The sequence below is a fragment of the Neisseria sp. P0014.S002 genome (assembly GCF_051958295.1).
Classification (GTDB): Bacteria; Pseudomonadota; Gammaproteobacteria; order Burkholderiales; family Neisseriaceae; genus Neisseria; species Neisseria flavescens_B.
In genome coordinates this window covers 1-56,804 of record NZ_JBQCVO010000001.1, presented here as the reverse complement: position 1 = coordinate 56,804, position 56,804 = coordinate 1, and the positions used below count along the sequence as shown (strand labels likewise).

Below are 56,804 nucleotides of genomic sequence, written 5' to 3'. Positions count from 1 at the left end.
CAATGTTCGCCAAATATGGCTTGGAAGACGAATACATCGTTTTGCGCGTAACCGGTTGTCCCAACGGTTGCGGTCGCGCCATGCTGGCGGAAATCGGTTTGGTCGGCAAAGCGGTCGGCCGCTACAACCTTTACGCAGGCGGCAACCGCGAAGGCACACGCATCCCGCGTCTGTTTAAAGAAAACATTACCGAACCTGAAATCCTTGAAATAGTCGAAGGCTGGGTAGCAGATTGGTCTCGAAACCGTTTAGATGATGAAGGTTTTGGCGATTTCGCCATCCGTACCGGCATCGTCAAACCTGTATTGGACGCTCCGCGAGACTTTTGGGCATAACGCATACAAACAGACCTGACAAGTCTGCAATAAGAAAATAGAGAAAAACTAAAGGCCGTCTGAAAATCAGATTTTCAGACGGCCTTTTATATTGGGAGCGTTTATATCAAAGATGGAATATAAACCGAATCAGCGACGGCGGCCAAAGCCCCGACCCATGCTTGGGCGGCGGTAGTTGGAAGGCTGACGCGCGGTTTCGCGGTAACGCTGTTGCTGTTGCGCATTTTGCTGTTGGGCACGCAGGGTGCGCGTATTCAGCTGTTGGCTGGTGCGTCCGTTTGGACGTGCGGTTTGATAATAGTTAGCACGGGCTTGACGGGCAATCGGGCTGTTTTGGTTGCTTGCTTGTGTGAATTTGTTGGCCAATGCGTTGCCGATAAATGCACCGGCTGCAGTACCCACCAAACTTTGCAGCAGCCAGCTGCCGGTGGATTGGTCGTAGATATATTGTTGGCCGTCTGTACCGGTTACCGGTTGGCCGTTGTTGCCGTTGGCTTGTGCTTCGGCAGGAATGGTGTCTTTCACGGCTTCAGGCGTGAGCTGGTAAACCGTATTGTCTTCTTGTTGGCCGTTTTGTTGTGCCAACTGTTGTTGCAATGCTTCGATTTGTTTTTGTTGCTGCTCAAGCTGCGCTTGGGTATTGTCTTTGCAGGCAGCGAGGGCAAAAGTGGAAAGGGCGGCTAAGGCAATCAGTTTTTTCATTGTTTTTCCTGAGAGAGGTTTGTCTTTGCCGAGATTTCGGCGGAGTGTGTTTGCCTAATATTAAACCATTTCCCTGTTTTTCAAGTGGTTTTACAAAATAATATTGGAAAGTTGCGCTGCAAATGCACGGCTGTTGGCAGCCAAATTGCCCAATGCAGGCATTTCGTGTTCGGTTTCGATAATCAGCAGGTTGGCAGGGCGGCGGGTGTGCAGGGACATTTGCATTTCAGCGGGAGAGAAGGGCATGTGATGGCGTTTGGCGAAAGCTTCGGCGCGTTTATTGGCGGTTTTGAGCATAGGCAGCAGGGTAATATCCAAATGGAAACGGCGTACGCCCAAAACCAAAATACGCGCTGCGAAGAAATCCGCTTCATCAGTAAAAACGTTGGGGCTGCTTTGAGTGAAGTCGTGGCGTTCTGCGGCAATTAAAGTCGCGATGGTGCGCACTTGCGGAATCAGGGCTTCGCTGATGAGGCTGTCAGGCGAATCGGGCAAAGTGTGCATGTTGAGCATGCTGTGGTGGCTGTTGCTGTCAACGACCATGCGGCAGGTGTGTAACATTTGGGTTTGGCTGTGGATTTTAGTTGAAGCGGTCATGGCTGTATTCCTTATTTCTTAAAAATGGGTGGATTTAAGCGGCCATGGTGGGTATAAAAAAAGCCGCTCAAATGAGGCGGCTCTAATTTGCGTATTTTCAATTTGGTCTGTTTCAGACAAGCGCAAAAAAGTACCGCACGTTTGTGTGGTACCAATAGAAGAAAGTAGCAGAGCGTTGCGCGGTTTGCATGATGAAAATACGTCTTTAATGTATAAAAGAATGGAACGTAGTTTAAAACAAGAATGCCAGTAATTTCAATATCCAATCGACAAAACCCACCAATAAATCTACAAGTTGTTGTAATCCTTCCAATTTATTTTCTTTCGAGTGAGTCAAATTTGCACAATTATAATGCAAAACCAGGTGAATTGATAACAATCCGAGTAAGGTCTTTAAAAAGGCCGTCTGAAATTCAGCTTTCAGACGGCCTTTATTTTTGTTTATCCAATCAATAAACGTCGCGTTGGTAGCGTTTGTCTTCGCGCAGGTCGTTGAGGTAGTCCTCGGCTTCGTCGCGGCTGAGTTTGCCTTGGGTTTCGATGACTTCGATCAGGGCGTTTTCGACATCACGCGCCATGCGTGCGGCGTCGCCACAGACGTAGATGTGTGCGCCTTGTTGCAGCCAGTTCCAAACTTCGGCGGCGCATTCGGCGATTTTGTGTTGGACATAGACTTTATGTTCGCCTTGACGGCTCCATGCGAGGTCGGCGCGGGTGAGGAGGCCGTCTTTACGCCATTCACTCCATTCGAGTTGGTAGAGGAAGTCGTCGGCCAGGCGTTGGTTGCCGAAGAAGAGCCAGTTTTTGCCGCTGTCGCCATTGGCGGCACGTTGTTGCATAAAGGAGCGGAAGGGGGCGACACCTGTGCCTGCACCGATCATGATGATGGGGGTGTCGCCGTTTTGAGGCAGGCGGAAGTTGGGGTTGGGTTCGACAAAGACGCGGATTTCGCTGCCTTCTTCGAGGCGTTCGCCCAAGTAGCCGGATGCTGCACCGGTGTAGGTGTGGTCGTGGTGGTCGAAACGGACCACGCCTACGGTAAGATGGACTTCTTCGCCGACTTCGCCTTGTGCAGAGGCAATGGAGTAAAGGCGCGGGGTTTGTGGGCGGAAGAGGCTGTATAGGGTTTGTGCATCCAGTGGGTGTGGATGGGCGGCAAATACGCCGACGGGCGGTGTGGCGGCGAGGTAGGTGTCCAGTTGGGCTTTATCTGCGGCTATGGTTTTGAGTTTTTCGTTGTTTGTTAATTCGGCGTATTGTTGGACGAAGGCGGGTGTATTTTGGGTAATGTCTGCGGATTCGGTCAGGGCTGTGCGGATGTCGGTTTCGCGGCCGTCTGAAAGTTGGACGGTTTCGTTGCCGTTCAGTTGGTTGAGGTCGAGGATTTCTTGAACGAGGTCGCTTGCATTAAGCGGCCATACGCCGAGCGCGTCGCCTGCCTGATAATGCAGACCTGAGCCGCTGAGGTCGATTTCGATGTGTTCGACGTCTTTTTCTGCATCACGCGAGGTGATTTTTTGGCGCACGGATAGGGTGGCTGTGTAGGGGTTTTCTTTGGTGTACACGGTGCCGCTGCTTGGTGTTGCTGAACCGTTTGGTGCGGCGGTTGGACTTGGGCTTGCTGCTTGGGCGGTTAACTCGGCCACTTTGGGTACGACGGCGGCAATCCATGCGTCGGCATCGGCTTGGAATTCTAAGTCGCAAATGCCCAAGTCGTTCAGACGGCCTGCGCCCAGTTCGGCAAATTTGGCATCAAAGTCTTTGCCTGCTTGGCAGAAGTTGGGATAGGAGGAATCGCCAAGGCCCAAGACGGCAAAGGTCAATTTGCTGAGATCGGGTTTCTTTTTGCCGTAGATGAATTTGTACAGGGGCAGGGCTTCTTCGGGCGGTTCGCCTTCGCCTTGGGTGGAGGTCACCAAAAGGACGATGTCTTCGTCAGGCAGGGTTTTGCTTTTGAAATCGCCTGCGCTGCTGAGGAGGGCTCCTACGCCGGCGGTTTGAAGTTTGGCGTGTAAGGATTCGGCAACGCTGCGGGCATTGCCGGTTTGTGAGGCGGAGAGAACTAATACGTGGCGGCTGACTGTCGAGGCGGTTGTTTGCAGGGCAGATGGTTCGGCTGCTGCTCCGGATACGCCTTGGCTTTGCGCCCAGCAATAGCCGGAGAGCCAGGCAAGTTGGGTGGGGGACAGGGTGGAGAGTTGGGCGGAGAGTTCGGGTGGTAGCGGATTGGCTTGGCTCATTTGGATTCCTTTGTTGGACGGCTATAACCGATTGTTTGAATAATGGACAGTCGCCACTTTAAACAGGCCGTCTGAAAAAAGGAAAGAATGCTTGGTTTTAATTTAAGATGATTTCGTTATATTCGGGAAAGTATTAGGCCGTCTGAGCATACTTGTTCAGACGGCCTTGAATTGGATAGAAACGAGATTTTCAGTTTCCGCTGGAGAGTTTCATCACTACGACGCCGGAGATGATGAGAAATGCGCCGAGCCAGCGGCCGAAGTTGGCGGCATCGTTAAAAAATACAACGCCCACTAAAAACGCCCCTGCCGCGCCTATGCCAGTCCAGACGGCGTAGGCCGTACCCATCGGAATACTTTTTTGTGCAAGGTAAAGGAAGTATCCGCTACCGGCGATGCAGGCAAGCGCGGCGGCAAAGCCATGCCAGCGGTAACCGTCCTGTTGTGCCAGCTTCAAGCCCAATGGCCAGCCGATTTCCAGCATACCGGCTAAGATTAAATAAAACCAACTCATAATATGTCCTGATGGTGTGTTAAGGTTTCAGACGGCCTTGGAAAGATTGTTTTCTTCCGAGAGTTCAACGCGTTGTCCGATATCTTTTAGATTGGAGTATTGTTCGACCAAGCGCGGTACATCGTCCAAGCTCATTGCAAACATCCATAAATAAGTGCTGACGGAATAGATATGGTCGGCACTGCCATAGCCTTTAAGCGTCATGTGTATAAAGGCGAAGCCGAACAATACGCTCATCGCTATGCCGATACTGAGATAGCCTAAGGCTTCGCGGTTGGAAATCAGCACGCGTAGTTTGGCAACCCAGCCATAGTGGCGGTAGAGCTGACGCTCGTTGCCGTCGCGGATAAGGTGGTTGTCGCGTTCAAGACGGTTGTTTAAACGGAAATATAGGTTTTCGCTGATGGCGGCAAAACGCGGCAGCAACCATAAAAACAGGGCAAGTATCGCGACAGCCAATACGCCCACCCAAAATTCCAATATCAGCAACATCATACATGCACCGAAGATGGAGACTAAGGAAGTAGCAGCGATGGGCAGGTGTTCTTCAAAAAAACTGACAAACTCACGCGATAGGGCAACGCGTGCGGTAATGGCGGAATGCGGTACTTCTCGTTTGCGCTGTTCCAAAACAACCGGGACGGCTATTTCGGTATAGATTTGGGTAAACGTACGCGTATCGACTGCTCGGCGGGCGGCTCCGATTATCCACATTAATAAAACCACTACACCATACAACATTGCCTGCCAGACGTTGCCTTCCATAACAGCATTAATCGCCCAACCGCCAAACACGGGATAAGCAAGAGCAGATTATCCAAGCCGACGAGAGAGAAGGTTGTGATGAGTTTGCGGCGGTGTGTTTGACCGATGTGTTTCAACATTTTCCACATGGTTGCCCTCCTTATTTAGTATTGAGGGTTTGCGCCATTAATTCGGCCAACGCGTCCAAATCCGCAAACAGTCGGGCTGCACGTTTTTCACCGAAGGCGGTAAAAATTTGTTTGCTGAATTCCTGCATGTTTTGCACCAATGGTGCGGCGTATTCTTTGCCTTGTTCGGTCAGCGACAATAGGCGTTCGCGTTTGTCTTGTTCGCTTTCGTGAAATGTCAGCAAGCCTTGTTCCGCTAGCGTTTTGCATGTGCCGGAAACGGTTTGCTTGGGCAGGCTCCATTCTTCGCCTATGTATTTTTGAGTGCGGCTGCCTTCGGTGGCCAAGGTGTAGAGAACGGCTAAAGTGTTGTAGTTGGTGTTTTGTTGTTTAATCCATTGGTCGAATGCGCTGTCTATGTGGCTGATGCGCATACCGAGTTGGTCAAGTTGATTCATAAATTGGTCTCTATATTGACTAATTGGATGCGGATTATAGTCATATTTAAGACTAATTACAAATAGAGGGCCGTCTGAAACAATCATTTTCAGACGGCCTTGAAACCGTTAAAATAATTAATGTAGAAACGATATATTCAGACTACGATAAACCTAATAAAACCATCTTCAACACATACGCCATGATTCATTTCTTATCTCAAAATATTTCATCCAAACAAGCCACTGCCATCGGGCTGCTTGCCGTTGCCTTGTGGAGCTTCGTCATTTCTCTGATACGCTCTTTGAGCCTGCATATGGGGGCAGTGGGCGGCGCGGCAATGATGTACACCTTGTCCACCGTATTGATTTGGCTGATTTTCGGTCGGCCGCATTTGCGCAATTACAACCGCAGCTATCTGTTTTGGGCGAGCGTGTTTTTTGTCGGCTGCGAATTGTGTTTGTCGTTGTCGGTTGGCTTTGCGAAAAACGCGAGACAGGCGGTGGAAATCGGCATGGTGAATTATTTGTGGCCGACGTTTACCATCGTCGGGGCGGTATATTTCAACAAACAGCCGTCAAAATGGTGGATAGTCATCGGCTTTGTGCTGTCGTTTTTGGGGATTGCTACTGTACTGGGCGGCGACGTCGGCTTGTCAATTTCCGGCATCTACCACAATGTCCGCTCTAATCCCGGCGGCTACATCATGGCATTTGCGGACGCAGTGTTTTGGGCGGCATATTGTACGCTGACGGCGCGTGTGAAAGCAGAGGGCAGCAGCGTCGGCTTCTTCTTTGCGCTGGTGTCGATACTGTTGTGGATCGAATACTTCCTCAGCGGCGCGAATACGTTGAATTTTGATACTGTATCGCTCGGCTATGCCGTTGCCGCTGCAGCTTGTATGGGGCTGGGCTATGCGGTGTGGAATATCGGTATTTCGCGCGGCAACCTGACCGTATTGGCAGGCGCATCTTATTTCATTCCAGTGTTGTCTGCGGTAGTGTCATCGTTTGTGATTAGCGCGCCTTTGTCCATGACGTTTTGGCAGGGAGCGGGAATGGTGTGCTTAGGGTCGATTGTGTGTTGGTTGGCGACACGGGGAAAACGGATGGCGTGAGGCAATATCCCATAGCTTTGCGATATAACGAAAACAGCTTTTTTAACAACCAAACATTCTTTCCCATTTTCAGACGGCCTGTTTAAAGTAGCAGTCAGTTTGAGAAATCACGAGAAATGGGAAAGAATCATGACCGCAGCTTCCGCTCCGCTTTTACGCTTCATTACCGCCGGCAGTGTCGATGACGGCAAATCCACGCTCATCGGCCGGCTGCTCTACGACAGCAAAACCTTGTTGACCGACCAGATTGACAAACTCAACCGCGCCGCCGAAAACGGCGAAACGCTTGATTTTGCCAGCCTGACGGACGGCCTTGCCGCCGAGCGCGAACAAGGCATTACCATTGACGTCGCCTACCGTTATTTCGCCACACCCAAACGCAAATTCATCATTGCTGATACGCCGGGACATGAGCAATACACGCGTAATATGATTACCGGCGCATCGACTGCCGATGCCGCCATTATTTTGGTTGATGCCACACGCGTTGATTTTTCAGGCAGCGAACCTGTCCTCCTGCCCCAAACCAAACGCCACAGCGCGATTCTGAAACTCTTGGGCTGCCCCAACATCATTGTCGCCGTCAACAAACTCGACCTGCTCGACTTTGATGAAGTCAAATATCAAGCCATTACCGAGGCCTACCGCAAACTGGCGGAGCAAATCGGCCTCAAGGCACAAATCCACTTCCTGCCCATCAGCGCATTAAAAGGCGACAATATCGTCAATGCCAGCAGCCAAACCCCGTGGTATCAAGGTTTGCCGCTTCTACCTTTACTTGAAAGCCTGCCCGTCAACCGTCAAAATGCCGCTGACCAAGCCGTGCATTTTCCGGTACAACGCGTGGCGCGCCAAGACGGCAGTAGCAGCGACGACTTCCGCGGTTATCAAGGTAGATTGGAAGCAGGCCGTCTGAAAGTGGGTGATGAAGTTAAAGTTTTGCCCAGCAGCCATGTTGCCAAAGTTGCCGAAATCTATAATGCAAACGGTAAAACCGAATCTGCCGAGGCAGGGGAAGTGTTGACTGTCGTTTTGGATACAGACATCGATATTTCACGCGGCAACAGCATTGTTTCAGCCGACAGCAGCATTGTTCCCGAACAACAATTTCAAGCCGCGCTTTGCTGGTTTGACGATATTCCGCTCAATCTGCGCCGCAAATATTTGCTGAAACATACTACCCAAACCACGCCGGTAAAAATCAGCGAAATTGCCTACGTTTGGGACGTGAACACCCTCAGCCGGGTTGAATCTGCCGAAACGCTCAAGCTCAACGACATCGGCAGCGTCAGCTTCAAAACCCAACAGCCGCTTGCTGCTGCCGCATATGAAGAGAATCATGCACAAGGCGCGTTTATTTTGATTGACGAAGCCACCAACCATACTGTCGCGGCAGGCATGATACGTAAAGTCAGCGAAACAAACAGTTTTGAAATTTAAAAGAAAAGTTGAAATAAAAAAAGGCCGTCTGTTGTTCAGACGGCCTAATATTTTATCCAAGTCGGAAATGCTTATGCGCCGTAAACCGGATATTTATTGCACAAAGCAGTCACTTGTTCGCGGACTTTGGCGAGGTTGGCTTCGTCTTCAGGATTAGCCAATACGTCGGCAACCAAGTTTGCCAATACGCGCGCGTCGGCTTCGTTAAAGCCGCGTGTGGTCATGGCGGCAGAGCCGATGCGGATGCCGGAGGTAACGAATGGTTTTTCCGGATCATTTGGAATAGCGTTTTTGTTGACGGTAATGTGTGCTTTGCCCAAAGCGGCTTCGGCGGCTTTACCGGTGATTTTCATCGGTTGCAGGTCAACGAGGAAAACGTGGCTTTCGGTACGGCCGGATACAATGCGCAAACCGCGTTTAACCAACTCCTCCGCCATGGCGGCAGCATTGATTTTCACTTGTTTTGCGTATTGTTTGAACTCAGGCTGCAACGCTTCTTTAAACGCTACGGCTTTGGCAGCGATAACGTGCATCAATGGGCCGCCTTGCAGGCTTGGGAAAATGGCAGAGTTCAGCGCTTTTTCATGGGTATTGTCACGGCACAAAATCACACCGCCGCGAGGGCCGCGCAGGGTTTTGTGGGTGGTGGTGGTTACGAAGTCGCAGAATGGCACGGGGTTAGGATATTCGCCGCCTGCAATCAGACCGGCGTAGTGCGCCATATCGACAAAGAGGTATGCACCGACTTTATCGGCGATTTCACGGAATTTTGCCCAGTCGATTTGCAACGCGTAGGCAGATGCACCGGCCACAATCATTTTAGGTTTATGTTCAAGAGCCAAGCGTTCCACTTCGGCATAATCGAGAACTTCGTTTTCATCCAAACCATAAGTAATGGCGTTGTAGAGTTTGCCGGAGATGTTAACGCTTGCGCCGTGGGTCAAGTGGCCGCCGTGTGCCAGAGACATGCCCAAAATGGTGTCGCCCGGTTTCAAAACAGAAGCATACACGGCTTGGTTGGCTTGGGAGCCGGAGTGCGGTTGAACGTTGGCATAGGCGGCGCCAAACAGTTCTTTTACGCGGTCAATCGCTAATTGTTCAACAATATCAACGTATTCACAGCCGCCGTAGTAGCGTTTGCCAGGATAGCCTTCAGCGTATTTGTTGGTCAATTGCGAACCTTGGGCTTCCATGACGGCACAGCTGACGTAGTTTTCAGAGGCGATCAGCTCGACGTGGTCTTGCTGGCGCTTGTCTTCTTGGGCGATGGCTGCTGCCAAATCGGGGTCATATTGTGCGAGGGTAACGCTTTTTGAAAACATGTTCTCGATTCCTTTGTGATGGGCTGAAAATATAGGATGGAGTGCTGCGAATTGGTTCAAGATGAACTATTTTTCTTGCATTGTCAACAATTGTGTCGGGTGTTTGGTTTCAGACGGCCTGAGATTGAAGGGTTTATTTGAAAATATCATCTTGTTTTAAATGAAAATCCATTTTTTCCAGAAGCGCGACCAAATCGGCTTCGGCTTGGGCGGCTTTAAGATTTTTTGCCAGTTCTACCAAGGCTACCGCATTTAATCGTTCTTTCTCCAGCCGTAGAGCTTCTTCGCTGAAGATTTTGATATTGTCTGCCGATTCGGCAGCATCTATTTTTTCAAATGGATAAAACGATTCTTCGTGTACGGCCAAACCGTCGGGCAAGGGGGCGGCATGGTTGAAATCGGCATCATTGACCGGCATCCATGAAGGATGGTTTTCAAGCAGGATAAATTGTCCGTCCATGCCGTTGATATGACGGAATAGGGTGGTTCGGCCATTGTGTAAACGCATAAGCCCGATTGTATGCCCAAGTCGGTAAGCCGTCTATAAAGCCGTTTCTTTCTATTTTGGCGCTAACTTATGTTGATATTATTAATTTTGATGTAAAACAGTTTCGACTTAAAAAAGACTGGATAAAACGCCCGTGTTTGTTATAATGAAGCTAAAGATTGATTCGTCCTAGTTTTTGACCGCAGTACTTTTTTATTTAATTAACAAGAGAGGAAAACAAAATGTTTCCAGAATATCGCGATTTGATTTCTAAATTGAAACAAGAAGATGCACACTTTGCCCGTTTGTTTGACGAGCACAATGAGCTGGACGATAAAATCACCGGTTTGGTTAACAACCCTGTTACCAGCGGTGCCGAAGAGATTGAAGAGCTGAAAAAAGCCAAACTCAAACTCAAAGACGAATTGTATGCTCTTCTGCAAAAAGCAGCAGGCAAATAATTAAAAATTGAATAAGGCCGTCTGAACGGTATGATAGGAATCTCGGATTTCGTTTCATACTGGTTCAGACGGCCTTTTTAGTTGTTTGGTATTTGTTATTTTTATTAGCACAATTTAACTTTTAATTGTAAATCACTCTTAATTGCGTTGAAAACTCTGTTAAGGTTATTTAAAATCTCGAATAATTTTTATTTTGATTTTAAACAAACAAAACCAAGAGAAACAATGCAATGAAAACATTCACACTCGCTATTTTGCCTTTGGCGTTAATTAGTGCATTCTCACACGCAGCTGAAGAGAAAGCTGTTGAACAGGCTGAAGTCGATACCGTTTACGTTACTGCCGAGAAGCAGTTGCAACAGTCGCTCGGCGTATCGCGTATTTCTAAAGACGACATCGACAAACGCCCTGCAGCCAATGATATTTCCGAATTTGTCCGCACTATGCCGGGCGTTAACCTGACCGGCAATACGGCGACGGGTCAGCGTGGCAACAAACGCCAAATCGACTTGCGCGGTATGGGCCCTGAAAATACATTGATTTTGATTGACGGCAAGCCGGTTAATTCGCGCCAATCCGAGCGTATTAGTATGCGTGGTGAACGCAATACGCGTGGCGACAGTAACTGGGTGCCGGTTGAAGAGATTGAATCCATTACCGTCTTGCGCGGTCCGGCGGCGACCCGTTACGGCTCTGGCGCGATGGGTGGCGTGGTCAATATTGTTACCAAAAAAGTGTCTAAAGAATTTAAAGGCCAAGTCAATCTTTACGCCAATCAGCCGCAAGACAACAAAGAGGGCGCAACCCGCCGTATCGGCTTTAATTTGAGCGGTCCGATTATCCAAGATACTTTGGGCTTCCGCATTTATGGCAACCTGAATAAAACGGATGCAGATGCTGCCGATATTAATGCCGGACACGGCAATGACAGCGCGGCCGGTGTTGAAGGTGTACGCAATAAAGACATTGCAGGCCGTCTGCAATGGAAAATCAGCCCAGCGCAAACGCTGATTTTGGACAGCAGTTACAGCCGTCAGGGCAATATCTACAACGGCGATACGCAAAACAGCAATCCGCGTTCTGCTTTGGTTAATTCTTTGGCCGACAGCAAAGCCGAAACTGCCCGCTTATACCGTTCCGCTTATTCTTTAACGCATGACGGCGCATGGGAATGGGGCGATACTAAAAACGTGATCAGTTATGAGCGCACAATCAACAGCCACTTGCCTGAAGGTTTGGCCGGTGGTCCGGAAGGCAGCTATACAGGCTTGGATTTTGTTCAAAGCCGTCTGAAAAACCTGCGCTTCAGCAGCGAAGCGAATATTCCGTTCAAACTTGGTGTCGATAACGTGTTGACGGTTGGTGCAGAATTTACTGACAGCAAATTGGACGATCCTGCCTCCAATACTCAGGGATTTAAAGACCAAGGCAAAACCGATGCGTTTAACGGCATCTCCGCAACGCGCGGTGGTAAGGCATCTCAACGCAACTGGGCGGCATACGTTGAAGACAATATTTCATTGACCGACAAAACCCATCTGATTCCGGCCATCCGTTTCGACCACAACAGCGACAGCGGCAGAAATTGGAGTCCGGCTTTGAACTTCTCGCATCAAATCGGCGAAAACTGGTTGGTCAAAGGCGGTATTGCCCGTGCGTATAAAGCGCCAAACCTGTATCAAACCAATCCTGACTTTATCCTGTACACACGCGGTCAAGGCTGTCCGCTCAATGCGCCGAACAGTGTCCGCTGCTACTACATGGGCAATGGCAATTTGAAACCTGAAACCAGTATCAATAAAGAGATTGGTCTTGAATTCAACAAAAACGGCTGGCAGGCTTCGGCGACTTATTTCCACAACGCGTACCGCAATAAAATCGTGATCGGCGACCAGCTCATTGCCACCAGCAATATTGGCAACTGGCTCCTGCAATGGGAAAATACGCCGAAAGCGACTATTTCAGGTATCGAAGGCAACTTGGTGATTCCGTTGCATGACACACTCAAGTGGAGCAACAATTTCACTTATATGCACAAATCTGAAGATTATCAAGGCAATCCATTGTCTTTGGTGCCGAAACATACCATCAACAGCACATTGTCTTGGACGCCGAACGAACGCTTCGATGCCAATCTGACCTTTACCCACTACGGCCGCACCAAGCCGCGCAGCGTGGCAGTCAACCGTTTGGAACAAAACGGCAATCCTCGTGCAGGCGTAGCAGCGTTGTCTTCCGAACACAGCCAAACCCAAGTCGGCTCTTACGGCATTTGGGGCATCAATGCAGGCTACAACTGGAACAAACGCGTGGCCGTCCGTGGCGGTATCAGCAATCTGTTTGACAAAAAACTGTATCGCACAACTGCCGGCGCACAAACTTATAACGAGCATGGCCGTGCTTTCTACGGCAGTTTGAAAGTATCGTTTTAAGTAGAGGCGTATTAAATCAGGCCGTCTGAAACGGTGTGAAATGAAATCTAGGATTTCTGACACATGGTTTCAGACGGCCTTTTTGATTTTAAATTTAGGAGTATTTGTTGTTACGGAATTTGCTTCACTTTTAAGAAAAGTAAAAGGGTGGCATTCGCCGCCCTGAGAATACAAACTACTTATTCGACCCAAGTCACCATTTCTTCAATCGGTTTGCGTGATTTTTTGGTGATTTCTTTGGCTCGATAGCCGAATGTTGCCGCTACGGATACACCCCATTCATTGGCATCAAACAGGCCTTCTGCTGCCAATACTTCGTTCATTTTATCGTAGTTGAAGCCTTCGATTGGACAGGAATCGATGCCGATGGCGGCTGCGCCTGTGAGCATATTGGCCAAAGCAATATAGGTCTGTTTACCGCTCCAGTCGAAGAGTGCGCGTTGGTCGTCGGCAATTTTAATGTCGGTTTCTTGGAAGCTTTTGTATCTTGCCAATGCTTTTTCCAGCTGCTCTCCTTGCAGACCCCTGCGTTCGGCAACACTGCGGAAGAACGGGGTATCGTAACGGGCATTTTTCTTGGCAAGGATAATCACCAGATGGCTGCAGTCGTCCAGTTGGAATTGCATCCCCCAGCTGAAAGGCTTGATTTTCTCACGCAGGGCTTTGTTTTGAATCACCAAGAATTTCCATGGCTCGGAGCCGACAGAGCTGGGCGAGAGGCGGGCAAATTCTAAAATCGCTGCAAAATCTTCTTGGCTGATTTTTTTGTTGGGATCGTAATAACGGGTGGAGCAGCGATTTTCGAATACTTGCAGCATTTGTTCGCGTGTAATTTGATTCATCTGGTTTTCCTAATAAATGAAGATGTTATTCCAATATCCGGTTCCTTTTGAGGCATCATTACCGGCATAACCTTAAGGAGGAAACAGGCTGGGGCAACACCATGTTAAATCAAACCTGACGGTCAGGCTATCTTTTAATTCTGAATTTCGTAAAAAAATTCGATAAATATCAATATCAATATGAAAAGGCCGTCTGAAACTTTAAACGTTTAAAGTTTCAGACGGCCTTTGATTTCAAATCCTAATTACAGATGAGGATTCATCAGGTTTTCAGGGGAGAGGATGCGGTTGAGTTCTTCTTCGCTCAATAAACCGCGCTCCAATACGACTTCGCGCACGCCTTTGCCGGTTTGGGCGCAGATTTTGCCGACCAAGTCGCCATTGCGGTGGCCGATGTATGGGTTCAGATAAGTGACCAAACCGATGGAGTTGAAGACGTAGTGTTCGCAGATTTCGCGGTTGACCGTAATGCCTTTGACGCATTTGTCGGACAGGTTGACCGTGGCGTTGCCCAAGAGGGAAATGGTTTCAAACATACATTGGGCGATTACCGGCTCCATAACGTTCAGCTGCAACTGACCTGCTTCGGCTGCGAAAGTGATGGTGGTGTCGTTGCCGATGACTTTGAAGCAGACTTGGTTGACGACTTCGGGAATCACGGGATTGACTTTGGCGGGCATGATGGAAGAACCGGCCTGCAATTCAGGCAGGTTGATTTCTTTCAAACCGGCGCGCGGACCGGAAGAGAGCAGGCGCAGGTCGTTACAGATTTTGGACAGTTTAACGGCTGTGCGTTTCAATGCGCCGTGTACCATCACATATGCGCCGCAGTCGGAGGTCGCTTCGATCAGGTTTTCAGTCAGTTTGCAAGGCAGGCCGCTGACTTCGGAAAGTTTCTCAACGACCAAAGCCGCATAGCCTTTAGGCGTATTCACGCCCGTACCGATGGCGGTGGCGCCGAGGTTGACTTCAAGCAGCAGGGAGCGGGTGCGGTCGAGGTTGAGGATTTCTTCTTCCAACAACACTTGGAAAGATTGAAACTCTTGGCCGGCAGTCATCGGCACGGCATCTTGAAGCTGGGTGCGGCCCATTTTCAAAACGTCTTTAAATTCTTCGGCTTTGGCGGCAAAGGCGTTTTTCAGGATAGCCAGTTTGTCGAGCAATTCGCCGATGCTGTAATACACGGCAAGGCGGAAGCCGGTAGGGTAGGCGTCGTTGGTGGATTGACTGGCGTTGACATGGTCCATTGGATTGACGATGTCGTAGTGGCCTTTTTCGTGACCCAAGACTTCCAATGCGAGGTTGGCAATGACTTCGTTGGTATTCATGTTGACCGAAGTACCGGCACCGCCTTGATAAACGTCGGACGGGAATTGGTCGAGGCAGCGGCCTTTGACCAATACTTCATCGCAGGCTTTTTCGATGGCTGCTGCGATTTCCGGCTTGATGGCACCCAATGCGCCGTTGGCTTGCGCAGTGGCTTTTTTAACCATGACCATGCTGCGGACAAATTGCGGTACGTCGGAAATTTTTTGTGTGGAAATTTTAAAATTTTCAATGGCGCGCAAAGTATGGATGCCCCAATATACCTCAGCAGGGATCTCGCGGTCGCCCAATAAATCGTGTTCGATTCGTACAGTCATTTCTCTTACCTTCTCGTATAGTTGTGTTGGTGTGCATTATGCGTTTGGAACATTAGCCCAGTTCGGCAAGATTGTCCAGTTAATAAGGCTTAATCGTCAGGATGAAAGCGTGCCGCTTCGCGTTCCTTGGCAACCGTATCTTTGTCTTTCAGCTTTGCGCCCAGACCCAACATTTTTTCGTATTCGGATTGCGGCGTGCCGTCCTCTTGCATACCAAACGCGCTGGCGTTGACCCAGAGGGCGAGTAGGGAAACGATAATGGCGAAAAAGCCGACGATATACCAAAACATTTTTTCTTCCTTATGTGTCTGTGGGTGTAGATTGTTGTGGTTTGTAAAGATGTGAATGTAGCACAAACGCGGTTGGGTTTAAATTCTTCTCCCGCATCCTTTCATTGATTTACCTGTAAGTGTTTAGAAAGGAAAAGGCCGTCTGAAAAGTAAGACTTTTCAGACGGCCTTGAGGCTTTGCCGGGAAGATTAGCCGCCGCATGCGCCGCAGCAACCGCCTTCGCTGTGACCGCCGCGTTTTTCTTCGTTGTTGATAACGGGCAGTTCGGTTTCTTCGGTTTGCTCTTTTTTATCTTCAGGTAAATCGTTTACTTTGATTTTGTTTTCTTCGGCCATGATACATCCTTTCAATGGATTGAGGAGTGGAAAGATTCATAAAGATAGCATCTTGAAGCGGATAAACCAAGCAGCACAAAACTGCCTTGTGATAATGCCATGACTTGGAACAATAAATTTGCTTGTAAAAGCGTTCAGACCGTCTGAAAAAATCCAAAGAGGAGTATTGGTTTTTATGGTTTGAAATGGCAGCAGAAAGATTTAAGAATGCTTGATTTGAAGGGATAAACTGACATTGAATTCAAAAACAATACAATGTTATCATCATCTGGAAACAGCCAATTTATCGGAGTATATATGTATTCACATCACAGCGAACGCCATTTCAGTGACCGCAACAACTGGCTTCGGGCAAGCGTATTGGGTGCCAATGACGGCCTGATTTCCACTGCCTCGCTGTTGACGGGCGTAGCCGCAGCCGCGCCAGATTTCCAAACCCTGCTGTTGACGGGCGTTTCTGCGCTTATTGGGGGCGCGGTGTCAATGGCGGCGGGGGAGTATGTTTCAGTGTCCAGCCAATCGGATACGGAAAAAGCCGATTTGCACAAAGAACGCTACGAATTGGCAAATAATCCTGATGCAGAGTTGGAAGAGCTGACGGAAATTTACCGCCGCCGCGGTTTGTCCGACCCGCTTGCCGCAGAGGTGGCCAAAGCCTTGATGGAACACGATGCACTCGCCGCTCATGCACGTGACGAAATCGGTATTACCGAAATCTCTGCCGCCCAACCCATGCAGGCTGCGCTGGCTTCTGCCGCTTCATTTTGTGCCGGCGCGATTTTGCCTTTACTGGTTGCATTGACGGCTTCTAGTGCCATTGTTCCGGCCTTGGCAGTTTCCACTTTATGCGGACTGGCCGGACTGGGCTATGCCTCCGCCAAACTCGGTGGCGCGCCTGTCGTTCCCGCCGTTTTGCGCGTGTGCTTATGGGGCGTTGCGGCATTGGTGATAACCGGATTTATTGGAAAACTGGCTGGCGTGGCCGTCTGAATGTAAGGCCTTATATTCTTTTAAACCTGTATCCAGTAAAATTGAAAATCTATTTGATCGCTAAAGGCCGTCTGAAAATTTTTCAGACGGCCTATGGTGCTTGTATTTACTTATTACAAACTGTTTTGTCATGACTTATCCGATTCCCAAACCCTGTGAAAAATCCCGTTGGCTCAATCTGTCTCAAGGCTCGCTGCCCTTGGCTTTGGCGCGTTATCTGCCGCATAAGCAGCTCAAGGTTGTCTTGACCCAAGATGCGGAACAGGCGCTACGCCTTCAGACGGCCTGGCTGTTTTTCCGTCCGCACGATACGGCTGTGTTCCTGCCGGACTGGGAAACGCTGCCTTACGAGCGTTTTTCGCCGCATCAGGATTTGGTGTCGGAGCGCTTGTCGGCATTGTGGCAGATTAAAAGCGGCGCGGCGGACGTGTTGTTCGTACCGGTTGCCACGGCGATGCAGAAGCTGCCGCCTGTGCCGTTTCTGGCAGGGCGCACGTTTTGGCTGAAAACAGGGCAGACTTTGGATATAGGCCGTCTGAAAACTGATTTGGTGGATGCGGGCTACAACCATGTGTCTCATGTTGTCGCTGCAGGTGAGTTTGCCGTGCGCGGTGGCATTGTCGATTTGTTCCCTATGGGCAGCGAAATGCCGTACCGCATCGATTTGTTCGACGATGAAATTGACAGCATCAAAACTTTCGATACCGAAACGCAACGCACCATTTCTCCCGTTTCCGAAATCCGCCTGCTACCGGCGCACGAGTTCCCCACCGACAGCGAAGCGCAAAAAATCTTCCGCAGCCGCTTCCGCGAGGAAGTCGATGGCAATCCGAACGATGCCGCAGTGTACAAAGCCGTCAGCAACGGCCATTTCGGCGCAGGCGTGGAATATTATCTGCCGCTGTTTTTTGAAAACGAGTTGGAAACGCTGTTTGACTATATCGGCGAAGATGCGCTGTTTGTTTCATTGGGCGACGTTCACGCCGAAGCAAACCGTTTTTGGAGCGACGTCAAATCGCGTTACACTATGGCGCAGGGCGATGAAACCTATCCGCCTTTGCTTCCACAGCATTTGTATCTCTCTGTCGATGTTTTTGCAGGCCGTCTGAAAAATTATGGTCAGGTATTGCCGGATATTTTTGGTGATGAACATACGTTGCCAAACTTGGCTGTCAACCGCCAAGCAGATGAACCGTTGCAGGCATTGAAGGATTTTCAGACGGCCTTTGACGGACGGATTTTGCTGTGTGCCGAAAGCTTGGGACGGCGCGAAACCATGCTCGGTTTCTTGCAGCAAAACGGTTTGAAAGCCAAAAGTGTGTCCGACTGGCAGGGCTTTTTGTCGGCACATGAGCCGCTGATGATCACAGTGGCGCCGTTGGCTTACGGGTTTAAATTAGAAGATCAAAACATCGCGGTCATTACCGAATCCGATCTTTATCAATATGTTGCCCGCTCGCGCAAACATCATCGTAAGAAACACGCCGCCGTTTCAGACGGCCTGTTGCGCGACCTTGCCGAAATCAATATCGGCGATCCTGTTGTACACGAAGAACACGGCATCGGCAGATATATGGGTTTGGTCACAATGGATTTGGGCGATGAAACCAACGAAATGATGTTGCTCGAATACGCGGGCGAAGCGCAGCTTTATGTACCTGTTTCGCAACTGCATTTAATCAGCCGCTATTCCGGTCAGGCGTATGAAAACGTTACTTTGCACAAGCTCGGCAGCGGTGCGTGGAACAAGGCGAAACGCAAAGCCGCCGAAAAAGCGCGCGACACTGCCGCCGAGTTGCTCAACCTCTACGCCCAACGTGCCGCCCAATCGGGACACAAGTTTGAAATCAACGAGATGGACTATCAGGCGTTTGCCGACGGTTTCGGCTACGAGGAAACCGAAGACCAGGCTGCCGCCATCGCCGCCGTGATTAAAGATTTGACACAAGCGAAGCCGATGGACCGACTCGTGTGCGGCGATGTCGGTTTTGGCAAAACCGAAGTCGCCCTGCGCGCCGCGTTTGTGGCGGTGATGGGTGGCAAACAGGTCGCCGTACTCGCCCCGACCACACTTCTAGTGGAGCAGCACGCGCAAAACTTCGCCGACCGCTTCGCCGATTTCCCCGTGAAAGTCGCCAGCCTTTCGCGTTTCAACAACAGCAAAGCCACCAAAGCCGCACTGGAAGGCATGGCAGACGGCACGGTCGATATCGTTATCGGCACGCACAAATTGGTGCAGGACGACATAAAATTCAAAAACTTAGGTTTAGTCATTATCGACGAAGAACACCGCTTCGGTGTGCGCCAGAAAGAGCAGCTCAAACGCCTGCGCGCCAATGTCGACATCCTTACCATGACCGCCACGCCGATTCCGCGTACCCTCAGCATGGCGCTCGAAGGCCTGCGCGACTTTTCGCTGATTACCACCGCGCCCAGCCGCCGCCTTGCCGTCAAAACCTTTGTCAAACCGTTCAGCGAAGGCAGCGTGCGTGAAGCCGTATTGCGCGAACTCAAACGCGGCGGACAAGTGTTTTTCCTGCACAATGAAGTGGATACGATTGAAAATATGCGCGAGCGGTTGGAAACCCTGCTGCCCGAAGCCCGCATCGGCGTGGCGCACGGGCAACTGCGTGAGCGCGAGCTGGAACAAGTCATGCGCGACTTTTTACAGCAACGATTTAACGTGTTGCTCTGTTCCACCATCATCGAAACCGGTATCGACATTCCCAACGCCAACACCATCATCATCAACCGCGCCGACAAATTCGGGCTGGCGCAACTGCACCAGCTTCGCGGGCGCGTCGGCCGCAGCCACCACCAAGCCTACGCCTACCTGCTCACGCCCGAATACATCACCAAAGACGCAGAAAAACGTCTCGACGCCATCGCGGCGGCAGACGAACTCGGCGCAGGTTTCACCCTTGCCATGCAGGATTTGGAAATCCGCGGCGCAGGCGAAATCCTTGGCGAAGGACAATCCGGCGAAATGATACAGGTCGGCTTCACGCTCTACACCGAAATGCTCAAACAAGCCGTGCGCGACCTCAAAAAAGGCCGCCAACCCGACCTCGACGCGCCATTGGGCATTACCACAGAAATCAAACTGCACAGCCCGGCATTATTGCCAGAAGACTACTGCCCCGACATTCACGAGCGCCTCGTCCTCTACAAACGCCTCGCCGTCTGCGAAACCGTGCAGCAAATCAACGCCATACACGAAGAACTCGTCGACCGCTTCGGCCTTCCCGAACAACCCGTCAAAACCCTCATTGAAAGCCACCACTTACGGCTTGCGGCAAAAGAATTGGGCATTGATGCCATCGATGCGACCAGCGAAGCGGTAACGGTAACCTTTGGCAAAAACAACAATGTCGATCCAACCGAAATCATCCTGCTGATTCAGACAGATAAGAAATATCGGCTGGCAGGGGCAGACAAGTTGAAGTTTACGGCTCAGATGGAGGATGTGGGGACGCGGATTAAGACAGTGAAGAGTGTGTTGAAGACTTTGAAAGAAAGAGTGATAGCAAATTAGGGGCTAGTGAAAAGAGGTCGTCTGAAATTTTGCAGACGACCTGCAATACCATTTATACAGAAAACAGAATATCATTGGTGATGTCTAGAACAAGTTTAGCCTGTATAAGTATAGTATGCACCATGAAGTACACATATAGTTTAAAAATTTCACACAACTATTTTTTAGCAATCTATACTACCAAATTGTCAATCAATTTCAAAATAATTAGCATATAAAATATTAAATTAAAAAGGATACGCAATGCTTCATGCTGTTATACATGGTAAAAGCAGTCGCTGGTTAAAAGATGCTAAAAAGAAATTTTCTACTCAATCTGAAGGTAACCATCAACGCATACCACGAGAAGATGAAATTACATCTACTATTTTTGGAGTCATGAAATATCTTGATTCTAAAGCCATATACCGTTTTTTTCGTCTTTTATCTAGGCAAGATATTCCAAACAATATTCATATTACTCATGAAATTGTTTTTTGGAGCCGCAAACAACATAAATGGAAGGATAAATCAATAAAGATTACTGAGCCAGATTTGTTAGTATCTTTTTGTGTTGATGGAAAAAAGGAAAACTATATTGTTGAACTAAAATGGGGAATCAACTCTCATTTTATGGAAGATCAATTAGAGAGAGAGTGGGAGAATTTCCAAGAGGAGAAAACATGTTTAATTTATATAGCCAGTAGTATTCACCCTAATTTTTATGAAAAAAAGAAAAATTATCCTTGGTATGCAGTTACTTGGTTGCAGTTTTTAGAGATAGTGTTAGCAGAATGCAATAATACTGAATTAAAAAATTATCATATTTATATGAATGATCTAAAATTATTTTTAGAAAAGCTGAATATTAAACGATTTAATTTCTTTCCTTTACTTCATATCCCAAGTTATTTAGTATGGGATAATAAAACATTTGAATTAGTAAATTTTACTAGGATCAATGTTCCTCAATTGAAAAACCAATGGAAGGTTAACAATGGATAATTATTTAGAACAAGGCAGGAACATTACAACTGCATTAAACGAATTGGATAAATTTTTTATAGAAATTAATGCACTAAAGTATCTACTAATCAATACGTTAGATAAATTTCTTGATAGTAGTACAAAATTTAAAGCTTCGAATCATAAAGAAAGTCATCATCTTTCAAATAGCGAGTATTTAGTACCTTGGTGTAATATAAGTATCGCCATATTTGATAAGAAAAGAAGAAAATTAACTGATGATCTAGCTTATAGGTTTATTAACTTCCAATTTTCATTTAGTGATGAAAGTGTTGCAATTCCTAATCAAATAGATAGGCCTTTAATTCATATTAGTTCATCAGGTATAAGGCATGATAGCGAATGGTTTATTAAATATCCAATAGAAGAAATTTTATATTTTGATGAAGAGCCTGGATCATTTTCATTAGAAAATAATGCGATTATTTGGTCAAACTATGACTATGGAGATAAATTTTGGCATTATAGTATCGACTTATTGAAAATAAATTCCCATAACTTCCAAGAACTCTTAATTAACCCCGTATACCGTCTTTTACATGAAGAACCATTGCAGATAGTACCAAACTCCGCCTTGGATAATGCTCTAATTAGATACGAAAACTTGGAAAGCATCATAAAATAATAATGTGAACCTAACTCATTAAAATTATTACCAACAATAAGCCGTAGCCCGCATGAAATCTGCAGGCAGGGTGTGTGCGGTACGCACGCGGGCTTTGAGTGTGATAAAAAAGATCATCTGAAAAAAGTTTCCGTCTTTCAGACGACCTTTTGTCAAATTATTATCGGCAGAGGCTCAATACCAACCTTAAGCCTGATCCGATTTCTTCAGGGCTGTTATCCAATGATAAAATTACATCGTCTGCATCAATGGCATCCCACGTTTCCAGTTTGACATGGCGGCTCGGGCTGATTTTCAGGCAGCCATTGTGCAGCCAAATATCCCCGCTCATCATGTTTTTAAATAGTGCACGTCAAACCTACATACAGGGGAGTGTGCGGCACGCACGCATGCATGCTTTAAGTGTGAATACAGAAGCAGTATAAAAAGGTCATCTGAAAATACCAAAACTGTCAGATTCAATAATCCACTCTACGGCTAATAAATTGATCAGGAAATGATGATGAAAATTAAGGCAACCATGCTGGGGATTACCGGCTTGATATTATCCGGCTGCTTTTTTACCAATGATGAAATCAAGTTGGACGATATTGGGAATTTCAAAATTACAGTCAATGAAGCTGAGGGTTATAGGCAGGTTCATTTGACAGGCTTATTAGGCAATAGTGCAATGGGCATCTCAGATATAAAAACAACTAGCCGCAACGAGGAGCTGAATATTACTTTATTTCAAAAATTAGCAGGTTCGGAATACTCAGGAACATTAGATAAAGAAATTGCTCTTGAAAGCAATATCAAGAAGATTACTTATGGTTCTAAACACGAGATTATATGGCAAGACTAAAAATTATAGTAGAGGCCGTCTGAAAAAGATTCAGACGGCCTTTGAAATTATAAATGGATTGATTTTTTGGCTATCCTATTTCGGCAACATTTCAAGATTTTTCTGCGCAGAAAAAGGAATACAGCAACTGTATCATCTCAGTTACCCTCGGGTCGGCAATGTAATATTGCCGTTCCCGATGGTTCACTTCAAACGATACCAAACCGGCTTCACGCAGTAGCGCTAATTGGCTGGACATTGCCGCTTGCGGCAGTCCGGATGATTCAGCCAACTCGGTTACATTATGCGGCCTTTCATGTAGTTTGCACAATACGGCGAGACGGTTGGGATTGGCCAGAAGTTTGAGAAAAGCGGTGGCTTCTTCGTAGGGCGGTTGATTGTCGGCAATGGTCATTTTTCACGCTTTTCGGCAAATGAGGAGGTCGAATTATCAGTCATAATGGCCTCGGCAGCAACTTTCAGACGGCCTTTGCTTAATGGTTCCATGGCATTTTAGTCAGCAGGCGAGCCATGCCGCAGAATCCGGTTAGTCCGGCCGTTAACAGGCCTGCGCCGACCATCACGTCTATCAGATAAAACCAAGGCGATACCAGCCAACCTGCCAGCATGCCCAACAGAATCAAACTGCCCGCAATGGTTTGCACCTGCCGCATGATATCCGGTGCGGCATGGTCGGCAACAATAGGAAGCCCTGCAGCCTTCCATGCCAGTAAGCCGCCTTCCAGAATATAGCATTCTCGACCTTGGCCAAGCGCAGACAATATTGTTTCTGCCTGTGTTGTACGTTGGCCGCTCAGGCAATAAAAAATCAGGCATGGGGCTGTATCATCGGGCAGTTTGTCTCGCTGCTGTTCAGGCGGAAGGGATAATGCGCCGCCAATATGCCCGCCCCGATATTCGGCTTGGTTTCGGATGTCCACTGCCAACGCGCCCTCACGAATTTTTGCCATTGCTTCGGAAGGCGTGATTCGCGGGAGTTGTCCGACCGTACTCATGTTTTGCCTTCGTTATTTTTTGTTGATGCGGCAGGTGTTGATACCCAATAAGCTGTACAGTGCGCAATTGCCAATCAGTGCTGTACCCAGAGGGATAATGCCCAGCCAACCCCACCAGCCAATTTGTCCGGTAGCGGCTGCAGCAATCAGTGCTACGCCAATAACAATACGGATTACGCGATCCAAAGTACCCAAGTTTCGTTTCATTTTATTGCTCCTTGTTTAAGAATAAATCATCTATAAATAAATATATATAATAAAAATTATATATAAGAAATATTATATCCCTAAAAATGACTTTGTCAAATTATTTGTAACCATGCAGTTTGAAATAGGGATAGGTATTGGTTTGTTAGGTTGGTATAAATGATGGTTTAAGTATTTGATTTAAAATAAAAGAACGATATAATTTCATATATAAAAAAGGCCGTCTGAAAACTGAATTTCAGACGGCCTTTGGTTTTAACAAGCTCGGTTATACAGTTTGTGAGTATGTAAACGAGGGGCTTTTTTATTTGGAAGGTGGTTGGGCATATCCGTTATCGGCTGGAAATGCGTCGGGTTCACTGGTTTTTTGTGTCGGGTCGTACAGTTCAAAAATTGCTGTACCAATTACACCGGTGTTTTTGATGGAGCCTTTATCCGAGTTTGCAGCGTAAGAGTCTTCTGGATTGCTGAATACAAAAGATGCTACAGCATCGTCACTTTTACGGAAACCTTCGATTACCAGCGAATCATGTGGGTACAGAACATAGCCATCTGAGTATCTGCTGGCTGCTTGGCCTGAGACGACATCCAAACCATCTACGCTGGCTACGATTTCCAAAGTTTTATTGCTATTGTTCTTATAAACCAAACGGTATGACTGGCCGTCTTTCCCTTGTAAAAAGTAGTTGCTGCCATCGCGGAAGATCGGAAACAGGTCGCCATTATCAGATTGCACGGATAATTCTACTTTACCTGCGGCTAATGAAATCGAGTTGATTTTTTTACCGCGATAATCTTTAGCAGAATAGTTCAATACGCCTTCTGCCAAAGGGTTTTTAGTAACACGGCGTAAATCTACGGAATGAACGGAAGACTGTACTTCATCTCCCCAACTGGTTCCTAGTTTTTCTGCTGTTTCTACGCTTTGGTTGGCCATTTCTGATTCGGCTGTTGCAGGAGCTTCGGACGAGGGGGATTGTTGAGAACAAGCAGCCAAAATTGCAGCCAACAGCATTGGCAGCCACAATTTAAATTTTATTTTGAACATAATCGCTCCTGAGATAATTTAATGGGTTAACAATTTGAATACGTTAGATAATATGAAAATTATCCGTATTCTATCCTATTAATCCAATTGGGTAGAAAGCCAGGCTGTAAAAACAAGATAAGTTATTTATAGTAATTAAAACATAATGGGATATCTCGAGCCGATTTGAAAATAAACCGGACTTAGATTTTATAAGTTTGTATAGCCGATTAATCTGTTTCCATATAAAAAGGCCGTCTGAAAAGTACTTTTCAGACGGCCTAAATATTTATGTTTTACAACAAAGGACTCATCAGGCGGACGGCATTTTCTACGAGGCCGCGGAGTTTGGAGCGTTGTTGCCATGATTTGATGGCAATGTAGCTGCTGTTTTTAAGGTAGCTGCGCTGTAGGTGGCAGATTTGTTTGGTGGTGTCGCGATCGTAGATGGCGAGGCTGATTTCTAGGTTGAGGAAAAAGCTGCGCATATCCATATTGACTGTGCCGAAGAGGGAGTAGTCTTCGTCAATGGTCATGGTTTTGGCATGTAGAAGACCGCCTTCAAACATGGCGATTTTAACACCGGCTTCCAGCAACATAGGGTAGTAGGCGCGTGAGGCGTAGCAAACCATCAGTGAATCGACTTTGGCAGGCAGTATCAGGGTTACTTTGACGCCGCGTTTGGCGGCAACGGTTAACGCCATGAGAAGCGGCTCGTCAGGGACAAAGTAGGGAGTGGTAATCGTGATTTGTTTGGTGGCGGCATAGATGGCGCTGATGATGGTTTCGTAGATAACGAAGCTGCCTTGCTCGGGGGCGGATGGAATGATTTGGGCAACAATATCGCCTTGCTGCATTTTTTCAGGAAGGATTTGGGGCAGCAGGCTTTGTGCTTGGTTGAGGTATGTTTGTACGTTTTGGAGGTTTTCATCGGTTTCGACGGCGAGGTCGGCGAAGAAGACGGCAGACAGTTCCAAAACCATAGGACCTGTACAGCGCATCATGACATCGACCCATTCTCCGACGCCGGAGTTTTGTTTGAAATAGCGCGGGTCGACGAGGTTGAAGCTGCCGGTATAACCGATTTTGCTATCGATAACGAGGATTTTGCGGTGGTTGCGAAGGTCGGTGCGCGTGAATAATGTACGCCAAATGCCGACAGGCAATGAGGTATGTACTTCAACGCCTGCTTGGCGCAGTATCTCTACCCAATCGCTTTCAAAAAAACTCCTGCTGCCGACGGCGTCGGCCAAAATGGCGCAGTCAACGCCTCGATCTGCAGCCGCAAGAATTTCATTTAGAATTTCTTCGATGCGGCCTTTGGGCTCGATAATGTAAAAGGCTAGCAGGCAGGAATGGGTTGCGGTGCGTATGTCTGCAAGCATGCTGTCGATGATGGCATCGGTGGTCGAGAGCAGGCTCATGGCGTTGCCTTTGGTTGCACCCAGCCCCGTTCCTTTTTCGGCAACTTTACTGATGCCGTGGTAACGTGATTTGACTTGGTCGGCAATGTCGAGATAGATATCGGCCAGATGGGTGGCGGCAAAGTTGCGGTAGAAACGGTTCATTTCGCCGGTACGTTTGGCGCGTGCCGTACCGAGACGAGGCTCTCCGATAAGGATGTAGGCAATGGTTCCGAATACGGGGAAAAGGAATAAGATAATCAGCCAAGCAAAGGTTGAGCCGATGTTTTTTTGTTTGTACAACACGCGCAGCATGCAGACGAGTGCGGCGCAGGTGTGGGCGAAGATGAAAATTTCGGTCCAGGTGATGTCTTTTAAAAAATTCATATTCGGTAGCGGGAGTGGATGTGTTTTTAAGTTTGAAGGTGTCAGCTGATAAGCTTCAGATATTAAGTATATAGAAAAACCGTCTGAAAGCAAAAACACGATTATCGTGTAAATTTGTTTTCAGACGGCCTTTGAGTTGCTTTAATTAACGGTGATACTGACGGGACAGTTCGTGTACGGTATCGACCAAAATTTTGGCGTGTTCCGGATCGGCATGTTGGTTGATGCCGTGTCCGAGGTTGAATACATGGCCGCTGCCGTTGCCGTAGTCGGCAAGGATGCGTGCGACTTCGGTGCGGATAGATTCCGGTGTGCCGAAGAGGGCAAACGGGTCGAAGTTGCCTTGCAAGGCAACTTGTTCGCCGACGCGACGGCGGGCTTCGCCGATGTTGCATGTCCAGTCCAGGCCCAATGCGTCTGCGCCGATTTCTGCCATGCTTTCCAGCCATAAGCCGCCGCCTTTGGCAAATACGATAACAGGCACGCGGCGGCCTTCGCTTTCACGTTTGAGTCCGGCAACGATTTGTCGGATGTACTTCAGGCTGAATTCTTTAAATGTGGCATCGCTCAACACGCCACCCCAAGTGTCGAAAATTTGTACGGCTTGTGCGCCGGCATCGATTTGGGCGTTGAGATAAGCGGTAACGGCTTGGGCATTGGTGTCGAGGATTTTATGCAGCAAATCAGGGCGCGAATACATCATGGTTTTGATGGTGCGGAATTCTTTGCTGCTGCCGCCTTCAACCATGTAGCAGGCGAGTGTGAACGGGCTGCCGGAGAAGCCGATCAGCGGAACTCGGCCGTCCAGTGCTTTACGGATGGAAGTCACTGCATCAAAGACGTATTGCAGTTTTTCCATGTCGGGAACTTGCAGTTTTGCAATGTCGGCTTCGTGTTGCAAGGCGCGTTCAAATTTCGGGCCTTCGCCTTCGGCAAAATACAGTCCCAAACCCATGGCATCTGGAACGGTCAGAATATCGGAAAACAGAATTGCCGCGTCCAGATCAAAACGTTCTAAAGGCTGGATGGTGACTTCGGTTGCCAGCTCGGTGTTTTTGCACAAATCGAGAAAGCTGCCTGCGCGTGCGCGTGTGGCTTTGTATTCAGGCAGATAGCGTCCGGCTTGGCGCATCATCCAGATGGGAGTGTATTCGACAGGTTGTTTGAGCAGGGCGCGGAGGAAAGTGTCGTTTTTCAGAGCAGTCATGATAAATAGGCTTTCTGATTTGGTATGTTGGACAAAGTTCAGACGGCCTTAGATATGTATTGAGGCCGTCTGAAATGATTAAATGGTTGGTTCTGTTGCAGATTTCATATTGTCGCTTAATGCGAAATCAGCACATCAATTTGACTGAGGAAGGGCTGCCGGATGTTCTTCTTCGGCCACGCTTTCCAAAACCAGATTGCGTTGTTCTTGCGCTTTTTGTGGTTGGTCTGTTTCATCAAACACGCGGGCCAAGACCAAATGTGCGGATACGCTGGGTTGCAGGGCGATACTGGCTTCGAGGTAGCCTTGGGCTTTGCCCCAAAGTTTTCGTCCGTAAGCCAGTTGGCCAAGATACATCAACAGCGGTGCATTGTCTGGTTGTTCCTGCAGCCAAGAGTCTGCCAAGTCGATGGCTTTTTGTTGCTCTCGCTCGCTTAGGAAGCGTACGGATTCGACAAATGCTTCCAAAAGCTCAGGCTGGCGGGTTTGCGGATAATGGGTTTTAACCCATTTGACCGCATCGGCATACAAACCCAAACGCTCGTATTTTTCGGCAATCGCGACACACAATTCGCCTGATTTCAAGCTTTCTGGAATGTGTTTCAAACAAGCTTTCAGACTGCGTGCATCGGTTACTTCGCTTAAGAGGCGGCGATATGCCCAATTTTGATACTGTTCGGCTTCGTAATCGTTGATGGCGCCGGCTTTGACCAGTTTTTCCGCTTTTGCCAAGACATCTGCAGCATCGCCGTGATCAAAGGCATAACGCAATTGCAGGCGGACCAAGCGGCTTAAGTTGCTATTGATTTTTGCTGCTGCTTCAAGGTTTTGTGCGGCAGTCGGATAATCGCGGCGGCTCAGTGCAGATTCGGCCAGCAAAAGATGGCGAGAAAGCTGTTGTTTTTGTGGCAGCTGTTCAATTTCGTGTAGGTAGCGGTCGCGCAATTCGAAGTTTTCCATTTGGTCGGCCGCGTGCGCGCCCAACATCAAAGCCAGGGTACGGTTGTCGCCTGCTTCTTTGTTTTGCAAGACTTTGGCAGCTTCTTGTTCGGCTTTTTCAAAACGGCCTTCAAAATACGCCAAACCTGCACTGTTCAAAGAGGCAGAAGCCTGACGGCCTTTGCGAGCGATGCCGAAGCGTTGCATACGCGCCGGAATGTTCAAGAGGCCGAACACGAATTTAATCAGGAAATACAAGACGAATACGCTCAACAGCAGGCCTAAAACAAAGGCATGCAGATTGATACGCAGCATGGTTTGCTCAACCACGACGTACACGTTGCCGGTATAAATGCCGGAAGCCAAGGCTAAACCGACGGCGGCGGCAAACAGAATGACAATCCAAACGACGGTTTTCATGCTTGCTCTCCTTTAATTTTGGCAGCAGGCTTGGTTTGGTTTTGTGGTTTGGCAGCTTCGGCGGCCGGTTCTTTTTTGTTTTCAGACGGCAAAGCAGGTGCTTCCAGAGATTGAGGTGCAGAAGCGGCAGCCGGTGCGGCAGTTGTGGCTTGATCGGTAGCTGCAGCCGGAGCGGAAGCGGTTTGCTCGGCAGCTTGGGTTTGTGCAGCCTCTTCAGTCGTTATTTGTGTACGAGAACCTTCTTGATAAGCGCGAACGGCGCTCAAGCTGGCTTTCAGGCTGTCGTCTGAAATCATGCGGACATCAAGGGCTTTGAGTTCGGCCAACTCTTTCAGCCATGACTGCGTAGCAGGGGATTTGCTGTCGAAGTATTGCTTCACGGTTGCTTCAACGTTGTTCAAATCGCTTTGATACACTTCGCCGTTGTGTTGCAACAGGGCAATGCGCGCATCCAAAAGGCGCAGGCGCAGGTTTTCACGGATGAAGTAGGTTTGATCGGGTGAAATCAACATGGCGTCGTTGCTGTCCAGATGACGGACTTCAACCAAGCCTTTGAGGGCATTGAGGGATTTTTCCCATGTGTTTTCCCACCAAGTTCCTGAATTGGCGGCTTCGACAGGTGCGGCACCTGGTTTCAATACGCCGTCCAAAACCAAAGGCAGGCCTGAAATACCGGTTTCCAGACGGTCGATACGCAAGGCAGTGGCGGAAATATCGACATAAGGACGGTTTTTCAGTGCGGCCAAATCATTGCTGATGGCTTGCTTGATGGGGATAAGCTCAGGCTGTTCAAAACGGCTTAAGCGGCTGTTGATGTGTTCCAATACGCTGACCGCGCCTTGAAGGTTGCCTGACAGCATCAATTGTTGCGAAGCAGTGTTCAACATGGATTCGGCTTCATCAACCAGCCAGTTGATACGGCCTTTGAGTAACTCTTGATAAGCTTTCTGCATTTGCAGGATTTGATCGCTATTGCTTTTTTGACCGTTGTTCAGGCGGTCTAACTCGGCCTGAATAGCGGTTTGGCGGTTGAGGTTGTCTTTTAAAAGGCTGGCGTTTTCAGATTCACCCAACGCAGCTTTGTCGATTTTTTGGTTGAATTCGAGCTCTTGGTTCTTTAAAACATTTTGACCCTGTACAAACAGGAATCCGCTCGCGCCCAAGCCAAGCAGTGCCAAGACGGTCGCACCTGCGGCCAAGGCTTTGCCGCCAGATTGTTTGATGATAACAGGGGCGTTGTTTTGTGGGAGATTGTTGGACTCGGGCATGCTCGCCTCCACTTGCTGAGGTTGGGTAGGTTTGATTTGTTCAGACGGCCTGGTGTTTTCAGAATGTTCAGGCGCCGGAGCTGCCGTATTGGCAACTTGTTGGGTATCTTTATTGTCTTCGACTGGGTTCACTGCTTGGCTCCTTTGTGGTATGGATGAAAGTGCAGCGGATAAAGAAGTGACGGTTTCTACATGTTTGGCGCCGACGATGCGAAGCGCATCGGCAATGCGCGGATGATGGGTAAAGTATAGCAAGGATTCGAAGAATCGGGAAAATTGCGGCGGAATCTGATGGAAAAATTCGCGCGCGAGTTCGCCGGATGTGATGTAGGCGGCGGCGATGTCTTCGGTTTTAAAGTTCTGCCAATCGATGGCGTGTGGCCGTCTGAAATAGATTTCGGCGATGTCGATTTGGAAACCCAGTTCGGTCAGTTTGTCTGCCAGAAAATCACGGCCACCATGGCCTCGAACGATTAGAACTCGGGCGTTGGGCGGCAGGTTTTTCCAAATAGGCATTCTCAAGACGGCTTCGCTGTCGTTGCCGTCTTCGGGAGAGAAGACGGGATAGGGGGAGAATTGTGCCAAAGTATGCTGGCTGGTTTGGCCGACGGTAATGTGTGCTTTGGGGCCGTCTGAAAAGTTCAGATGTGGCGCTGCGGTTTCAATAGCGGTGGGGCTGACCCAAAACACGACATCGGCTTGCTTGAATTGCTCGGGGAGTTTTTTTAATGCCGAATGATCCGCCTCTATTTCAATCGGACTCAATACCTGAGCCTGCCAACCGGCTGCATGGCAGGTTTGGATATCTTGTTGCGGGCGGTTGGACGGACGGATGATGAGTAGAGTAGGCATAATGTGGGATAAATTATTAAGGTTTTAGGCCGTCTGAAAGAAGGGTTTCAGACGGCCTGTTACTAGCACAGCTTATTGATCGACGAATGCGCGCTCAATCAGGTAGTCGCCACGAACGCCGGTTTTCGGAGAAACGATCAGGCCGAATTCGTCCAAGACGCTGCAGGTGTCTTTCAACATGGCAGGGCTGCCGCACAACATAGCACGGTCGTCTTGAGGATTGATTTTAGGCAGGCCGATGTCTTCGAAGAGTTTGTCGCTGCGCATCAAATCGGTCAGACGGCCTTGGTGTACATATTCTTCGCGTGAAACGATCGGGTAGTAAATCAGTTTTTCTTTAACCAGGTCGCCCAAGTATTCGTGTTCGGGCAATTCTTTGGTGAAGCGGTCGTAGTATGCCAAGTCTTTTTTGTAGCGTACGCCGTGAACCAAGATGATTTTTTCAAATTGCTCGTAAACATCAGGGTCTTTGGTAATGCTTAAGAAAGGTGCGATGCCGGTACCGGTGCTCAAGAGGTAGAGGTGTTTGCCCGGATTCAGGTCGCCGGCAACCAATGTGCCGGTCGGTTTTTTACTGATGAGGACATCGTCGCCGACTTTAAGGTGTTGCAGGCGACTGGTCAATGGGCCGTCTTGTACTTTGATACTGAAAAATTCCAGATGTTCTTCCCAGTTGGCAGAAGCCACGCTGTATGCGCGCATCAGCGGTTTGCCGTCTACCATCAGGCCGACCATGACGAATTGGCCGTTTTCAAAGCGCAAAGACTCGTCACGGGTACAGGTGAAAGTGAAGTAAGCGTCGGTCCAGTGGTGTACGGACAAGACTTTCTGGGTGTTGAATGCTGCCATTGATATTTCCTGTCGGATAAGGCCGTCTGAAAAGGATAGGTCGGGGCGGCCAAGGTTAATAAAAAGAATGGAATATAGTGTTCAGCTACTTGCTTGCCGGTTTGGCTGATTTTTCGCTGAGGCTGTGCAGGTCGGAATAGCGTCCGCCTGCGCTAATCAATTCATGGTGCGTGCCTTGTTCGACTACATTGCCTTCATGCATCACAACGATGTTGTCGGCTTTTTCGATGGTCGAAAGTCGGTGGGCAATCACCAATGTGGTACGGTTTTGCATCAGGTTTTCCAATGCGGTTTGTACCAAACGTTCGGATTCATTATCCAATGCACTGGTGGCTTCGTCCAAAATCAAAATCGGTGCATTTTTTAAAAGCGCACGCGCAATGGCGAGGCGTTGACGTTGGCCGCCGGACAGTTTCAAACCGTTTTCACCAACTTCAGTGTGCAAGCCTTGCGGCATTTTTTGGATAAATTCCCAAGCATTGGCTGCTTTTGCAGCATTGATAATTTCTTCTTCGCTGAATTTGTCAGCTTGAGCATAGGCAATGTTTTCAGCAATCGTACCATTAAACAGGACAACGTTTTGGCTGACGAATGCCATGCGACTGCGTAGGCTTTCGAGTGTATATTCATTGATGTTGACGCCGCCAATCAAGACCTTGCCTTCGTCCGGATTGAGGAAGCGCGGCAACATATTGGCCAGGGTGGTTTTACCGCAGCCTGATGCGCCGACCAATGCAGTCACTTTGCCTTGCGGTACAAGCAGGTTAATGTGGTTCAAGCTGTTGCGTTCTGCTTCAGGATAGCGGTGTACAACATCGCAAAATTCGATATCGCCAGGGTTTGGGCTGAGGATCTGTTTGCCTTCGTTGCTTTCTTCGGGTTGATCCAAAAAAGTGAAGACACTTTCTGCCGCCGCCAAACCGCGTTGTAGGGATTGCATCACGCCGGTCATGCGTTTGATGGGGTCAAACATCATGATCATGCTGGACAAAAACGACATAAAATCGCCTGCGCTGAAGCCTGAAAGTCCGGCTTGGCGGGCGGCTGCGTAAATAATTGCGGCCAGTGCAACCGAAGCCATTAATTGCGTAATGCCGGTACCGGCAGAGCTGGCGGAAACTTGTTTGAGCAGGTTGCGGCGCACATCGTTGGCAATACGGTTGAAGCGGCGGTTTTCATAATCCTGACCGCCGTAGATTTTTACAACGCGTTCACCATTAATGCTTTCGCCCAAAACCTGCATCAGCTGGCCAAGATAAATTTGGTTGTTGGCAGACAATTTGCGCAAGCGTTTGCTGACTGTTTGGATACATACGGCGACGACCGGCAAAATAATAAAAGTAATCAGGGTCAAACGCCAGTTTAGATAAGTCAACAAGCCTAACAGACCGACCACGCTCACGCCGTCTTTGGCAATCACGGTAATGACGTTAAATCCTGCATCGGTAATTTGGTTGACGTCGTTTAAAATGCGCGACATCAGACGGCCGCCGGTATTGCTGCTGAAGTACGAAGTCGGCAGGTGCATCATTTTGTTGAACATTTCACCGCGTAAACGCTGCACCAAGTGGCTGGACAGATAAGTCGTGCAATATTCGTTAATGAAGTTGAACAGGCCGCGAACGAAAAACAGCGCCACAATTGCCAGCGGCAACCATGACATGCTTTTCATGTTTTTATCGACAAAACCTTCATTAATCAAAGGCTTGAGCAAGTAACCGAAAGCCGGCATTGTACCGGCGACAATCAGCATGGCCACTACGGAGATGATAAACATCTTCCAATAGCTTTTTAAATATCCAAGCAAACGCTTGTACAGCTCCCAGTTGGATGTGGCTTGTGTTGTCTGCATATCAATCCAGATTTAGAGCAAACATGCAATTCTAAACGAAAATATCTGTCATTACAATGTTTGCAATTGAAAGTCAAAAGGAGTTGGTATTATTTTAACGCCTTGATTTTATAATGAGAACGACTGTGATGCGGTAGGATTGGCAATAATGTTATCCACTTCTCAAACACCGGTTGCGGCCGTCTGAAAAAGTTTCAGACGGCCTCTTCAGTCGTCAAAGACAACCGGTTAAGCCAAAGCTTCCTTAATGATGTCTTTTACTGTCGTTGCGTTATTAGGGACAACACGGACACGTTGCGGCAGATTTTCCAAGCCTTCCAATGCGGCTGGGCGGGGGATGGCAACTTCGCCGACCGCTTCATGGATGGTGGCTTCAAATTTGGCAGCCAACGCGGTTTCGAGGCAGACAATGGTTTCGCCGGCTTCGCGTACTTCACGCGCTACTTTGATGCCATCGGCTGTATGCGGATCAATCAATTCATGGTCTTGTTCGTAAACCTGTTTGATGGTGGCAAGGCGGTTGGCATGGGTCGATTTTCCGGAAACAAAGCCATATTGTTGATGTACTTTGTTTAAGACAAATTCCAAATTGAAACCTTTGCCGGTGCCTACTTCAGCCCATAATGTTTTGATTTCGTCTGCATCGCGGTCCATCAGGTCAAACACAAAACGCTCGAAGTTGGAGGCTTTGGAAATATCCATAGACGGGCTGGAAGTGACGTGGGTATGTTCGCTGCTGCGTGGGCGGTATGCACCGGTTTTGAAAAATTCGTCTAATACGTCGTTTTCATTGGTGGCGACAATCAAGCGGCGGATAGGCAGGCCCATTTGGCGGGCGATATGACCGGCGCAGACATTGCCGAAGTTGCCGCTTGGCACGCAGAAGCTGATTTTTTCGTCATTGCTCGAAGTGGCATTGAAATAACCGGCAAAGTAGTACACGACTTGGGCGACGATGCGGCCCCAGTTGATGGAGTTGACTGTGCCGATGTGGTATTTGGCTTTGAATTCGGCATCGTTTTGTACGGCTTTGACGATGTCTTGGCAGTCGTCAAACATGCCTTCAACAGCGATGTTGTGGATGTTGGCATCTTGCAGGCTGAACATTTGCGCACGTTGGAATGCGCTCATTTTGCCTTCCGGCGACAGCATGAAGACATTGACGCCTTTTTTACCGCGCAGGGCATATTCGGCGGCAGAACCGGTGTCGCCGCTGGTGGCGCCCAAGATATTGAGTTCTTTGCCTTCTTTGTTCAATACATATTCAAACGCATTGCCCAAGAATTGCATGGCCATGTCTTTGAATGCCAAAGTCGGGCCGTTGGAGAGGGCTTGGATTTTGATGCCGTCTGAAAGTGTGCGCACCGGAGTAATGGCTTTGGTACCGAATACTTCTTCGGTATAGGTGCGGTTGATGATGTCGCGTAAATCATCAGCAGGGATGTCGGTGGCAAACAGGCTCATGACTTCAAACGCCAGCTCAGGATAGCTGAGTGTGCGCCATTGGTCTAAGGTAGCACGGTCGATTTGAGGGTATTGCTCAGGCAGCATCAAACCGCCGTCAGGAGCCAAACCCATCAATAAAACTTCGCTGAATTGCTTGCGTGCGGTTGCACCGCGGGTGCTGATGTATTTCATGGTTTCTTCTCTATGTATTTAAAATTCAAATAGAAAGTAAAAACGAATTCAGACGGCCTCGATATTAAAAAAGGCCGTCTGAATGATTATTTGTAGAGTCGTTTGAAGCAGGCGGTAACCGTTTTCGCGGTAACGGAAGCAATGGCCTGCTCGCGGGTTGCCGGGCTCAATACTTGCATCATTTCGGTTGCAGTCAATTGATTTGGCGCTTCTTCGCTGGCGCAGCCGCAGATTTTATTTTCCCATTCGGCTTGTTTTTCCGCGCTCATAGCTAAAGCAATGACGCGCCATTCGTTACGTTTGTTCAATTCGGTACGGCATTGGCTGTCTACCGCCATTTTTACTACGCTGCTGCCGATACCCGTACCACTGCCCAAACCGCCGAAAGAGTCGCCGCCGGTAGCGCATGCACCCAATAAGAAAGCTGATGTAACAGCTGCCAAAAGAGTTTTTGAAGTCATGATGTTTCCTGTAAGCAAGGCCGTCTGAAACGCCCGAAGAGTTCTCAAAATAGCATGTATTATACCGTAATGCGGCCCGATATGTGAGTTTGCGAAACTGCCGTATAATGCTAGCGAGTTTTCTTTTCAATCAGCCAGTACGAAAGCCGCTATGTCCGATCTTTTCGCCCGCCAACCCGAAGCCCCTTTAGCCGAACGCCTGCGCCCGCATTCCCTAGACGATGTCATCGGGCAGCTGCACTTAATCGGCGAAGGTAAACCTTTGCGCGTGGCGGTCGAGGGAGGAAAGCCGCATTCTATGTTGCTATGGGGGCCGCCGGGTGTAGGCAAAACCACGCTGGCACGGATTTTGGCGCAGAGTTTTAATGCCCAGTTTCTGCCGGTTTCCGCCGTATTTTCCGGCGTGAAAGACATACGTGAGGCAATCGACAAGGCTGAAATCGCTTTGCAGCAGGGACGTGCGACGATTTTGTTTGTCGATGAAGTCCACCGGTTCAACAAAGCGCAGCAGGACGCATTTTTGCCTTATGTCGAAAGCGGTTTATTAACCTTTATCGGCGCTACCACAGAAAACCCGTCATTTGAAGTCAATCCGGCATTGCTCAGCCGCGCGCAGGTGTATGTTTTGCAGTCCTTGTCTTCAGACGACCTGAAAAAGCTGATTGCCAAAGTATTGGCTTTACCCGAATACCAAGAGTTTACGATTGAAGCGGATGCGCAAGAATTGCTCGTGAATACCGCCGATGGTGATGCACGCAGATTGTTGAACTTGATCGAGCAACTTTTACGCGCTGCTGATACACGCCGTCTGAAAAACTTAACCGCCGAATTTCTTGCCGATAGTTTGGGTGCGCAAATCCGCCGTTTTGATAAGGGTGGTGAGAGTTTCTACAACCAAATCTCCGCGCTGCACAAATCTGTGCGCGGTTCGCATCCCAATGCGGCATTGTATTGGTTCTGCCGTATGCTCGACGGCGGCACCGACCCGCGTTATCTTGCCCGCCGCATTGTACGAATGGCATGGGAAGACATCGGCTTGGCCGATCCGCGTGCCTTAACGATTGCCAATGATGCCGCCGCTACTTATGAGCGCTTAGGCTCGCCCGAAGGCGAACTTGCGCTGGCACAAGCCGTGCTGTACCTTGCCGCCGCCGCCAAATCCAACGCGGGCTACAAGGCATACAACCAAATGCGCCGTTTTGTCAAAGAAAATGCCAGCGATGAAGTGCCTGTCCACCTGCGCAATGCGCCGACCAAGTTGATGAAAGAATTGGGCTACGGACGCGAATACCGCTATGCCCATGATGAGCCTAACGCCTACGCCGCTGGCGAAAACTATATGCCCGACGGCTTGGACGAACCCGATTTCTACCAACCCGTCCCTCGCGGATTGGAAATTAAAATTGGCGAAAAGCTGAAATGGTTGAAATCCTTGGATGAAGATGCGCTGGATGATTAAAACAATAAATGTACATAATACAAATCTAAGATCAAATTGAATTTTTCAGACGGCCTTTGCTGTTTGAATATTGTTAACCTATACCATACACACATATTTTCATGAATATTTTTGAAGCCTTACTATTATTGTGCCTGCTGATTGTTATTAGCGCGTTTGTGTCCTGTTCCGAACTTGCGCTTGCTTCGGCACGCAAAATCAAATTGCAGGTCATGGCGAAAGACGGCGGCGATACGCGCGCGCTTGACGTAATCAATATGCAGCAGCAACCGGGCAGTTTTATTACCGTTGTCCAAATCGGATTGAACGCCGTCGCTATTCTTGCCGGCATCGTCGGCGAGGCGGCAATACGTCCGTATTTTGGCAAACTTTTGGAGAACGCAGGCAGTTGGGGCAGCACAGTTGCCTCTTTGCTGACTTTCTCGCTGGTTACAGGTAGCTTTATTTTAATTGCCGACCTGATGCCCAAGCGCATGGCGATGACCCATCCCGAAGCGGTAGCGGTACGCATTGTCCGTCCGATGATGTTTTTGATTTTTATCTTAAAACCCCTTGTTTGGGTTTTTGACGGGTTGGCAAACGCAATATTCAAACTCTTCAAAATCTCAACCGTCCGTCAGGAGCAGTTGACCTCGGAAGATATTTATGCCGTTGTTGATGCAGGCGCGCAGGCTGGTGTATTGAAAGAACAAGAACACTATCTGATTGAAAACATTTTCGATATGCAGGAGCGTACGGTTACTTCCACCATGAGTACGCGCGAATATATCGTCTATTTTGACAAACATGATGACAGCGATACCGTATTAGAAATGATGTCGGAAAAACCGCACAACAAATTCCTCGTGTGTGACGGCGACTTGGAACGCGTTATCGGCTATATTGAATCGCATACGCTGCTGACCTTGTTTTTAAAAGAAAAAGATGTCCGCCTGACCGACAAGCGCGTATTGCGCAAAGCCTTGTTTATTCCCGACACGCTGTCACTTTATGATGTATTGGAGACCTTCAAGACTTCCGGCGAAGACTTTGCCGTAGTGGTGAACGAATACGCACTGGTGGTTGGGGTGGTAACGCTGAAAGATGTGATGAGCATTGTGATGGGCGAGCTGGTTAATACCGAAGAAGAGCCGCAAATCATCCGCCGCACCGAAGACACATGGTTGGTAGATGGCGCCACGCCGCTTACCGATGTTATGCGCGCACTGGATATTGAAGAATTTCCCAATTCGGAAAACTACGAAACCATCGCCGGCTTTATGATGTATTCCCTGCGCAAAATCCCGAAGCGTACGGATTTTCTGGTTTATGCCGGTTATAAGTTTGAAATCATCGATACTGAAAATTTGAAAATCGACCAACTTTTGGTTTCCAAACAAGGAAATATGGTGGGGAAAATGTAACAAGTAGCTGGGAACACTTGAAAAGAAAATTAAAAAATAAATAAAAAGGAAAAAATATTATGACGACAACCGAACCTCAAAAATACGCCCGCAGCCTGCACGCGCCCATCAGCCTCGGTACCACCTCTGACGACCGCTTTATGCCGCGCGGCTTTCTTTCATATTTTGCCTCACTGCCGAAATTGGTTTTAACCGAAAAATTAGATGGGCAAAACAACTGCTTTGCTGCGCACGGCCTCTATGCCCGTAGTCATGCTGCGCCTACACAGCATCCGTGGGATAAACCTTTGCTGCAACGATGGCAGCAAATCAAAGATGATTTAGGCGACCTTGAACTTTTTGGCGAGAATATGTATGGCATTCATTCGATTGCCTATTCGCAACTGGAAAGCTATTTTTACCTGTTTGCAGTCCGCCGTGGCGGACATTGGCTTTCATGGGAAGAGGTTAAATTTTATGCGCAGCTGTTTGATTTCCCGACTGTGCCAGAAATCCCCATTATCCAGCCGCTTGCAGATTTCACTCAAAAATACGCCAATGAAGATATTGCTTTAGCGCAATGGCTTGCCGCTAATTTGGGAGAGCCGTGGACGGACAGCGTACAAACTGCCGGCAAGCTTGGCGGCTACGATCCGAACACAGGAGCAGCGTGCAGTGAAGGTTTCGTTATTCGGAACGCCGCTGATTTTGCCACCAACAATGGCAACCTTCCTGTTCAATCCAATGAATTTGATAATCTTTTCAAATTAGTACGAGCCAAACACGTTAAAACTGATGTTCATTGGACGAAAACTTGGAAGCCTGCCCGTCTTATCGATTACGACAAATACCATTGGCAAAGCTGGCAGTTTCAGACGGCCTGAAGTCCAATTATCCAATAATAAGAAAGACAATTATGTGGACATTCCCATATTACATACCCGGCCAACTTCCTGATTGGCAAGCCTTAAAACGTCGTTTCAGTTGGTTTGCCGATATGAAGGACGTTCCGCAAGACCCTGAGTGGCATGCCGAAGGCGATGTATTTACGCATACCAAAATGGTGTGCGAAGCCCTTTTACAACTGCCCGAGTTTCAAGCGCTTGATGAGCAGGAGCAGCATATTTTGTTTGCTGCCGCCATGCTGCATGATGTAGAAAAACGCAGTACGACCAAGCGTGAAATAGAAAACGGCAAAGAGCGGATTGTCTCTCCGCATCACGCAAAAAAAGGCGAACATACCGCCCGTACTTTGCTGTATACCGAACTTGCCGCTCCATTTGTCGTAAGAGAAGCAATCGCCAAACTCGTGCGTTTGCACGGATTGCCCTTATGGGCGATTAACAAGCCTAATCCTGAGCGAGCCGTCATAGCGGCCAGTTTGCAGGTCAACACTTCGCATCTTGCCATGCTTGCTAAAGCCGATGTACTGGGTCGTATATGTTGCGACCAACAGGATATTTTGCTGCGCATTGATTTGTTTCGTGAACTCTGTGAAGAAAATGCTTGTTGGGGTGAGGAACGTACGTTCGCCAGCGGCTACGGACGCTATCTCTATCTTAACGGACGTAGCGAAATGCCGGATTATCAGCCATTTGATGATCAGACCTTTGATGTGTACGCCATGTGTGCCATAGCAGGTAGCGGCAAAGACAGTTACATCAGGCAACATCTTGCCCATCTGCCTATGCTGTCGCTGGATGAGATTCGCCGTGAGCGCAAACTCAATCCCGCAGATTCCAAACATACCGCCGAAGCAGTACGTTTGGGTAAAGAGCAGGCAAAAGAATACCTGCGAGCCCGTACGTCATTTGTCTTCAATGCGACCAATCTTAACCGCGACCTGCGCAGTAAATGGCTGCCGATGTTTGCTGATTACGGCGCACGTGTGCATCTCATTTATTTGGAAGTGCCTTACACGCAATTACTATCGCAAAACCGTAACCGCGAACATTCTGTTCCGAATGATGTGTTGCACCGCATGATAGAAAAGCTGGAAATCCCTGATTACAGTGAAGCGCATACAGTGGATTTTGTGGTTTCTTCTTAATAGGTAAGAACCTTGTAATCAGGCCGTCTGAAACAATCCAATGTTTCAGACGGCCTTTTTATGGAATCAGAAATTGCTAGAGCTAAGACAAAGGTCTTTATTCGCAGCTCAAGTTTTTTGTTTTTTCGGCGAATGTATCCATGGCAATTTGGCACATGCGTTCACGTTGGCCTACGTCGGCGGCAGGCAGGATTTGGCGCAGGTATTTTGTGTTGTCGCGTTGGAACGATGCTTTATCGCCTGCTTTTTGGTAACACGTATCCGCTCGGGTAAAGTATTGCTGGCAGATTTTCGGCAATTCTTCAAAGGATAAAGGTTTGCTTTTGTGCATGCCGTGCGCGGAGACGGATAGGGAGGAAAGGGCACACAGTGCGATGATTAAGGTTTTTGAAATGTTTTTCATGGTAAGCCTGTTTATTGAAGTTGTTTAAATTAATTGTTCGCCCCAGTGCAGCTTTTGGCGCAGGGTTTTGAAGTATTGGTAATCAGTGGGATGGAGGACGCGCAAGGGGTTGTGATAGCGGCGGATAATGATGCGGTCGAAGTTTTGTACGTCGATATGGGATTGTCCGTCAAAGTGTGCGCGTGCGTCACCGCTTTTGGTAATGAGGATTTCGATCACGCTGGTGTCGGAGATGGCAATCGGACGGTTGGTCATGGATTGCGGACAGATAGGCACAAGTGTGAAGGCGTGCAAACCGGCCTGCATGATGGGGCCGCCGGCGGCAAGCGCGTAGGCAGTCGAACCTGTCGGTGTGGAAATAATCAGGCCGTCCGAACGTTGGGTATAGACAAATTCTTGATTGATAAATACTTCAAATTCAATCATTTGTCCTGCGCCGCCACGAGACAGTACGGTGTCGTTGAGGGCGAGGGCGCGTTCGATGGTTTCGCCGTCACGAATGATGCTGGCTTCAATGAGAATACGCTCTTCGGGCAGATATTTGCCTTCCAGTACGGGGCGGATGCCCTCAACCATGGTGTCGCGTGAGATTTGGGTAAGAAAGCCCAAGTGGCCTTGATTGATGCCGATGATGGGGACGGCGCGCGGGGCGACTTCGCGGGCGGCGGAGAGGAAGGTACCGTCGCCGCCGAGTACAACGACGAGGTCGCAATATTTGCCCAGCTGGGCTTTGTTTACGATTTCGCAGTAGGCGGAATCTTGGATATAGACGCAGTGTTCTTCTACGCTCAATTCATCCAGATAGATGGTGAAGCCGTTTTCGCGCAGAAAAGAAACCAATGTGTGGACGGTATCTTGAATTTCGGGCGTATTAGGACGTGTAACGATACCGATGTTTTTAAATGGGCTTTTCATGGTAGTAGGCCGTCTGAAATTAAGTGTCTAATCTATCCAGATATCGCGCTCGAGCCGGTCGAGGCGTTCGTTTAGGCGGGCAACATCGTCACGCAGTTTGTCCACTTCTTCCAACCATTCGGCAAGCGTGGCTTGGTCGATAACAGGGGATTCGGGTTCGCGTGAAAAGTCGCTGATTTGCTCGGCAATGCTTTTGCCGATTTTTTTCATGGTGCGGCCGATATCGCCGGCGCGCGAACTGATGCTTTCTGCGGCTACATGACCGAATACACGCGCTAAATCGTCGCTTGGATAATAGCGCAGTCCACCCAAAATAGGAAGGACGGACATGCCCAATACCAAGTCGCCTTCGAGGCTGATGTCGCCCACGCCGGGCTGGCCGCCCTGGAGGATTTTTTGGATGGCACTGTTGTGGAATGTGATGTTGGTGTCGGCGGTTTCGTTTGCGGTTTCAAGAAAACCTTGTTCGCTGATGCGTCCGGTCAGTCTGAAACCGGTCAGGCTGATGCAGATGATGCTGCCTGCAAATTCAGACAGCTCGCGCTGTTGCTCTGGATTTTGCTGTATCAGGTGATTGATAAAGGGAAAAAGGGCGGACATGGTTTACTCTAAATGCCGTCTGAAACGGATGAATGGATTGAGTCGCAATTTTACAGGCTTAGACCGTCTGCGCAAACGGTATTTACAATTTTGCCGTTGCTTTTGTCATCAACGATGAAATCAGGAGCTGGTAGGCCGAGTTTGGCCGCTTCGGCAGTATAAAATTCGGCTCGGCTTGGGTGGCGGGGTTCGACAATATTGCGGATACGCTTGCCGTCAGCTTGGCAGGCCGTCTGAAAAAGGATTTGGACGGCCAAGTCTTTATGAAGAATATTGACGAGTTGATTGCCGCCTTGAATGCGTGTTTTTTGAACCAGCTTGGTAACAGGATGACGGTCGGCAGAATAAAGTCCGCCCAGTCGCAGTATGTCGATATGGGGGACGGCGCTTTCAAACAAGGCTTGTTCAATCTCGAGGATTTGATGGGCGGATTCGGTTTGCGGATCGGGCGGCGTGGTTTCATCGCATATGCGTGCTTGGTCGCCATACACGCTGGTGCTGCTGGTGAAGATGATGTGTTGTACCTTGGACTGCTCGGCAAGTTGAATCCATTTTTTCAGGGTATCGGCGTAATGGTTTAATGACGAAGGCGGAAGCAGGCAGAACCATGTCGGCTTGTTGATATGGTTTTGCCACAAGGCCGAACTGTAAAAAATATCGTCTTGATTCAAATCGATAATGTCGAGTTCAATCGGTAGATTGATGTCGTCAGAGGTCAGGTTGCGTTTGATGGCGGCTACCTGACTGCCTTGCTCATAAAATTTCTGCGCCAGAGGCAGGCCGAGGTAACCTAGGCCGAGAATGGAAATATCGGGAAGGTGCATAAATAAAGCATCCGAAAATTAACAGGCCGTCTGAAAATAGCTTTAACTTGGTTAAAGCCACGTTTTCAGACGGCCTTTGTATGGAAAAATTAATGGTCGCTGCCGATTTTTCGGTCGAATTCGGCACGGTGTTCCGGCAGGAGGTAAGGGCGCAACAGGCTGAGTGTGCGGCTGATGCCCCGTACTTTGGAGTCTTCGGTCAACTTGGCGCGGCCGCGCAGGGAGCTGTCGAAGTCGAACCAGTATTTCGTCACCATCCACATATTGACGGCAAGGTCGTTCATGGCAGTTTGGTCTGCGCTGATGATGTTCAGGCCGTTGAGCTGGGTCAGCAGATTGACCAACAGCGGGGAAACTTTGGCTTGGGTAAAGGTATTGTGTTCGCCCAATAATTCGGCACTGCGGGCAAGCAGGGTGTTCACATCGCTGAAAAGGAAACGGTATTCCCACATCACATCATAAATACCGGCCATGTAGTTGATGGAATCTTCCACATTAGACGGCAATACGGCTTCGTTAAGATAGGCAAGCAGGGCTTCGCTGTAACGCTTAAACAATTGGACGATGATTTCGTCTTTGTTGCGGAAATGGTAGTAGAGGTTGCCCGGGCTGATGCCTAAGTGGGCGGCAATATGGTTGGTGCTGATATTGCGCTCGCCTTCTTCGTTGAACAAGGCGAGGCTGGCATTGATGATTCGTGTGTAAGTGTTGACTTTAGCAATGCGCGGCATGGGATACACTCCTTTGTTTTATAGGCTGTATGAAGTCGGCAGCCAGTTGGGTTCTGCGTGTAATTCTACCTGAAATTGAGTAAATACTGTATTACAAACATATTGTGCCAGCTGGTGGACATCTTGTGCGGATGCATTGTTTTTATTCACCAAAACCAAAGCCTGTCTGTCATGCACTGCCGCACCGCCGATCTGATGGCCTTTCAGACGGCATTGGTCAATCAGCCAGCCGGCCGCGAGTTTGACCGAACCGTCAGGCTGCGGATAGCGTGGCATATTAGGGTATTGCTGCAACAAATCGGCAGCTTTTTCAGCGCTGACAACAGGGTTTTTAAAGAAACTTCCGACATTACCAAGTACGTTAGGATTAGGTAGTTTACTGTTGCGGATTGCACACACTGCATCGGAAACATCTTTGGCCGTCGCCTCACGGCCTTGGCTCAGTTCGGCAACCGCTGCCGCCAAATCGCCATAGCCCAAGTTCGGCACAAAATGCTCTTTCAACGCAAAGACAACCGAAACAATCACATAACGTCCCTTGCCTTCCTGTTTGAACAGGCTTTCACGATAGGCAAAGTCACAGTCGGCATTGGAAAGCTCGACAAAGGTTTCCGTATCCAAATCAAAGCAGCGTACGCTATGGATAACATCTTTCGCTTCAACACCATATGCACCGATGTTTTGTACCGGAGACGCGCCGGCCGTACCCGGAATCAGGCTCAGGTTTTCCAGCCCGCTTAAACCCAGCCCAACCGTATGCAAAACAAAATCATGCCAAATTTCCCCGGCCTGAGCTTCGATATAAACCAGGTCGTCTGAACGCTCAATTTCACGAATTCCCTTGTTTTCCATATGAACAACCAGACCGGCATAGTCTTCCATCAAAAGGATATTGCTGCCGCCGCCGAGCCATAACACAGTATCTCGGTCGAACTCGGGCAGCCGGACGATGTCGCGCAACTCGTCGGCATGTTTGAGTGCAACAAATGCTTGGGCTTGGGCTTTCAGGCCGAAAGTGTTGTAAGGGGTAAGGTCGGTTTGGTATTGGATGGGTTGCATGATGATTTATAATTTCGTGGATTTCAGGTCATCTGAAAATTTACTGTTTAACAATTACGATAGGTAATGGGGTTTTGGGGGGCTTTATAGTTTTCTTGGGAAGAATAGGTCAGCTTGTCCACGATTTCTTGATAAATGTCGGACTCTTTTGGCAACGGCTTGCCTTCAAACATCCAGCGACCTTGAATAATATCATCGGCAGAAACCCATCTTTCGATTTCATATACTGCTAATGTCCAGCCGCGATAGACTGCAACTGCATATTTTGCTTTTTCACGTCGGCTTCCGATTTTCCAATATTTCCGTGTGCGTTCGTAAATTTCCTTATCCCTATTGGCTTCAGGAATATTCCCAGATCTAATGTCTTTTTTCAGTTTCTCGTATTCGTTATTAATCGTAATTAAAACAATGGGTTTATCAGTTTTTAATTCTTGAGCATCATACTTTCGTTTTAATTCCGACAAACTCATTAATCCTACTTCTGAAGAATGCGCACCCCCTTGAATATTAGTCAGCGGCTGCTGGCTCGGCTTGACTAGGGAGAGTAGGTCTATTGCCATTGCCTCATATTCAAAAGCCTGTTTGTCTGTTTGGATGTTGTGCCGCAGAATGTAATACACGGGCTGGTTTCCGCTTTTATGTATTTCCCTAATCAAAGCAATTTTATCACTTGGCGTTTCTGTTTCTTGTAATGAACCTAGGGCATGATGGAAAACGCGATTGCCCACGCCTTTACCTACATAAAAAATATTGCCGTCTCTAGGGTCAATCAAGCAATAAACATAGTAAGCAAGTTTTTCTATAGTGGAAGTTGAAAACATTTTTTCCCTTAAAAGTGAATAAGCCGTAAATGAAATATCAATGGAGGTCGTCTGAAAGAAATTTCAGACGGCCTTGTGCGATCTGACCATCTCCCTGCTGCACAATTCCAAGCACCACACCAAGGCGATGGCGGCAATCGTTAGTGAAGCGGTCAGCGCGGTCCAAAAGCCGTAAATGCCCATATCGACATGATAGGCAAGCAGGTAGCCGGGCAGCAGGCCGCAACCCCAGAAAGCCACGGCATGGATGAACATCGGCATTTTGGTCACTTTATAGCCGCGCAGCGCATATGAAGCGATACATTGGGTGGCGTCTGCCAGTTGGAATAGGGAGGCGAAAAATAAAACAGTCGCGGCAATGCCTAATACTGCCGCATCGTTGGTGTACATACTGGCCAACTGAAAGCGAAAGACGACCAAGAGCAGCGCGGTGCAGGTGGCAAGTACCCAGCCTAACACCAGCGAAACGCCTGAAATATAACGCGCCCGCAAAAACTCGCGTCGTCCGAGCGAAAAGCCTACGCGCACCGTGCTTGCAGAACCGACGCTTTGCGGAACCATATACAAGATGCCCGACAGGCTGATGACGACTTGTTGGGCGGCGACATAATCCTCGCCGAATGGCGCCACCAAAAAGACGATAAACGAAAATGCGCTGGCTTCTAGAAAATAAGACAAGCCGATGGGTGCGCCGATTTTCCAAATCTGTTTGAAAGCCGCCCAATCGGGTTTGCCGATTTTTGCCGTCAAACCAAACGGACGGAAGAATTTTTCTTTGGCGATATAAAGCCACAAAGCCAATGCGCTGAACCAAAATACCGCCGCCGTTGCCACGCCGCAACCTGCGCCGCCCAAAGCAGGCATACCGAATTTGCCGTAAACAAACACATAGTTCAGCGGCACATTCAACACAAACGCCGCAAAGCTGACCAACATAATCACGCGCGGACGGTTCAAGCTGGAGGCATAAGCGTGCAGGGCGCGGTGTATCATGGCGGCCGGCATTGCCAAGCTGGTAAAGAACATATATTGCGCCATCGTGTCTTCGACATAATCGCTCAATGTCAGCCAATGACGGAAAGGCATAATCATCGCCCACATCAACAGCATGCCGAATACGCCCAAACACAAGCCAAACCAAATGCCCTGCATTCCAGTTTTGCCGACTTCTTCGGTTTTACCTGCGCCGTACAGTTGGGCAATCATCGGGTTCAACGCCGCCATCACGCCCATAAAGGTAATGTAAATCGTGGAAAACGCGCTGCTGCCCAAAGCCACCGCGGCCAAATCTTCCTTACCTGCGCCACCGGCCATCACCGTATCGACAAAACCAATGCCAACTTGCGCCACTTGCGCCAACAGCATAGGCAGGGCGAGGGCAGTAAGCAGGCGGGTTTCTTTTAAGAAAACAGGAAAGGCAAAGCGGTTGAGGTTCAGTAGCATAATTGTGTGTGGATTGAGGATAAAGGCCGTCTGAAACGAAAACTTAAAATTATAAAGGGTAATGCTGATAAGCAGGCGATATGTTGTTTAATCGCGAAATTTTTCAGACGGCCTTAAATGTCGGATGTCTTTTGACGGCTTCCAACCAGCTGTCCGGCGTTTGAAACTGCATCAGGCCGTCTGAAAGCGAAACCGCGGCTTGGGTAGTCGAAGCGCGGGTCAGTTTTTCGTTGGTTTCAGCATCGTAAATGGTGTAATCGATACGCAGGCAGCTTTCGATTTCGACAATGTCCATATCAACGCGGATTTTTTGGCCGAAACGGGCAGGGCGGATGTATTTGAGGTTCATCTGCACAATCGGCCAGCTGTACCCTTGTCGCCCCATTTCGTTGTAGTCGTAACCGATGGAAGACAGAAAAGCACAACGTGCGGTTTCAAGGTATTTGACATAGTTGCCGTGCCACACGATGTGCATGGCATCTACGTCAAAAAAAGGAACTTCGGTTTCAAAGCTGTGTTGGCAGTAGATGTGTTTTTTCATGGTTTAAAAAAGTGAATGTAATGGTTTCAGACGGCGTCTTCGCCCCAAAAATCATAAAAATTGAACCATTGTAGCGGATTTTGCGCACATTCTTGCGCCAAAATGTCGGCAAAACCCTGCATCGCGTCTTTGACGGCAACCTCGCGGTTGCCGCGTTTCCAGCTGGAAGTATCGGTAAAGCGGCGCAGTTTTAAATGATAGCGGCCGTTTTGTTTGACACAAAACAGCGTGTTTACCTGCGTTTTTAAAAGCGCAGCCAACAGCCATGCGCCTTGCGGCATAGGGGCGGTATGGCCTAAGAAATTAATGTCGGCGGTTTTCTCGCCGCGTACAGGAACGCGGTCGGCCGCGATGGCAATCCATTCGCCGTTCTCGATACGGCGGTTTAATTCCATCATCAGGGTGGTGTCCAAATCTGTCACCTGAATCAGACGGATATGATCTGCGCCGGCTTTTTGCAATGCCTCGTTAAATGCCTGCGCGTGTTTGCTGTGTACCAATACATTGAGTCTGAAATTTTTATGGTGCGACACCAGCGCACGGCAAACTTCGGTATTGCCCAAGTGCGAACAGGCAAAAATCTGGCCGCGTTCGTTGCGCTTGACTTGCGAATAGATATCGTCCGGATCTTCAATCACCAAATCTTCATAACGGATTTTGCGTTGCCACACGGCAAAACGGTCGCAAACTGCTTCGCCAAATGCGACGAATTGTTTGAATACGCTGTGTTTCGGCAGGACAGTATGGGGAAAGGCAGTCTGAAGACGGGTTTGATAGCGTAAGACATGACGGCGCGGTTTGGGCGCGGTTGCATAAAAATACAGCACCACAAACCAAATGCACGGCCTCATGAAAAAAGCCGGCAGATAGCGCACCATCAATGTGGTCAGAGTGAGAAACAGGCGGCTGCCGCGTTCGGGCTGCGCCGCCCAATGGGTTTGTTTATTATCGGTCATGGTTTCAGACGGCCTTTCCGAAAACTTTACCCAATCGGTGTTTCAACATGCCGAAAAACAGCCGTGTGTGCATTTTGCTGATGCGGACATTGTCGGCAAAGGCATCGAAGTGAGACACGCCGTCGGCGGCATATTGGACAGGCGTTTTAATCCAAACCGGTTTGACATCGCGCCAGTAGAGGTGGATAAGGATTTCCGTATCGAAGTCCATGCGGTCGCCTACGGTTTCTTCGCGGACGACGGATAGCGCGGGTGCAAGCGGATAGAGGCGGAAGCCGCACATGCCGTCTTTGATGTCGCATGACCAAGTGTGCAGCATATTCCAGAAATCGGTAATTTTGCGTCCGTAAAGCCGTGCTTTGGGCGCGTCATCGCCGTATTGCGGCCAGCCGCAAACAACGGCTTCGGGGTTTTGTTCTGCTGCTGCGAGGAGTTTGGGTGTGTCGCTCAAGCAATGCTGGCCGTCTGCATCAACCTGCAAGACGTGGGTATAACCATGTTCTTGAGCGTATTCCAAACCGGTTTTGACCGCTGCACCTTTGCCGCCGTTGATGGGGCGGTAAAGGATATCAATGCCGTCTGAAACCAGAGCCTGCAATACAGGTTTGCATTCTTCGCGTGAACCGTCGTCCACAATTAAAACGTTTAAACCGAAGCCGCGCATGGTTTGGGCAACGTGGCTGATGGTGGTCGGATGGTTGTAATGTGGAATAAGGGCCAGGGTTTTCATAAATATTTTTTAGACGACGTTAACACAATGCAGAGTATAGCAAATAAACATGCCATAGCGTTTGAAAAGGCCGTCTGAAACGGCGAGGACAAAATCGTTTGATTTCGTTTTTCACTGTTTCAGACGGCCTTTGGTATGCCATTAATTCAGCATTGTACATGACCGACATCGAGGCATAAATCATGGAACTCGTTGAGCGTGCTGCGGTGGCCGATGCTGATGATGATGCTGTCGGGCAGTTTTTGCTTTAAGGCGCGGTAGAGCATGGCTTCGGTCGGTTCGTCCAGGGCGGCGGTGGCTTCATCGAGCAAGATGACTTTGGGCTGCGAGAGCAGGGCGCGGACGAAGGCAACACGTTGCAGTTCGCCCGGGGAGAGTTTGTGTTGCCAGTCATCGGTTTTATCTAATTTATCAACCAGATAACCTAATCGGCAGGTATTCATGGCTTCGATCAGTTCCGGATGTTGTTTGTCGATGGCAGGGTAACAAATCGCATCGCGCAGACTGCCTTGTGCCGTGTACGGACGTTGCGGCAGGAAGAGAATTTCTTGATGCGGCGGATGGCTGACTTTACCGCTGCTGCCGAAAGGCCAAAGCCCTGCCAGCGCGCGCAGCAACGAAGTTTTGCCGCAACCGCTCGGGCCGCGTATCAGCAGGGAATTGCCGCTTTTGAGGTTGATATTGATACCGTCTAATAAAACTTCGCCGTTGTGGCGGTATAGGGCAACGTTTTCCAAGATCAGGCCGTCTGAAACTTCGGTAAGGTCGGGTTGTCGTGCGGTGTGTTTTTCTTCCGTGCTCAGCAAAAAGCCGTACAGACGCTCCAGTCGGGCGCGGTAGGCAGTGAATTTGTTGTAGAACATTCGGAAGAAAGACAGCGCGTTTTGCAGTCGTGCGAAGGCTTGGACGGTCTGCTGAATGTCGCCGATTTTGATTTGTCCGGCAAACAGGCGCGGAGCTTGCAAAATAATGGGGAAGAGTTTAATGCCGTTGGTGAACATGTCGTTAAAGCCGCTCAGGCAGACGCTTTGTCGCGCAATGCGCCAACGGTTGCGGATGATGGCTTTGAAACGGTCGGAAAGCTGGTCGTGCTCGTGTTTTTCGCCGCTGTAAAATGCCACGCTTTCGGCGTGGTCGCGTACGCGGATAAGGGAATAACGGTAGTCGCCGTTGAGCTTTTCGTTTTCATAGTTGTAACGAATCAACGGGTTGCCTATCCACATGGCGATAAAGGTCGCCAAAATTACAAACATATAGACAAACCAAACAATGCCGTGCGGAATGTCAAAGCCAAACACGGTCAGGATGCCTGCCAAGCCCCACAAAACAACGGCAAATTCCAGCGAGGTAACAACTGAATTGACCATGCCGCGCACAAATTCGATGGTCGAGGCGATGAAATCCTGCGCGTCCTGTTGGATACGCTGGTCGATGTTGTCCGGCGCATGGCGGCGCATTTGCAGGCGGTAGTAGTTTTTGTCGGCAAGCCAGCGCGAAGTTAAAACTTCATTGAGCCGCTCCGACCATTTAATCGCCAAGCCTTGATCGAGAAAGTCGTTGACGACGTTGTTAAACGCCCGTATCAACACCACGCCCGCGTTCATCGCTGCAAACATCCAAAACGCGGAGGCGTTCAAATCCTGCATCGAGTCGTAAAGCCCTTTGGACATAAAGGTACTCAACACATTCAGCCGTACTTCGGTTAACAGCAGCGTAATCATCGCCGTAATCAGCAGCAATACTTTAACTGCACTTTTCGGCGTCAGACACAGCCGCAGGATATAGCTAAACTCGCGCCCGAAGCGTGTGTTGCGTGCAAAAAACAGAATGACCGTCGAGGCTGCAGCGACCATCAATAAGGTCTGCAATAGCCAAGACGGCGTGGAATAAAGCTCGATTTGCCATTTTTGCATGGAGTGTTCTCTGAAAGGATGTAAAGGCCGTCTGAAAGGACGGCAAATTTATTTGACTATGGTAACTGTAATAATAGTTTTCTGAACTGTTGTATTTTTTGTATGTACAAACAGTTCTTATTTGTTTTTGTGGAAGGCGGAAATCTTATCAAATATAATCGCAAAACCAAATTACTTTGTAATTTTTTACTCGATATAAGAATTATTAATATTTCAAACCAGAAGGTATTTTATGAACAGCAAATTAGCCCTGATGCCGCTTGTGGTTGCAAGCGCATTCGCCTACGCCGCCGATGAAGCCACTTCTGCTCCCGAAGCATATGCGGAAGTGCAGGAAGTCAAAGTCCAAGCCAACGCCAAACGCGTGAAGGCCGCGCGCTCGTATTCCATCGCCAGTGACGGCGATATGCGCGACCGTGTGAATTTGGGTGTGTTGGGCAAAGCCAATGCCTTTACCGCCCCGATTACCGTGGTCAATTACGACGAAAAAGCCCTCAACAATACCGAAGCGCGTACTTTGGTGGATGCCGTAGCCAAAAAAGACGCATCCGTTTGGCAGTTCGGCGGCGAAAGCAATACGCTGACCGGCTTGTATTTCCGCGGTTATCAGCTTGACGCGCGCCAATTCAGCGTCAACGGTTTGGCAGGTATGTACGGCACACAAGGCACGGCCAGCGTGCAAGTCGGCTCTGCGCAGCTGATTAAAGGCGCGTCCACCGCCGTAAACGGCATGGACCCTGAAGGCGCGGTATCTGGTTCCGTCAATATTGAGACCAAAAAAGCTGCCGATGAAGGCAACCGCAAAATTGGTTTGGGCTGGTTTAGCAACAACCGCGCCCAAGGCACATTCGATTTAGGTCAACGCTTCGGCGAAAATAAAGAATTCGGCGTGCGCGCCAACGGCAAACTGCGCCACGGCGATACTCCGCGCCACGGTTACAGCGAGGACAACAAAGAATTTGCTTTGAATGCAGATTATCACGGAGAAAAACTGCGCGTAGCGCTCGACTCTATCTACGCAAAACGTAAAACCAACGGCGGCCGCGCGCGTATGCAGGATATTCAAAACGCTGATGGTCGTTTGTTTGATGCGCCTGATGGTAAAGTGAATTTGCTACCAAGTTGGAACTGGCAAAATACCGTCGGCCAAACCAATATGCTGACCTTTGAATGGGATGCGTTTGAAAATGCCCAAATTACCGGCGGTATCGGCAACAACAAAGCGCGTTATTACGGCACGCTGATTTCTCCGACTATATGCGGTAAAAATGGGGCAAGCAGCCAGACTGCAACCTGCTCAAGTGCCGACCAATACCACACCGGCACGGCCCGTCTGACCGACCAATATTTCCGTACTTTGAGTATGAATTTATCCGCACGCGGCGAATTTGAAACCGGCCCGGTAACGCATAACTGGAGTACTGCTTTTGACCGTATCATTCGTCAGCGTGCGACTGTCCGTGGTTTGGCTGCAGGTAAAAGCCGCGTTGAGGTTGATGCAAACGGCAATATTGAAAATCAACTGGCTTCTTTTGTTCCTAATTACGCGACAGGCTGGGAAAGCTCAGCAAACTTGGATGCCAATATCAAAGTCAACAGCTTGGCCTTGTCCGACACACTGGGCTTTGCCGACAACAAATACCGTCTGACTTTGGGCGGTCGTTTCCAAGCGGTTGAATATACCGATAAAAAAGAAGGTAAAAGCGGGGATTCCAAACGCTTCAGCCCGATGCTAATGGCCGCTTGGGTACCGCAGCCTGATTTGGTCGTTTACGGCAACTACATGGAAGACTTAGAGCCTGCGGATATCAAAACCGACGATGACGGCAATACCACCATGTCCAAACCGCGTGTCAGCCGTCAGTTTGAAGTGGGCGTGCGTAAAAACTGGGGCAATTTCGTGACGACCCTGAATGCGTTCCAAATCAAACGCCCGGGTTACTGGCGCGGTTCTACCACCAGCAAAACAGACTTCGCGGCGTATAAAGCCTTGGGCGGTTCAGCCGGAGATGAACAAGGCATGGAGCGCAGCCGCGGTATTGAGTTCAACACCTACGCGAACTTGCTCAACAATACTTTGCGTCCGACTTTGGGCCTGATGTATCTGCAATCGACAGTGAAAGACTACCCAAATTCACGCGATATGCTGGTTAACGGCGTACAAGTCGCCAATCCTCGCGTGATTGCCAAAGCAGGCGTGGAATGGGACACACCGTTTGCCAAAGGTCTGACCTTGAACGGCAACGTTTCGTACTTCGGTAAATCCTACCAAGACACGCAAAAACAATACGCCTTCCCTTCCTACACTTTGGTTGACGTAGGCGCGCGCTACAAAACCAAACTCGGCAAAAATACTTTAACTGTCAGCAGCTCGGTAGAAAACCTGTTCAACAAAAACTACTGGCAGGTACAGCGCGGCCAATACGACCGCAGCTTCGCCGTCGTCGGCATGCCGCGCACTTATTGGCTGAAAGCGGAATTGGATTTCTAATCTGATTTCGGTTTGACCGTAATAGCAGGCCGTCTGAAAGGGAATGATAAAGAGCAAGAATTTGGTTTTTATCCCTTTTCAGACGGCCTGATTTGATTGCCTTATATTTTTCGCTTGAAAAATCTTACATGTTTTTTATGGATTTCACGCGAAACAAGGTTAATATTCCATTTTCACAATACATCATTCGAGAAGACATATGAAAAAATCCATCAAACTGACCCTGTGCGCCCTCGCACTCTCACTTTCCGTGCAAGCACAAGCAGTTACCCATGCCGTGATTGAAACCAATATGGGCAACATCCAACTGGAGCTGGATGAAGTCAAAGCGCCGAAAACCGTGGCAAACTTTGTCAATTACGCCAAAAAAGGTTTTTACGACAACACGATTTTCCACCGCGTTATCGACAATTTTATGATTCAAGGCGGCGGATTTACCGAGAATATGGTTCAAAAACCCACCGATAAAGCCATCACCAACGAAGCATACAACGGCTTGAAAAATAATGTCGGCACCATCGCCATGGCACGCACCGGCGATCCGAATTCAGCAACCAGCCAGTTCTTTATCAACACAGCCGACAATGACTTTTTGAATTTCAAAAGCAAAACCCCTCAAGGCTACGGCTATGCTGTTTTCGGTAAAGTTACTTCCGGCATGGACGTCGTCCGTAAAATCAGCAAAGTAAAAACAGCGACACGCGGCTTCCACCAAGACGTTCCAACTGAAGCCGTGATTATCCGCAAAGTCAGCATCAAATAATTTTGATTGTTTGAACCTAAACAACAGGCCGTCTGAAAAATTCAGACGGCCTGAATTTATTTATTTGATAATAAGTAGCAATTTGGGCGATAATTCAGCATCTACAATTTAAGGAGTCGATTATGCAAACCCGCCTGCCTTTTTTCAGCGTTGTCCGTGTCAGCGGCGAAGACAGAGCTTCATTTCTTCATGGTCAATTATCCAATGATATTAATAATTTAGCTATCGGTCAGGCATGTTACGCCACATACAATACGCCTAAAGGCCGTGTGTTGGCGAATATGTTGGTCGTCAATCGCGGAGAAGATTTACTGTTGGTCATGGCTCAAGATTTGACCGAAGCCATCGTCAAACGCCTGAGAATGTTTGTCTTGCGTGCAAAGGTCGTCTTCGAGCTGATGCCCGATTTAGCAGTCAGCGGCGAGTTGGCAGACAATGCAGAACCTCATCCTGCTACCGAACCACAACTGTCTTTTTCAGCCCAAATTCAAGAAAACACCGTGGAAATTACCTTGCCGCACACAGGCCGTCTGAAAATTTCAGCAGCCGAAAATGCAGCCGAATATCAAGCAGGAGCCGAAAACGCGTGGAACCTACACGAAATCCGCAGCGGCTATCCGTGGATTTGCACCGCAACCAAAGAAGCGGCTGTTGCCCAAATGCTCAACCAACATATCATCGGCGCAGTCCATTTCCGTAAAGGCTGCTACCCCGGCCAAGAAATCATCGCCCGCGCCCAATACCGAGGCCAAGTCAAACGCGGTCTGGCCGTATTAAGCGGAGATTCTTTAGAAGCCGCCGGTATTGCCGTCAAAGTCGGCGAGGAAGAAGCAGGCGTCATCCTCAACACGGCACTGACTGAACAAGGTAGCCTCAGCCTCGCCGTTATCAAGTTTTCCGCAGCAGAAGCAGCATTGACCGATGCAGACGGTAATGCTTTGAAACAGGAAGCACTGTTTTTTACGGTTGAGAAAGATTGATTGTCAAATGATTGAACAAAAACTTAAATTTAAGCATTAATCAGTTTGAAATGAAAACAGAAAGGCCGTCTGAAAATTATTTTTCAGACGGCCTGAGACCTTTGCAAAAAAGCCTTTCCTCCAACAGCCGAAATCCAAACACAGGTTTTCGGCTGTTTTTGTTTCAAATAT

52 protein-coding genes and 3 pseudogenes (1 of these 55 running past the window's edge) are annotated in these 56,804 nt (G+C 48.7%); 17 read left to right on the top strand and 38 right to left on the bottom strand.

The window, feature by feature from the left end; translation table 11 throughout:
- On the top strand, positions 1–335 hold the 3' end of the coding sequence (cysI, locus tag ACTHSX_RS00275) for an assimilatory sulfite reductase (NADPH) hemoprotein subunit (RefSeq protein WP_440376646.1). Its footprint begins 1,423 nt before the window's first position; the window shows 335 of its 1,758 coding nt (coding positions 1,424–1,758); the start codon falls outside the window, past its left edge; its stop codon occupies positions 333–335.
- A 129-nt stretch (positions 336–464) separates the two neighbouring features.
- On the opposite strand, the gene ACTHSX_RS00270 is transcribed toward cysI, so the two are convergent.
- The 6 genes and pseudogenes from ACTHSX_RS00270 to ACTHSX_RS00245 form a co-directional block, all read right to left on the bottom strand.
- Positions 465–1,037 carry a hypothetical protein gene (locus ACTHSX_RS00270; protein ID WP_070589625.1) on the bottom strand — a complete coding sequence of 191 codons (573 nt, stop codon included), beginning with the start codon at positions 1,035–1,037 and terminating at the stop codon, positions 465–467.
- 90 nt (positions 1,038–1,127) lie between these two features.
- Positions 1,128–1,634: a hypothetical protein gene (locus ACTHSX_RS00265; RefSeq protein WP_440376647.1), complete on the bottom strand. Its 507-nt coding sequence runs from the start codon at positions 1,632–1,634 to the stop codon at positions 1,128–1,130.
- Positions 1,635–2,083: 449 nt separating this feature from the next.
- Positions 2,084–3,874, bottom strand: coding sequence for an assimilatory sulfite reductase (NADPH) flavoprotein subunit (locus ACTHSX_RS00260; RefSeq protein WP_440376648.1), 1,791 nt, complete (start codon positions 3,872–3,874; stop codon positions 2,084–2,086).
- Positions 3,875–4,064: 190 nt separating this feature from the next.
- Positions 4,065–4,388 (bottom strand): DMT family transporter, encoded by a 324-nt coding sequence (locus ACTHSX_RS00255; protein ID WP_440376649.1) that lies wholly within the window; start codon positions 4,386–4,388, stop codon positions 4,065–4,067.
- Between the two features lie 27 nt (positions 4,389–4,415).
- Positions 4,416–5,281 (bottom strand): annotated as a pseudogene (locus tag ACTHSX_RS00250) (ABC transporter six-transmembrane domain-containing protein).
- 11 nt (positions 5,282–5,292) lie between these two features.
- Entirely contained in the window at positions 5,293–5,718 is a 426-nt protein-coding gene (locus ACTHSX_RS00245) for a MarR family winged helix-turn-helix transcriptional regulator (protein ID WP_440376650.1), read from the bottom strand.
- A gap of 182 nt (positions 5,719–5,900) precedes the next feature.
- Here ACTHSX_RS00245 and yddG point away from each other — a divergent pair, with 182 nt between their 5' ends.
- Both yddG and ACTHSX_RS00235 read left to right on the top strand, forming a co-directional pair.
- Positions 5,901–6,815, top strand: coding sequence for an aromatic amino acid DMT transporter YddG (gene yddG, locus ACTHSX_RS00240; RefSeq protein WP_234395977.1), 915 nt, complete (start codon positions 5,901–5,903; stop codon positions 6,813–6,815).
- Between the two features lie 129 nt (positions 6,816–6,944).
- Entirely contained in the window at positions 6,945–8,255 is a 1,311-nt protein-coding gene (locus ACTHSX_RS00235) for a sulfate adenylyltransferase subunit 1 (protein ID WP_440376651.1), read from the top strand.
- A gap of 71 nt (positions 8,256–8,326) precedes the next feature.
- Here the strand turns inward: ACTHSX_RS00235 and glyA are convergent, their stop codons facing one another.
- Both glyA and ACTHSX_RS00225 read right to left on the bottom strand, forming a co-directional pair.
- On the bottom strand, positions 8,327–9,577 hold the full coding sequence (glyA, locus tag ACTHSX_RS00230) for a serine hydroxymethyltransferase (protein ID WP_254322746.1): 1,251 nt from the start codon (positions 9,575–9,577) through the stop codon (positions 8,327–8,329).
- 133 nt (positions 9,578–9,710) lie between these two features.
- Positions 9,711–10,085 carry a hypothetical protein gene (locus ACTHSX_RS00225; RefSeq protein WP_070461683.1) on the bottom strand — a complete coding sequence of 125 codons (375 nt, stop codon included), beginning with the start codon at positions 10,083–10,085 and terminating at the stop codon, positions 9,711–9,713.
- A 221-nt stretch (positions 10,086–10,306) separates the two neighbouring features.
- Here ACTHSX_RS00225 and ACTHSX_RS00220 point away from each other — a divergent pair, with 221 nt between their 5' ends.
- Both ACTHSX_RS00220 and ACTHSX_RS00215 read left to right on the top strand, forming a co-directional pair.
- Positions 10,307–10,525, top strand: a complete 219-nt coding sequence (locus ACTHSX_RS00220; RefSeq protein WP_003685475.1) for a YdcH family protein — start codon at positions 10,307–10,309, stop codon at positions 10,523–10,525.
- Between the two features lie 230 nt (positions 10,526–10,755).
- The gene (locus ACTHSX_RS00215) at positions 10,756–12,957 is read left to right on the top strand and encodes a FepA family TonB-dependent siderophore receptor (RefSeq protein ID WP_070461685.1); all 2,202 of its coding nucleotides are present in this window, start codon (positions 10,756–10,758) and stop codon (positions 12,955–12,957) included.
- 179 nt (positions 12,958–13,136) lie between these two features.
- Here the strand turns inward: ACTHSX_RS00215 and ACTHSX_RS00210 are convergent, their stop codons facing one another.
- The 4 genes from ACTHSX_RS00210 to ACTHSX_RS00195 all read right to left on the bottom strand — a co-directional run bounded on the left by ACTHSX_RS00210 (position 13,137) and on the right by ACTHSX_RS00195 (position 16,068).
- The gene (locus ACTHSX_RS00210) at positions 13,137–13,799 is read right to left on the bottom strand and encodes an NAD(P)H-dependent oxidoreductase (RefSeq protein WP_063075894.1); all 663 of its coding nucleotides are present in this window, start codon (positions 13,797–13,799) and stop codon (positions 13,137–13,139) included.
- A 245-nt stretch (positions 13,800–14,044) separates the two neighbouring features.
- The gene (gene aspA, locus ACTHSX_RS00205) at positions 14,045–15,442 is read right to left on the bottom strand and encodes an aspartate ammonia-lyase (RefSeq protein WP_440376652.1); all 1,398 of its coding nucleotides are present in this window, start codon (positions 15,440–15,442) and stop codon (positions 14,045–14,047) included.
- A gap of 89 nt (positions 15,443–15,531) precedes the next feature.
- On the bottom strand, positions 15,532–15,732 hold the full coding sequence (locus tag ACTHSX_RS00200; RefSeq protein ID WP_003685538.1) for a hypothetical protein: 201 nt from the start codon (positions 15,730–15,732) through the stop codon (positions 15,532–15,534).
- Between the two features lie 189 nt (positions 15,733–15,921).
- Entirely contained in the window at positions 15,922–16,068 is a 147-nt protein-coding gene (locus tag ACTHSX_RS00195; RefSeq protein ID WP_003685706.1) for a hypothetical protein, read from the bottom strand.
- A 297-nt stretch (positions 16,069–16,365) separates the two neighbouring features.
- On the opposite strand from ACTHSX_RS00195, the gene ACTHSX_RS00190 reads away from it, so the two are divergent.
- The 4 genes from ACTHSX_RS00190 to ACTHSX_RS00175 all read left to right on the top strand — a co-directional run bounded on the left by ACTHSX_RS00190 (position 16,366) and on the right by ACTHSX_RS00175 (position 22,223).
- Complete coding sequence (locus ACTHSX_RS00190) at positions 16,366–17,058, top strand: VIT1/CCC1 transporter family protein (protein WP_440376653.1); 693 nt, start codon at positions 16,366–16,368, stop codon at positions 17,056–17,058.
- Between the two features lie 130 nt (positions 17,059–17,188).
- Entirely contained in the window at positions 17,189–20,593 is a 3,405-nt protein-coding gene (gene mfd, locus ACTHSX_RS00185; protein ID WP_440376654.1) for a transcription-repair coupling factor, read from the top strand.
- Positions 20,594–20,836: 243 nt separating this feature from the next.
- Positions 20,837–21,577 carry a hypothetical protein gene (locus ACTHSX_RS00180; protein ID WP_440376655.1) on the top strand — a complete coding sequence of 247 codons (741 nt, stop codon included), beginning with the start codon at positions 20,837–20,839 and terminating at the stop codon, positions 21,575–21,577.
- Positions 21,570–22,223, top strand: coding sequence for a hypothetical protein (locus ACTHSX_RS00175; protein WP_265511164.1), 654 nt, complete (start codon positions 21,570–21,572; stop codon positions 22,221–22,223). The genes ACTHSX_RS00180 and ACTHSX_RS00175 overlap by 8 nt, the downstream gene beginning before the upstream one ends.
- A gap of 160 nt (positions 22,224–22,383) precedes the next feature.
- On the opposite strand, the pseudogene ACTHSX_RS00170 reads toward ACTHSX_RS00175, so the two are convergent.
- A pseudogene (locus tag ACTHSX_RS00170) lies at positions 22,384–22,575 on the bottom strand (contact-dependent growth inhibition system immunity protein); the annotation flags it as partial.
- 144 nt (positions 22,576–22,719) lie between these two features.
- On the opposite strand from ACTHSX_RS00170, the gene ACTHSX_RS00165 reads away from it, so the two are divergent.
- Positions 22,720–23,067: a hypothetical protein gene (locus tag ACTHSX_RS00165; RefSeq protein ID WP_440376656.1), complete on the top strand. Its 348-nt coding sequence runs from the start codon at positions 22,720–22,722 to the stop codon at positions 23,065–23,067.
- Positions 23,068–23,158: 91 nt separating this feature from the next.
- On the opposite strand, the gene ACTHSX_RS00160 is transcribed toward ACTHSX_RS00165, so the two are convergent.
- The 13 genes and pseudogenes from ACTHSX_RS00160 to ACTHSX_RS00100 all read right to left on the bottom strand — a co-directional run bounded on the left by ACTHSX_RS00160 (position 23,159) and on the right by ACTHSX_RS00100 (position 36,572).
- A complete protein-coding gene (locus tag ACTHSX_RS00160) occupies positions 23,159–23,461 on the bottom strand; it encodes an ArsR/SmtB family transcription factor (protein WP_049322138.1) in 303 nt (100 codons plus the stop codon).
- A gap of 79 nt (positions 23,462–23,540) precedes the next feature.
- Positions 23,541–24,062: a rhodanese-like domain-containing protein gene (locus tag ACTHSX_RS00155; protein WP_440376657.1), complete on the bottom strand. Its 522-nt coding sequence runs from the start codon at positions 24,060–24,062 to the stop codon at positions 23,541–23,543.
- 12 nt (positions 24,063–24,074) lie between these two features.
- Positions 24,075–24,269 (bottom strand): YgaP family membrane protein, encoded by a 195-nt coding sequence (locus ACTHSX_RS00150; RefSeq protein WP_003685761.1) that lies wholly within the window; start codon positions 24,267–24,269, stop codon positions 24,075–24,077.
- Positions 24,270–24,573: 304 nt separating this feature from the next.
- The gene (locus tag ACTHSX_RS00145; RefSeq protein ID WP_440376658.1) at positions 24,574–25,317 is read right to left on the bottom strand and encodes a hypothetical protein; all 744 of its coding nucleotides are present in this window, start codon (positions 25,315–25,317) and stop codon (positions 24,574–24,576) included.
- 275 nt (positions 25,318–25,592) lie between these two features.
- Positions 25,593–27,086 carry a cardiolipin synthase gene (gene cls, locus ACTHSX_RS00140; protein WP_440376659.1) on the bottom strand — a complete coding sequence of 498 codons (1,494 nt, stop codon included), beginning with the start codon at positions 27,084–27,086 and terminating at the stop codon, positions 25,593–25,595.
- Positions 27,087–27,231: 145 nt separating this feature from the next.
- Positions 27,232–28,293 (bottom strand): uroporphyrinogen decarboxylase, encoded by a 1,062-nt coding sequence (gene hemE / locus ACTHSX_RS00135; RefSeq protein WP_440376660.1) that lies wholly within the window; start codon positions 28,291–28,293, stop codon positions 27,232–27,234.
- A 135-nt stretch (positions 28,294–28,428) separates the two neighbouring features.
- A complete protein-coding gene (locus ACTHSX_RS00130; protein ID WP_440376661.1) occupies positions 28,429–29,652 on the bottom strand; it encodes a heme biosynthesis protein HemY in 1,224 nt (407 codons plus the stop codon).
- Positions 29,649–30,920 (bottom strand): uroporphyrinogen-III C-methyltransferase, encoded by a 1,272-nt coding sequence (locus ACTHSX_RS00125; RefSeq protein ID WP_440376691.1) that lies wholly within the window; start codon positions 30,918–30,920, stop codon positions 29,649–29,651. Before ACTHSX_RS00125 ends, ACTHSX_RS00130 begins: the two co-directional genes overlap by 4 nt.
- A gap of 109 nt (positions 30,921–31,029) precedes the next feature.
- A pseudogene (locus ACTHSX_RS00120) lies at positions 31,030–31,772 on the bottom strand (uroporphyrinogen-III synthase).
- Between the two features lie 72 nt (positions 31,773–31,844).
- A complete protein-coding gene (locus tag ACTHSX_RS00115) occupies positions 31,845–32,621 on the bottom strand; it encodes a ferredoxin--NADP reductase (protein ID WP_440376662.1) in 777 nt (258 codons plus the stop codon).
- A gap of 85 nt (positions 32,622–32,706) precedes the next feature.
- The gene (gene msbA, locus ACTHSX_RS00110; RefSeq protein ID WP_440376663.1) at positions 32,707–34,473 is read right to left on the bottom strand and encodes a lipid A export permease/ATP-binding protein MsbA; all 1,767 of its coding nucleotides are present in this window, start codon (positions 34,471–34,473) and stop codon (positions 32,707–32,709) included.
- A gap of 228 nt (positions 34,474–34,701) precedes the next feature.
- Positions 34,702–36,111 (bottom strand): threonine synthase, encoded by a 1,410-nt coding sequence (thrC, locus tag ACTHSX_RS00105; protein WP_440376664.1) that lies wholly within the window; start codon positions 36,109–36,111, stop codon positions 34,702–34,704.
- A gap of 86 nt (positions 36,112–36,197) precedes the next feature.
- Positions 36,198–36,572, bottom strand: coding sequence for a hypothetical protein (locus ACTHSX_RS00100; protein WP_254322761.1), 375 nt, complete (start codon positions 36,570–36,572; stop codon positions 36,198–36,200).
- A 151-nt stretch (positions 36,573–36,723) separates the two neighbouring features.
- On the opposite strand from ACTHSX_RS00100, the gene ACTHSX_RS00095 reads away from it, so the two are divergent.
- The 4 genes from ACTHSX_RS00095 to ACTHSX_RS00080 all read left to right on the top strand — a co-directional run bounded on the left by ACTHSX_RS00095 (position 36,724) and on the right by ACTHSX_RS00080 (position 41,463).
- A complete protein-coding gene (locus tag ACTHSX_RS00095) occupies positions 36,724–38,031 on the top strand; it encodes a replication-associated recombination protein A (protein ID WP_440376665.1) in 1,308 nt (435 codons plus the stop codon).
- A 101-nt stretch (positions 38,032–38,132) separates the two neighbouring features.
- Positions 38,133–39,434 (top strand): hemolysin family protein, encoded by a 1,302-nt coding sequence (locus ACTHSX_RS00090; RefSeq protein ID WP_440376666.1) that lies wholly within the window; start codon positions 38,133–38,135, stop codon positions 39,432–39,434.
- 59 nt (positions 39,435–39,493) lie between these two features.
- Positions 39,494–40,297: an RNA ligase family protein gene (locus ACTHSX_RS00085; protein WP_440376667.1), complete on the top strand. Its 804-nt coding sequence runs from the start codon at positions 39,494–39,496 to the stop codon at positions 40,295–40,297.
- Between the two features lie 32 nt (positions 40,298–40,329).
- Complete coding sequence (locus ACTHSX_RS00080; RefSeq protein ID WP_440376668.1) at positions 40,330–41,463, top strand: AAA family ATPase; 1,134 nt, start codon at positions 40,330–40,332, stop codon at positions 41,461–41,463.
- Positions 41,464–41,560: 97 nt separating this feature from the next.
- Here ACTHSX_RS00080 and ACTHSX_RS00075 read toward each other — a convergent pair whose 3' ends face one another.
- From ACTHSX_RS00075 to ACTHSX_RS00020, 12 genes are all read right to left on the bottom strand, one after another.
- Positions 41,561–41,866: a hypothetical protein gene (locus ACTHSX_RS00075; RefSeq protein WP_440376669.1), complete on the bottom strand. Its 306-nt coding sequence runs from the start codon at positions 41,864–41,866 to the stop codon at positions 41,561–41,563.
- Positions 41,867–41,890: 24 nt separating this feature from the next.
- Entirely contained in the window at positions 41,891–42,781 is an 891-nt protein-coding gene (locus ACTHSX_RS00070; protein WP_003685548.1) for an NAD(+) kinase, read from the bottom strand.
- Positions 42,782–42,808: 27 nt separating this feature from the next.
- Positions 42,809–43,381: a ubiquinone biosynthesis accessory factor UbiJ gene (locus ACTHSX_RS00065; RefSeq protein WP_440376670.1), complete on the bottom strand. Its 573-nt coding sequence runs from the start codon at positions 43,379–43,381 to the stop codon at positions 42,809–42,811.
- Positions 43,382–43,431: 50 nt separating this feature from the next.
- Entirely contained in the window at positions 43,432–44,205 is a 774-nt protein-coding gene (locus ACTHSX_RS00060) for an SDR family NAD(P)-dependent oxidoreductase (RefSeq protein WP_440376671.1), read from the bottom strand.
- Between the two features lie 89 nt (positions 44,206–44,294).
- On the bottom strand, positions 44,295–44,936 hold the full coding sequence (locus tag ACTHSX_RS00055) for a TetR/AcrR family transcriptional regulator (RefSeq protein ID WP_440376672.1): 642 nt from the start codon (positions 44,934–44,936) through the stop codon (positions 44,295–44,297).
- Between the two features lie 18 nt (positions 44,937–44,954).
- Positions 44,955–45,995, bottom strand: a complete 1,041-nt coding sequence (gene murB / locus ACTHSX_RS00050) for a UDP-N-acetylmuramate dehydrogenase (protein WP_440376673.1) — start codon at positions 45,993–45,995, stop codon at positions 44,955–44,957.
- Between the two features lie 47 nt (positions 45,996–46,042).
- Positions 46,043–46,816 (bottom strand): LEM-3-like GIY-YIG domain-containing protein, encoded by a 774-nt coding sequence (locus ACTHSX_RS00045; protein WP_440376674.1) that lies wholly within the window; start codon positions 46,814–46,816, stop codon positions 46,043–46,045.
- Positions 46,817–46,879: 63 nt separating this feature from the next.
- The gene (locus tag ACTHSX_RS00040) at positions 46,880–48,259 is read right to left on the bottom strand and encodes an MATE family efflux transporter (protein WP_440376675.1); all 1,380 of its coding nucleotides are present in this window, start codon (positions 48,257–48,259) and stop codon (positions 46,880–46,882) included.
- A 103-nt stretch (positions 48,260–48,362) separates the two neighbouring features.
- The gene (locus ACTHSX_RS00035; RefSeq protein WP_004519960.1) at positions 48,363–48,800 is read right to left on the bottom strand and encodes an acyl-CoA thioesterase; all 438 of its coding nucleotides are present in this window, start codon (positions 48,798–48,800) and stop codon (positions 48,363–48,365) included.
- A 26-nt stretch (positions 48,801–48,826) separates the two neighbouring features.
- Positions 48,827–49,756, bottom strand: coding sequence for an LpxL/LpxP family acyltransferase (locus ACTHSX_RS00030; protein ID WP_440376676.1), 930 nt, complete (start codon positions 49,754–49,756; stop codon positions 48,827–48,829).
- A gap of 4 nt (positions 49,757–49,760) precedes the next feature.
- Positions 49,761–50,486, bottom strand: coding sequence for a glycosyltransferase family 2 protein (locus ACTHSX_RS00025; protein WP_440376677.1), 726 nt, complete (start codon positions 50,484–50,486; stop codon positions 49,761–49,763).
- 146 nt (positions 50,487–50,632) lie between these two features.
- On the bottom strand, positions 50,633–52,399 hold the full coding sequence (locus ACTHSX_RS00020) for an ABC transporter ATP-binding protein/permease (protein WP_440376678.1): 1,767 nt from the start codon (positions 52,397–52,399) through the stop codon (positions 50,633–50,635).
- Between the two features lie 232 nt (positions 52,400–52,631).
- Here ACTHSX_RS00020 and ACTHSX_RS00015 point away from each other — a divergent pair, with 232 nt between their 5' ends.
- The 3 genes from ACTHSX_RS00015 to ygfZ all read left to right on the top strand — a co-directional run bounded on the left by ACTHSX_RS00015 (position 52,632) and on the right by ygfZ (position 56,633).
- Entirely contained in the window at positions 52,632–54,890 is a 2,259-nt protein-coding gene (locus ACTHSX_RS00015) for a TonB-dependent siderophore receptor (protein ID WP_440376679.1), read from the top strand.
- Positions 54,891–55,089: 199 nt separating this feature from the next.
- Positions 55,090–55,653, top strand: coding sequence for a peptidylprolyl isomerase (locus ACTHSX_RS00010; RefSeq protein WP_070589226.1), 564 nt, complete (start codon positions 55,090–55,092; stop codon positions 55,651–55,653).
- 122 nt (positions 55,654–55,775) lie between these two features.
- Complete coding sequence (gene ygfZ / locus ACTHSX_RS00005) at positions 55,776–56,633, top strand: CAF17-like 4Fe-4S cluster assembly/insertion protein YgfZ (protein ID WP_440376680.1); 858 nt, start codon at positions 55,776–55,778, stop codon at positions 56,631–56,633.
- Positions 56,634–56,804: the final 171 nt, after the last annotated feature.

Excerpts from the sequence above, each read along its gene's own strand:
- ACTHSX_RS00270 (WP_070589625.1), bottom strand. The coding sequence starts at position 1,037 with ATGAAAAAACTGATTGCCTTAGCCGCCCTTTCCACTTTTGCCCTCGCT.
- ACTHSX_RS00265 (WP_440376647.1), bottom strand. The coding sequence starts at position 1,634 with ATGACCGCTTCAACTAAAATCCACAGCCAAACCCAAATGTTACACACC.
- ACTHSX_RS00260 (WP_440376648.1), bottom strand. The coding sequence starts at position 3,874 with ATGAGCCAAGCCAATCCGCTACCACCCGAACTCTCCGCCCAACTCTCC.
- ACTHSX_RS00255 (WP_440376649.1), bottom strand. The coding sequence starts at position 4,388 with ATGAGTTGGTTTTATTTAATCTTAGCCGGTATGCTGGAAATCGGCTGG.
- ACTHSX_RS00245 (WP_440376650.1), bottom strand. The coding sequence starts at position 5,718 with ATGAATCAACTTGACCAACTCGGTATGCGCATCAGCCACATAGACAGC.
- yddG (WP_234395977.1), top strand. The coding sequence starts at position 5,901 with ATGATTCATTTCTTATCTCAAAATATTTCATCCAAACAAGCCACTGCC.
- ACTHSX_RS00235 (WP_440376651.1), top strand. The coding sequence starts at position 6,945 with ATGACCGCAGCTTCCGCTCCGCTTTTACGCTTCATTACCGCCGGCAGT.
- glyA (WP_254322746.1), bottom strand. The coding sequence starts at position 9,577 with ATGTTTTCAAAAAGCGTTACCCTCGCACAATATGACCCCGATTTGGCA.
- ACTHSX_RS00225 (WP_070461683.1), bottom strand. The coding sequence starts at position 10,085 with ATGCGTTTACACAATGGCCGAACCACCCTATTCCGTCATATCAACGGC.
- ACTHSX_RS00220 (WP_003685475.1), top strand. The coding sequence starts at position 10,307 with ATGTTTCCAGAATATCGCGATTTGATTTCTAAATTGAAACAAGAAGAT.
- ACTHSX_RS00215 (WP_070461685.1), top strand. The coding sequence starts at position 10,756 with ATGAAAACATTCACACTCGCTATTTTGCCTTTGGCGTTAATTAGTGCA.
- ACTHSX_RS00210 (WP_063075894.1), bottom strand. The coding sequence starts at position 13,799 with ATGAATCAAATTACACGCGAACAAATGCTGCAAGTATTCGAAAATCGC.
- aspA (WP_440376652.1), bottom strand. The coding sequence starts at position 15,442 with ATGACTGTACGAATCGAACACGATTTATTGGGCGACCGCGAGATCCCT.
- ACTHSX_RS00200 (WP_003685538.1), bottom strand. The coding sequence starts at position 15,732 with ATGTTTTGGTATATCGTCGGCTTTTTCGCCATTATCGTTTCCCTACTC.
- ACTHSX_RS00195 (WP_003685706.1), bottom strand. The coding sequence starts at position 16,068 with ATGGCCGAAGAAAACAAAATCAAAGTAAACGATTTACCTGAAGATAAA.
- ACTHSX_RS00190 (WP_440376653.1), top strand. The coding sequence starts at position 16,366 with ATGTATTCACATCACAGCGAACGCCATTTCAGTGACCGCAACAACTGG.
- mfd (WP_440376654.1), top strand. The coding sequence starts at position 17,189 with ATGACTTATCCGATTCCCAAACCCTGTGAAAAATCCCGTTGGCTCAAT.
- ACTHSX_RS00180 (WP_440376655.1), top strand. The coding sequence starts at position 20,837 with ATGCTTCATGCTGTTATACATGGTAAAAGCAGTCGCTGGTTAAAAGAT.
- ACTHSX_RS00175 (WP_265511164.1), top strand. The coding sequence starts at position 21,570 with ATGGATAATTATTTAGAACAAGGCAGGAACATTACAACTGCATTAAAC.
- ACTHSX_RS00165 (WP_440376656.1), top strand. The coding sequence starts at position 22,720 with ATGATGATGAAAATTAAGGCAACCATGCTGGGGATTACCGGCTTGATA.
- ACTHSX_RS00160 (WP_049322138.1), bottom strand. The coding sequence starts at position 23,461 with ATGACCATTGCCGACAATCAACCGCCCTACGAAGAAGCCACCGCTTTT.
- ACTHSX_RS00155 (WP_440376657.1), bottom strand. The coding sequence starts at position 24,062 with ATGAGTACGGTCGGACAACTCCCGCGAATCACGCCTTCCGAAGCAATG.
- ACTHSX_RS00150 (WP_003685761.1), bottom strand. The coding sequence starts at position 24,269 with ATGAAACGAAACTTGGGTACTTTGGATCGCGTAATCCGTATTGTTATT.
- ACTHSX_RS00145 (WP_440376658.1), bottom strand. The coding sequence starts at position 25,317 with ATGTTCAAAATAAAATTTAAATTGTGGCTGCCAATGCTGTTGGCTGCA.
- cls (WP_440376659.1), bottom strand. The coding sequence starts at position 27,086 with ATGAATTTTTTAAAAGACATCACCTGGACCGAAATTTTCATCTTCGCC.
- hemE (WP_440376660.1), bottom strand. The coding sequence starts at position 28,293 with ATGACTGCTCTGAAAAACGACACTTTCCTCCGCGCCCTGCTCAAACAA.
- ACTHSX_RS00130 (WP_440376661.1), bottom strand. The coding sequence starts at position 29,652 with ATGAAAACCGTCGTTTGGATTGTCATTCTGTTTGCCGCCGCCGTCGGT.
- ACTHSX_RS00125 (WP_440376691.1), bottom strand. The coding sequence starts at position 30,920 with ATGCCCGAGTCCAACAATCTCCCACAAAACAACGCCCCTGTTATCATC.
- ACTHSX_RS00115 (WP_440376662.1), bottom strand. The coding sequence starts at position 32,621 with ATGGCAGCATTCAACACCCAGAAAGTCTTGTCCGTACACCACTGGACC.
- msbA (WP_440376663.1), bottom strand. The coding sequence starts at position 34,473 with ATGCAGACAACACAAGCCACATCCAACTGGGAGCTGTACAAGCGTTTG.
- thrC (WP_440376664.1), bottom strand. The coding sequence starts at position 36,111 with ATGAAATACATCAGCACCCGCGGTGCAACCGCACGCAAGCAATTCAGC.
- ACTHSX_RS00100 (WP_254322761.1), bottom strand. The coding sequence starts at position 36,572 with ATGACTTCAAAAACTCTTTTGGCAGCTGTTACATCAGCTTTCTTATTG.
- ACTHSX_RS00095 (WP_440376665.1), top strand. The coding sequence starts at position 36,724 with ATGTCCGATCTTTTCGCCCGCCAACCCGAAGCCCCTTTAGCCGAACGC.
- ACTHSX_RS00090 (WP_440376666.1), top strand. The coding sequence starts at position 38,133 with ATGAATATTTTTGAAGCCTTACTATTATTGTGCCTGCTGATTGTTATT.
- ACTHSX_RS00085 (WP_440376667.1), top strand. The coding sequence starts at position 39,494 with ATGACGACAACCGAACCTCAAAAATACGCCCGCAGCCTGCACGCGCCC.
- ACTHSX_RS00080 (WP_440376668.1), top strand. The coding sequence starts at position 40,330 with ATGTGGACATTCCCATATTACATACCCGGCCAACTTCCTGATTGGCAA.
- ACTHSX_RS00075 (WP_440376669.1), bottom strand. The coding sequence starts at position 41,866 with ATGAAAAACATTTCAAAAACCTTAATCATCGCACTGTGTGCCCTTTCC.
- ACTHSX_RS00070 (WP_003685548.1), bottom strand. The coding sequence starts at position 42,781 with ATGAAAAGCCCATTTAAAAACATCGGTATCGTTACACGTCCTAATACG.
- ACTHSX_RS00065 (WP_440376670.1), bottom strand. The coding sequence starts at position 43,381 with ATGTCCGCCCTTTTTCCCTTTATCAATCACCTGATACAGCAAAATCCA.
- ACTHSX_RS00060 (WP_440376671.1), bottom strand. The coding sequence starts at position 44,205 with ATGCACCTTCCCGATATTTCCATTCTCGGCCTAGGTTACCTCGGCCTG.
- ACTHSX_RS00055 (WP_440376672.1), bottom strand. The coding sequence starts at position 44,936 with ATGCCGCGCATTGCTAAAGTCAACACTTACACACGAATCATCAATGCC.
- murB (WP_440376673.1), bottom strand. The coding sequence starts at position 45,995 with ATGCAACCCATCCAATACCAAACCGACCTTACCCCTTACAACACTTTC.
- ACTHSX_RS00045 (WP_440376674.1), bottom strand. The coding sequence starts at position 46,816 with ATGTTTTCAACTTCCACTATAGAAAAACTTGCTTACTATGTTTATTGC.
- ACTHSX_RS00040 (WP_440376675.1), bottom strand. The coding sequence starts at position 48,259 with ATGCTACTGAACCTCAACCGCTTTGCCTTTCCTGTTTTCTTAAAAGAA.
- ACTHSX_RS00035 (WP_004519960.1), bottom strand. The coding sequence starts at position 48,800 with ATGAAAAAACACATCTACTGCCAACACAGCTTTGAAACCGAAGTTCCT.
- ACTHSX_RS00030 (WP_440376676.1), bottom strand. The coding sequence starts at position 49,756 with ATGACCGATAATAAACAAACCCATTGGGCGGCGCAGCCCGAACGCGGC.
- ACTHSX_RS00025 (WP_440376677.1), bottom strand. The coding sequence starts at position 50,486 with ATGAAAACCCTGGCCCTTATTCCACATTACAACCATCCGACCACCATC.
- ACTHSX_RS00020 (WP_440376678.1), bottom strand. The coding sequence starts at position 52,399 with ATGCAAAAATGGCAAATCGAGCTTTATTCCACGCCGTCTTGGCTATTG.
- ACTHSX_RS00015 (WP_440376679.1), top strand. The coding sequence starts at position 52,632 with ATGAACAGCAAATTAGCCCTGATGCCGCTTGTGGTTGCAAGCGCATTC.
- ACTHSX_RS00010 (WP_070589226.1), top strand. The coding sequence starts at position 55,090 with ATGAAAAAATCCATCAAACTGACCCTGTGCGCCCTCGCACTCTCACTT.
- ygfZ (WP_440376680.1), top strand. The coding sequence starts at position 55,776 with ATGCAAACCCGCCTGCCTTTTTTCAGCGTTGTCCGTGTCAGCGGCGAA.